Source organism: Citrifermentans bremense (assembly GCF_014218275.1).
In the GTDB taxonomy this organism is placed as follows: domain Bacteria; phylum Desulfobacterota; class Desulfuromonadia; order Geobacterales; family Geobacteraceae; genus Geomonas; species Geomonas pelophila.
Genome location: NZ_AP023213.1, coordinates 3,543,560 through 3,599,879, shown reverse-complemented (window position 1 = coordinate 3,599,879; position 56,320 = coordinate 3,543,560). Strand labels below are relative to the sequence as shown.

General features: G+C 62.0%; 53 protein-coding genes (1 of these 53 only partly in view). 28 read left to right on the top strand and 25 right to left on the bottom strand.

The window, feature by feature from the left end; translation table 11 throughout:
• The first annotated feature begins 82 nt into the window (after positions 1–82).
• The 5 genes from GEOBRER4_RS15815 to GEOBRER4_RS15795 all read left to right on the top strand — a co-directional run bounded on the left by GEOBRER4_RS15815 (position 83) and on the right by GEOBRER4_RS15795 (position 5,453).
• Positions 83–1,486, top strand: coding sequence for a B12-binding domain-containing radical SAM protein (locus tag GEOBRER4_RS15815; protein ID WP_226377811.1), 1,404 nt, complete (start codon positions 83–85; stop codon positions 1,484–1,486).
• A 103-nt stretch (positions 1,487–1,589) separates the two neighbouring features.
• Positions 1,590–2,441 carry a hypothetical protein gene (locus GEOBRER4_RS15810; RefSeq protein ID WP_185243123.1) on the top strand — a complete coding sequence of 284 codons (852 nt, stop codon included), beginning with the start codon at positions 1,590–1,592 and terminating at the stop codon, positions 2,439–2,441.
• 23 nt (positions 2,442–2,464) lie between these two features.
• Complete coding sequence (locus tag GEOBRER4_RS15805; protein WP_185243122.1) at positions 2,465–3,172, top strand: methyltransferase domain-containing protein; 708 nt, start codon at positions 2,465–2,467, stop codon at positions 3,170–3,172.
• Complete coding sequence (locus GEOBRER4_RS15800; protein WP_185243121.1) at positions 3,169–4,386, top strand: U32 family peptidase; 1,218 nt, start codon at positions 3,169–3,171, stop codon at positions 4,384–4,386. Before GEOBRER4_RS15805 ends, GEOBRER4_RS15800 begins: the two co-directional genes overlap by 4 nt.
• 14 nt (positions 4,387–4,400) lie before the next feature.
• Complete coding sequence (locus tag GEOBRER4_RS15795; RefSeq protein ID WP_185243120.1) at positions 4,401–5,453, top strand: type III polyketide synthase; 1,053 nt, start codon at positions 4,401–4,403, stop codon at positions 5,451–5,453.
• A gap of 51 nt (positions 5,454–5,504) precedes the next feature.
• On the opposite strand, the gene GEOBRER4_RS15790 is transcribed toward GEOBRER4_RS15795, so the two are convergent.
• A complete protein-coding gene (locus tag GEOBRER4_RS15790) occupies positions 5,505–6,923 on the bottom strand; it encodes a B12-binding domain-containing radical SAM protein (protein WP_185243119.1) in 1,419 nt (472 codons plus the stop codon).
• Between the two features lie 183 nt (positions 6,924–7,106).
• Between GEOBRER4_RS15790 and GEOBRER4_RS15785 the strand changes: the two genes are divergently transcribed.
• The 4 genes from GEOBRER4_RS15785 (at position 7,107) to GEOBRER4_RS15770 (ending at position 14,248) form a co-directional block, all read left to right on the top strand.
• Positions 7,107–7,262: a hypothetical protein gene (locus tag GEOBRER4_RS15785; RefSeq protein WP_185243118.1), complete on the top strand. Its 156-nt coding sequence runs from the start codon at positions 7,107–7,109 to the stop codon at positions 7,260–7,262.
• Between the two features lie 191 nt (positions 7,263–7,453).
• A complete protein-coding gene (gene ppk1, locus GEOBRER4_RS15780) occupies positions 7,454–9,922 on the top strand; it encodes a polyphosphate kinase 1 (protein ID WP_185243117.1) in 2,469 nt (822 codons plus the stop codon).
• A 144-nt stretch (positions 9,923–10,066) separates the two neighbouring features.
• The gene (locus tag GEOBRER4_RS15775) at positions 10,067–10,327 is read left to right on the top strand and encodes a hypothetical protein (RefSeq protein ID WP_185243116.1); all 261 of its coding nucleotides are present in this window, start codon (positions 10,067–10,069) and stop codon (positions 10,325–10,327) included.
• A 306-nt stretch (positions 10,328–10,633) separates the two neighbouring features.
• On the top strand, positions 10,634–14,248 hold the full coding sequence (locus GEOBRER4_RS15770) for a M6 family metalloprotease domain-containing protein (protein WP_185243115.1): 3,615 nt from the start codon (positions 10,634–10,636) through the stop codon (positions 14,246–14,248).
• A gap of 541 nt (positions 14,249–14,789) precedes the next feature.
• Here the strand turns inward: GEOBRER4_RS15770 and hcp are convergent.
• From hcp to GEOBRER4_RS15755, 3 genes are all read right to left on the bottom strand, one after another.
• Entirely contained in the window at positions 14,790–16,424 is a 1,635-nt protein-coding gene (hcp, locus tag GEOBRER4_RS15765) for a hydroxylamine reductase (RefSeq protein WP_318842561.1), read from the bottom strand.
• A gap of 414 nt (positions 16,425–16,838) precedes the next feature.
• Complete coding sequence (locus GEOBRER4_RS15760; protein WP_085811658.1) at positions 16,839–17,111, bottom strand: hypothetical protein; 273 nt, start codon at positions 17,109–17,111, stop codon at positions 16,839–16,841.
• A gap of 59 nt (positions 17,112–17,170) precedes the next feature.
• A complete protein-coding gene (locus tag GEOBRER4_RS15755; protein WP_185243113.1) occupies positions 17,171–18,403 on the bottom strand; it encodes an MFS transporter in 1,233 nt (410 codons plus the stop codon).
• A gap of 103 nt (positions 18,404–18,506) precedes the next feature.
• Here GEOBRER4_RS15755 and GEOBRER4_RS15750 point away from each other — a divergent pair, with 103 nt between their 5' ends.
• On the top strand, positions 18,507–19,409 hold the full coding sequence (locus GEOBRER4_RS15750) for a LysR family transcriptional regulator (RefSeq protein WP_185243112.1): 903 nt from the start codon (positions 18,507–18,509) through the stop codon (positions 19,407–19,409).
• A gap of 3 nt (positions 19,410–19,412) precedes the next feature.
• On the opposite strand, the gene GEOBRER4_RS15745 is transcribed toward GEOBRER4_RS15750, so the two are convergent.
• From GEOBRER4_RS15745 to GEOBRER4_RS15690, 12 genes are all read right to left on the bottom strand, one after another.
• A complete protein-coding gene (locus tag GEOBRER4_RS15745; RefSeq protein ID WP_185243111.1) occupies positions 19,413–19,982 on the bottom strand; it encodes a CheB methylesterase domain-containing protein in 570 nt (189 codons plus the stop codon).
• Complete coding sequence (locus tag GEOBRER4_RS15740) at positions 19,972–20,367, bottom strand: response regulator (RefSeq protein ID WP_185243110.1); 396 nt, start codon at positions 20,365–20,367, stop codon at positions 19,972–19,974. Before GEOBRER4_RS15740 ends, GEOBRER4_RS15745 begins: the two co-directional genes overlap by 11 nt.
• Complete coding sequence (locus tag GEOBRER4_RS15735; RefSeq protein ID WP_185243109.1) at positions 20,364–22,784, bottom strand: ATP-binding protein; 2,421 nt, start codon at positions 22,782–22,784, stop codon at positions 20,364–20,366. The genes GEOBRER4_RS15740 and GEOBRER4_RS15735 overlap by 4 nt, the downstream gene beginning before the upstream one ends.
• On the bottom strand, positions 22,781–24,553 hold the full coding sequence (locus GEOBRER4_RS15730; protein ID WP_185243108.1) for a cache domain-containing protein: 1,773 nt from the start codon (positions 24,551–24,553) through the stop codon (positions 22,781–22,783). The genes GEOBRER4_RS15735 and GEOBRER4_RS15730 overlap by 4 nt, the downstream gene beginning before the upstream one ends.
• A 63-nt stretch (positions 24,554–24,616) precedes the next feature.
• Positions 24,617–25,708 carry a protein-glutamate methylesterase/protein-glutamine glutaminase gene (locus GEOBRER4_RS15725; protein WP_185243107.1) on the bottom strand — a complete coding sequence of 364 codons (1,092 nt, stop codon included), beginning with the start codon at positions 25,706–25,708 and terminating at the stop codon, positions 24,617–24,619.
• Positions 25,709–26,260 carry a histidine kinase gene (locus tag GEOBRER4_RS15720; protein ID WP_085811667.1) on the bottom strand — a complete coding sequence of 184 codons (552 nt, stop codon included), beginning with the start codon at positions 26,258–26,260 and terminating at the stop codon, positions 25,709–25,711.
• An 11-nt stretch (positions 26,261–26,271) separates the two neighbouring features.
• The gene (locus GEOBRER4_RS15715) at positions 26,272–27,111 is read right to left on the bottom strand and encodes a CheR family methyltransferase (RefSeq protein ID WP_226377810.1); all 840 of its coding nucleotides are present in this window, start codon (positions 27,109–27,111) and stop codon (positions 26,272–26,274) included.
• 32 nt (positions 27,112–27,143) lie between these two features.
• Complete coding sequence (locus GEOBRER4_RS15710; RefSeq protein WP_185243105.1) at positions 27,144–28,889, bottom strand: methyl-accepting chemotaxis protein; 1,746 nt, start codon at positions 28,887–28,889, stop codon at positions 27,144–27,146.
• On the bottom strand, positions 28,886–29,410 hold the full coding sequence (locus tag GEOBRER4_RS15705; protein WP_185243104.1) for a chemotaxis protein CheW: 525 nt from the start codon (positions 29,408–29,410) through the stop codon (positions 28,886–28,888). Before GEOBRER4_RS15705 ends, GEOBRER4_RS15710 begins: the two co-directional genes overlap by 4 nt.
• 21 nt (positions 29,411–29,431) lie before the next feature.
• On the bottom strand, positions 29,432–31,483 hold the full coding sequence (locus tag GEOBRER4_RS15700) for a chemotaxis protein CheA (protein ID WP_185243103.1): 2,052 nt from the start codon (positions 31,481–31,483) through the stop codon (positions 29,432–29,434).
• A gap of 55 nt (positions 31,484–31,538) precedes the next feature.
• Positions 31,539–31,784 (bottom strand): STAS domain-containing protein, encoded by a 246-nt coding sequence (locus GEOBRER4_RS15695; RefSeq protein ID WP_226377809.1) that lies wholly within the window; start codon positions 31,782–31,784, stop codon positions 31,539–31,541.
• 481 nt (positions 31,785–32,265) lie between these two features.
• Positions 32,266–33,036, bottom strand: coding sequence for a dolichyl-phosphate beta-glucosyltransferase (locus tag GEOBRER4_RS15690; RefSeq protein WP_185243101.1), 771 nt, complete (start codon positions 33,034–33,036; stop codon positions 32,266–32,268).
• Here GEOBRER4_RS15690 and GEOBRER4_RS15685 point away from each other — a divergent pair.
• Genes GEOBRER4_RS15685 through GEOBRER4_RS15665 form a run of 5 tightly spaced genes read left to right on the top strand, consistent with a single transcriptional unit; the run spans position 33,017 to position 37,336 of the window.
• Positions 33,017–33,895 (top strand): asparagine synthase-related protein, encoded by an 879-nt coding sequence (locus GEOBRER4_RS15685; RefSeq protein WP_226377808.1) that lies wholly within the window; start codon positions 33,017–33,019, stop codon positions 33,893–33,895. The two genes, GEOBRER4_RS15690 and GEOBRER4_RS15685, sit on opposite strands and share 20 nt — an antisense overlap.
• 14 nt (positions 33,896–33,909) lie before the next feature.
• Complete coding sequence (locus tag GEOBRER4_RS15680; RefSeq protein ID WP_185243100.1) at positions 33,910–35,472, top strand: class I adenylate-forming enzyme family protein; 1,563 nt, start codon at positions 33,910–33,912, stop codon at positions 35,470–35,472.
• A gap of 42 nt (positions 35,473–35,514) precedes the next feature.
• Positions 35,515–36,501: an NAD(+) synthase gene (nadE, locus tag GEOBRER4_RS15675; protein WP_185243099.1), complete on the top strand. Its 987-nt coding sequence runs from the start codon at positions 35,515–35,517 to the stop codon at positions 36,499–36,501.
• A 30-nt stretch (positions 36,502–36,531) separates the two neighbouring features.
• Positions 36,532–36,834 (top strand): acyl carrier protein, encoded by a 303-nt coding sequence (locus GEOBRER4_RS15670; RefSeq protein WP_185243098.1) that lies wholly within the window; start codon positions 36,532–36,534, stop codon positions 36,832–36,834.
• A gap of 13 nt (positions 36,835–36,847) precedes the next feature.
• Positions 36,848–37,336 (top strand): DapH/DapD/GlmU-related protein, encoded by a 489-nt coding sequence (locus GEOBRER4_RS15665; RefSeq protein ID WP_185243097.1) that lies wholly within the window; start codon positions 36,848–36,850, stop codon positions 37,334–37,336.
• Here GEOBRER4_RS15665 and GEOBRER4_RS15660 read toward each other — a convergent pair.
• Genes GEOBRER4_RS15660 through GEOBRER4_RS15650 form a run of 3 tightly spaced genes read right to left on the bottom strand, consistent with a single transcriptional unit; the run spans position 37,333 to position 39,677 of the window.
• Positions 37,333–38,133, bottom strand: a complete 801-nt coding sequence (locus tag GEOBRER4_RS15660) for a multiheme c-type cytochrome (protein WP_185243096.1) — start codon at positions 38,131–38,133, stop codon at positions 37,333–37,335. The two genes, GEOBRER4_RS15665 and GEOBRER4_RS15660, sit on opposite strands and share 4 nt — an antisense overlap.
• Entirely contained in the window at positions 38,130–39,233 is a 1,104-nt protein-coding gene (locus tag GEOBRER4_RS15655) for a cytochrome b (RefSeq protein WP_185243095.1), read from the bottom strand. The genes GEOBRER4_RS15660 and GEOBRER4_RS15655 overlap by 4 nt, the downstream gene beginning before the upstream one ends.
• A gap of 24 nt (positions 39,234–39,257) precedes the next feature.
• Complete coding sequence (locus tag GEOBRER4_RS15650; RefSeq protein WP_185243094.1) at positions 39,258–39,677, bottom strand: QcrA and Rieske domain-containing protein; 420 nt, start codon at positions 39,675–39,677, stop codon at positions 39,258–39,260.
• Positions 39,678–39,978: 301 nt separating this feature from the next.
• Here GEOBRER4_RS15650 and GEOBRER4_RS15645 point away from each other — a divergent pair, with 301 nt between their 5' ends.
• Entirely contained in the window at positions 39,979–40,311 is a 333-nt protein-coding gene (locus GEOBRER4_RS15645; RefSeq protein ID WP_085811752.1) for an arsenosugar biosynthesis-associated peroxidase-like protein, read from the top strand.
• A 10-nt stretch (positions 40,312–40,321) separates the two neighbouring features.
• Complete coding sequence (gene arsS, locus GEOBRER4_RS15640; RefSeq protein WP_185243093.1) at positions 40,322–41,284, top strand: arsenosugar biosynthesis radical SAM (seleno)protein ArsS; 963 nt, start codon at positions 40,322–40,324, stop codon at positions 41,282–41,284.
• A gap of 17 nt (positions 41,285–41,301) precedes the next feature.
• On the opposite strand, the gene GEOBRER4_RS15635 is transcribed toward arsS, so the two are convergent.
• Positions 41,302–41,856, bottom strand: coding sequence for a YXWGXW repeat-containing protein (locus tag GEOBRER4_RS15635; RefSeq protein WP_185243092.1), 555 nt, complete (start codon positions 41,854–41,856; stop codon positions 41,302–41,304).
• Positions 41,857–42,097: 241 nt separating this feature from the next.
• Between GEOBRER4_RS15635 and GEOBRER4_RS15630 the strand changes: the two genes are divergently transcribed.
• From GEOBRER4_RS15630 to GEOBRER4_RS15595, 8 genes are all read left to right on the top strand, one after another.
• Entirely contained in the window at positions 42,098–42,292 is a 195-nt protein-coding gene (locus GEOBRER4_RS15630; protein ID WP_085815064.1) for a ferredoxin, read from the top strand.
• An 11-nt stretch (positions 42,293–42,303) separates the two neighbouring features.
• Positions 42,304–43,392 carry a two-component system sensor histidine kinase NtrB gene (locus GEOBRER4_RS15625; protein ID WP_404813848.1) on the top strand — a complete coding sequence of 363 codons (1,089 nt, stop codon included), beginning with the start codon at positions 42,304–42,306 and terminating at the stop codon, positions 43,390–43,392.
• Positions 43,393–43,596: 204 nt separating this feature from the next.
• Positions 43,597–44,016, top strand: a complete 420-nt coding sequence (locus GEOBRER4_RS15620; protein ID WP_185243091.1) for a heavy-metal-associated domain-containing protein — start codon at positions 43,597–43,599, stop codon at positions 44,014–44,016.
• A gap of 83 nt (positions 44,017–44,099) precedes the next feature.
• Positions 44,100–44,573, top strand: coding sequence for a DUF2318 domain-containing protein (locus tag GEOBRER4_RS15615; protein WP_185243090.1), 474 nt, complete (start codon positions 44,100–44,102; stop codon positions 44,571–44,573).
• A gap of 176 nt (positions 44,574–44,749) precedes the next feature.
• Positions 44,750–45,379, top strand: a complete 630-nt coding sequence (locus tag GEOBRER4_RS15610; protein WP_185243089.1) for a hypothetical protein — start codon at positions 44,750–44,752, stop codon at positions 45,377–45,379.
• A 583-nt stretch (positions 45,380–45,962) separates the two neighbouring features.
• On the top strand, positions 45,963–46,259 hold the full coding sequence (locus GEOBRER4_RS15605) for a hypothetical protein (protein WP_185243088.1): 297 nt from the start codon (positions 45,963–45,965) through the stop codon (positions 46,257–46,259).
• Positions 46,260–46,699: 440 nt separating this feature from the next.
• The gene (locus tag GEOBRER4_RS15600) at positions 46,700–47,674 is read left to right on the top strand and encodes a cytochrome C (RefSeq protein ID WP_185243087.1); all 975 of its coding nucleotides are present in this window, start codon (positions 46,700–46,702) and stop codon (positions 47,672–47,674) included.
• A 150-nt stretch (positions 47,675–47,824) separates the two neighbouring features.
• Entirely contained in the window at positions 47,825–48,787 is a 963-nt protein-coding gene (locus GEOBRER4_RS15595) for a cytochrome C (protein WP_185243086.1), read from the top strand.
• A 96-nt stretch (positions 48,788–48,883) separates the two neighbouring features.
• Here GEOBRER4_RS15595 and GEOBRER4_RS15590 read toward each other — a convergent pair whose 3' ends face one another.
• The 4 genes from GEOBRER4_RS15590 to GEOBRER4_RS15575 all read right to left on the bottom strand — a co-directional run bounded on the left by GEOBRER4_RS15590 (position 48,884) and on the right by GEOBRER4_RS15575 (position 52,008).
• Positions 48,884–49,960, bottom strand: a complete 1,077-nt coding sequence (locus tag GEOBRER4_RS15590; RefSeq protein WP_185243085.1) for a tetratricopeptide repeat protein — start codon at positions 49,958–49,960, stop codon at positions 48,884–48,886.
• Between the two features lie 45 nt (positions 49,961–50,005).
• Positions 50,006–50,767, bottom strand: a complete 762-nt coding sequence (locus GEOBRER4_RS15585) for a cytochrome c3 family protein (RefSeq protein ID WP_185243084.1) — start codon at positions 50,765–50,767, stop codon at positions 50,006–50,008.
• A gap of 378 nt (positions 50,768–51,145) precedes the next feature.
• Complete coding sequence (locus GEOBRER4_RS15580; protein ID WP_185243083.1) at positions 51,146–51,547, bottom strand: hypothetical protein; 402 nt, start codon at positions 51,545–51,547, stop codon at positions 51,146–51,148.
• A gap of 62 nt (positions 51,548–51,609) precedes the next feature.
• Complete coding sequence (locus tag GEOBRER4_RS15575; protein ID WP_185243082.1) at positions 51,610–52,008, bottom strand: hypothetical protein; 399 nt, start codon at positions 52,006–52,008, stop codon at positions 51,610–51,612.
• Positions 52,009–52,216: 208 nt separating this feature from the next.
• Here GEOBRER4_RS15575 and GEOBRER4_RS15570 point away from each other — a divergent pair, with 208 nt between their 5' ends.
• Positions 52,217–52,954 (top strand): glycosyltransferase family 2 protein, encoded by a 738-nt coding sequence (locus GEOBRER4_RS15570; RefSeq protein WP_185243081.1) that lies wholly within the window; start codon positions 52,217–52,219, stop codon positions 52,952–52,954.
• A gap of 70 nt (positions 52,955–53,024) precedes the next feature.
• Here GEOBRER4_RS15570 and GEOBRER4_RS15565 read toward each other — a convergent pair whose 3' ends face one another.
• Positions 53,025–54,803 carry a tetratricopeptide repeat protein gene (locus GEOBRER4_RS15565; protein WP_185243080.1) on the bottom strand — a complete coding sequence of 593 codons (1,779 nt, stop codon included), beginning with the start codon at positions 54,801–54,803 and terminating at the stop codon, positions 53,025–53,027.
• A gap of 213 nt (positions 54,804–55,016) precedes the next feature.
• Between GEOBRER4_RS15565 and GEOBRER4_RS15560 the strand changes: the two genes are divergently transcribed.
• Positions 55,017–55,829, top strand: a complete 813-nt coding sequence (locus GEOBRER4_RS15560) for a tetratricopeptide repeat protein (protein ID WP_185243079.1) — start codon at positions 55,017–55,019, stop codon at positions 55,827–55,829.
• A gap of 107 nt (positions 55,830–55,936) precedes the next feature.
• Positions 55,937–56,320 carry the start of a tetratricopeptide repeat protein gene (locus GEOBRER4_RS15555; protein ID WP_185243078.1) on the top strand. 534 nt of this gene lie beyond the right edge of the window, so only the first 384 of its 918 coding nucleotides appear in the window; its start codon is at positions 55,937–55,939; its stop codon lies beyond the right edge, outside the window.

Here is a 56,320-nt window from a genome sequence, read left to right as displayed (position 1 = left end):
GTACTCCTCGGTTTTTTCGGGATCAACAACTTTGTTAGACCGAAAGCTTCCCGCAATTAATGAGTTACAAAGGGAGATGGACGTGCAACGCGTACTGATGATCAGCACCAATAGCGAAACGGCTCCCCAGCCGGCGGTGCCCCTTGGGGCTGCCTGGGTGGCCGAGGCGATGCGCCTGTCCGGGCTCGAGGTGCAGTTCCTCGACCTATGCTTCAGTAAGAAGCCGCTTGCCGCGGTCGATCGCGTCATCCGCAGCTTCCGCCCCGAAGGTATCGCACTTTCCATCCGCAATCTCGACAATTGCGACTTCCTTGCCCCTAAGTCGTATCTACCGGCGGTCAAGGAACTGGTAGAACTGGTGAGGTGCCTTAGCGACGCGAGGACGCTGGTGGGGGGAGCGGGCGTCAGCTTGATGCCGTTGCAGGTGCTGGAGTACCTGGGACTGGATCATGCCGTGGTGGGTGAGGGGGAACGGGCAGCGCCTGCATTTTTCCGTGCCGCGAGGCTCGCCGATGCCTGCCAGGTGCCAGGGGTGGTATCGAGGCGTGGAGGCATGCCGAAGCCGCCCCACCTCTCAAGCCAGTTCGTGCCGCCGCGAACCCATGGTTGGGTGGACACGCGGCGTTACCTGGGGTTGGAGCCGGTGCTTCCGGTCCAGGGGAAAAGGGGGTGCGCCAACCGCTGCCTGTACTGCACCTATCACAAGGTGGAGGGAGAGGGTTGGCGCATCAGGGAACCCGCCGACGTAGTCGACGAGGTGTTGAGCGCCATGCGGCAGACCGGGGCACGTGAGTTCGAGTTCGTGGACAGCGTCTTCAACGAGCCGCCGGGGTACCTGGAGCTCCTTTTGGAAGAGATCCTCAGGAAGGGGGTGCGGGCCCGCTTCAGCGTCTCCTCGCTCTCGCCCAAGGGGCTCACCGTTGAGCAGGTGAGGCTCATGGAAAGGGCGGGGATGACCTCGCTGGTGATAACCCCGGAAAGCGCTGCCGATGCCACGCTCTCCGCTTTGGGCAAAGGGTTTACCGAGGCTGAGGTGCATCGCGCGGCGGAGCTTCTTTCCGGCTCCAGCATCCGCGCCCTGTGGTGCTTCCTTGTGGGCGGTCCTTCCGAGAGCGAGGAGAGTGTGGCAAAGACGGTCAGCTTCGTGAACCGGCTTCCCAGAAAGGAGAGCGCCTACATCACCACCGGGATCAGGATCTACCCCGGGACCGGCCTGCACCGGCTGGCGCTGGAGGAGGGGGTGGTCGAGGCGGATCAGAGCCTCTTGCACCCTGCCTTCTACTTCACCAGGGAACTGACACTGCAAAAGACCATGGAAATGCTGCAGCGGGGAGTGTCCGATACCTGCCGGTGCATCTTCCCGGCAGAAACAAGGGGGGCAAACCTTTCGATGCTGCGCCGGCTGGGGGTTCTGCTCCGTCTGCCCACCCCTTTCTGGCGCTACGCGGGATACGCCAAAAAGATTTCACCTGGCGGCAGGCGCTAAAGGGCTGCCGCCGAGTCTCCGGCAGAAAAGAAATTGTATGTTAGACTCGTTCAATGTTTGTCCGGGATGCCGGACGACAAGATGACCTCCAGGGGGCCTTTCCTTGCATCGAATCCACCATCGTAACCATGCTGAAGCTGCACTTGAGCCTCCGTCACGACGCAACATCGCCTTTTCTCGCGGCCGGTTTTTGCTGTTCCTGCTGATGATGGTCACGCACCTTATCAAGCCCCTCTCCGCGCAGGGTGCTCCCATACCGGTCCGTTTCGCCGAGGGGATGGTACGCGGCTTCCTGGAGCTGTCGGATGCCGACGGCAAGCGCATAGCCTCCGGGGATTTCCTGCAGGTCCCCCGAGGGGGCGAACTCAAGTGCCGCACTGTGCTCTACTTCAAGGACGGGTCGCTGCACGACGAGTCGGTCGTCTTCACCCAGGAGCGAGACTTCCTCCTGAAGAGCTATCGGCTGATCCAGAAGGGAAAGGCCTTCGAACAGGAGATGGACATCTCCATGGAGCGTTCCGGTGGTGGCAAATACCGGGTCGCCGTCGGGAAACAGGGGCAGGAGAAGGTGCTGGAAGGAAAGCTTGACCTGCCGCCCGACGTCTACAACGGCATGGTGCCGACGGTGCTGAAGAACCTCCCCAAGGGGGCCAGGGAGAAGATCCACCTGGTCGCCTTCACCCCTGCGCCGAGGGTGATCGAGCTCGACATGGTCCCGGACGGGGAGGACCGGCTTTTCATCGGCGACCTGGAGAAGAGCGCCGACCATTACGTTCTCAAGCCTAAGCTCGGCCTGTTGAGGCTCCCCGCGGCGCTTTTGGGACGCACCCCGCCGGACAACCACATCTGGACCATCACCAAGGAGGTCCCGGCTTTCGTCAGATTCGTTGGGCCGTTGGCGTTCGGCGGCCCTGTCTGGCGCATCGAGCTCGCCAGCCCGCGCTGGCCCAAGTAGCAGACCGCACGAGGATCCCGGCTATGTCTTTAACGCCACGAAAACGAACCGGGCTGGAGTTTCTCGATCTCCCTGCCGACGTCTGCAGCACCGATGAACTGGAGGGGACCCTGGCGGACCTGAGGGTGGTGAACCGCTACCTCGGGGACACCAGGGCGCTCTTGAAGCACCTTTCGGCGCAGATAGATGGCAACGAGGCTGTGAGCCTGCTGGATGTCGCCACCGGGTCGGCCGATCTCCCGGTAGCCGTCGCCAAGTGGGGGAGGAAGAGGGGAATCGGGATCTCCATGACCGGGGTGGACATAAACCTCCGCAGCATTGAGATAGCGCGCAAGGTGACTGCCGGGTACCCGGAGATAACGCTCAAGGTGGCCGACGCCCTGGCGCTTCCCTTCCCGGACCGAAGCTTCGATTACGTCGTCTGCAGCAAGACGCTGCACCACATGAAAGACCCGGAGGCGGTCTCCTTGATCCGCGAGATGCTGAGGGTGGCAAGGCGCGGGTTCCTCATCATCGACTTGAGAAGAAGCTGGATAGCCTACGGCTTGATCTATGCCCTGACCCGGATCTTCACCAGGAACCGCATCACCCGCTACGACGGCCCGCTCTCCGTCTTGAAGTCGTTCACCGCGGCGGAGCTATCCGGCCTCGCCTCCCAGGCTGGGGCTACCTCGTTCAGCATCAGGCGGGAGCCGTTCTGGCTGCTGGTCCTTTCGGGGGAAACAGGATGAAATTTTCCGTCGCCACAAACTTCCAGTCCGACCTCATTCCCGCCATCAAGGGGTACCCCGTCGCCGAGCTTTTCGGCAAACTTCCCTCCGACAGCGTCGGGGGCGGCCGCGCCTCGTTCATGCTGGCCCCCCTGGGACAGGAGCAGTTCAGGAGCCACGTAAAGGAGGCGGGGAAGAACGGGATCGGCTTCAACTACCTGATCAACCCCGCCTGCATGGACAACCGTGAGTTCACCCGCCAGGGGCAGGCGGCTCTCGACCAGCTCCTGGATTTCGTGGACGGCTGCGGCGTCACCGCGGTCACCGTATCGCTTCCCTTCCTGCTGCCGATCATCAAGAAAAGGCATCCGCGGCTCAAGGTGCGGGTAGGTGTCTACGCCCGCGTCGACTGCGTCGCCAAGGCCCGTTTCTGGGAAGACCTCGGAGCGGATTGCATCACGCTGGAATCCATCGCCATCAACCGCGACTTCGCCATGCTGCAGGCGATACGGCAGGCGGTGCAGCTGGAGCTGCAGCTCATCGCCAACTCCAACTGCATGATCTTCTGCCCGCTGTCGGGGCAGCACATGGTGAACCTTTCGCACGCCTCGCAAAAGGGGCACGCCAGCCGCGGCTTTATGATCGATTACTGCGCGCTCAGGTGCTCGGCCCAGAAGCTGGCCGACCCCACCCTCTACCTTCGTTCCGAGTTCATCCGGCCGGAGGATCTGGGGAGCTACACCGAGCTTGGCTTCAACTCCTTCAAGATCCTGGAGCGGGGCGCGCCGACGCCGGTGCTCACCGAACGGGTCCGGGCCTACAGCGAAGGGCGGTTTTCCGGGAACCTGCTGGACCTGATCCAGCCCTACGGGTACAAGCGCGAACCGGGGAAGGGGAAGGGGCGGTTGAGCGGCCTGCGCAGGTTCGCCCGGTACTTCCTGCGCCCCGGCGTGATCAATTTCGCCGGACTGGTCCGGCTCAAACGGCTGGCGGAGAAAAGGGGGCTCATCGAAGAACTGGAGGGGACGCCGGTGTACCTGGACAACGCGAAGCTGGACGGGTTCCTGGCAGGTTTCCGGGAGATGGACTGCCGCAAGTCCGACTGCGCGCGCTGCGGCTACTGCGCCTCCTGGACCGAGAAGGCGCTGCGAGTGGACCCCCTCTACCGGGACGAGATGCTGCGGCTGTACCGCGACGCCTTCGATGAGATGTATTCCGGTGAGCTGTGGGACTGATGGGGGGATCTGTCATGAACGGCAATATCTACGTGGGGGGCATTGCAACGGCGGTTCCGCCATTATCGGTGGACCAGCGGGAGGCGGCGGGGCTGATCAAGGCGCATTTTAAGGAGAGCCTGACCGCGCGCGGCCTCGGGCTGATCCGCGCCACCTTCACCCATCCCAGCATCAAGAAGCGGCATTTCGCCGTCGATTCCCCGGAGCAGATCTTCACCGAGACCCCAGACGAGCGGGTAGAGCGCTTCACGGAGCAGGCGGTGCGGCTGGCGGAGCAGGCGGTGCTGCGGGCCCTCGACAAGGTCGGCGTGGGGGTAGGGGAAGTGAGCGGGCTGGTGCTGAACACCTGCACCGGCTACATCTGCCCCGGCCTTTCCAGCTATGTCGCCGAGCGCCTGGGGCTTCGCTGCGACGCGCGGCTTTACGACCTGGTGGGAAGCGGCTGCGGCGGCGCGGTTCCCAACCTGCAGGTGGCCGAATCGATGCTGAAGACGACCGGCGGCATCGTGGTGAGCGTGTCGGTTGAGATCTGCAGCGCCGCGTTCCAGATGGGGAACGACCTGAGCCTGATCCTCTCCAACGCTCTTTTCGGGGACGGCGCCGCGGCAGCCGTGCTCTGGGAGAAGCCGGTGGGGTTCGAGGTGGTCGGCTCCGCGGGGCGCTACGTGCCGGAGCAGCGCGAGGCCATCCGTTTCGTGCACAGGCAGGGGCAGCTCCACAACCAGCTCTCCACAGAGCTCCCGCAGCTGGTGAGAAAGGCTGCGGCTGAGGTGGTCACCGATCTGCTGGGAAGACATTCCCTCGCCATAGGCGACATCGGCGGCTGGGCCCTTCATACCGGCGGCGAAAAGATAGTTAACGCGGTTAGGGACGAGATCGGGATAAACGAATCGCAACTGTGGGCGACCCGGAAGGTGCTGGAAGAGTACGGCAACATGTCATCGCCAACCGTGTGGTTCGTGGTGGATGAACTGCTGCAGAACGGCGTGCGCCCAGGAGAGTGGTGCGTGATGCTCGCCTACGGCGCCGGGCTCTCAGCGCATGCCTACCTGCTCAGGAAGAGGTAGAGGCAGGGGCTAGGGGCTAGGGGCTAGGGGCTGGGGCTGGCAATCAACGTGTCAAAAACGGTGGCGGGAGCGGAACTGGTCGCCGGTGAACCAGCCGCGCACCAGGTCCAGGTTGTTGAGCAGCACCTTCAACGCTCCCTTCTCCCTTTTCCTGACAAAGTAGTTGCCGACGAACATCTGCGGGCTGAAGAATGCCTTCAGGTTCTCCCAGTTCATGATGCGGTTCAACTGCCCGGCGGTGAGGCGCCTGGTCCTCACGTTGCACATGAACCCGGTGTAGCGCTCCAGCCGGTCGGGGTTCGTGACCAGCCCCTGTTCCAGCAATTCCTGCCGGATCCGCGTCCCGGGGTACGGCGTGACACACTGCACGTAGGGTAGATCAACGCGCAATCTCCGCGAGGCGCGGAAGACCTCCCTGATCTCCTCCTTCCCGTCGTCGGGGTTCCCGACGATGAAGCCCCCCATGACGCCAATGCCGTGCTCACGCAGACGGCGCACGGCCTGCTCCGTCTTCTCCCTGATGTCCCCTTTCTGGAAAAATGCGAGCGTCTCCGGCAGAACCGACTCGATCCCTAAAAACACCATGGCAAAGTTTGCCTCCGCCAGCGCCGGTATCAATTCCGGGTCGGCTACGATGCCGGCAACCGAGGTCTGCACCAGGTACTCCATGCTGTTCAGCCCCTCTTCCACGATGGTGCGGGCGAGGCGGGCGAAGCGGAGCGGGTCGAGGGTGATGTTGTCGTCGACGATGAGGACCGTCTGCGTTCCCCGCCGCTTGAGCCCTTCCAGGTCCGCGACCACCCGCTCCAGGCAGTGGCAGCGAAAGCTGGCGCCGTACATGCCGGTTATGGAGCAGAAGGTGCAGGTCATGGTGCAGCCTCGCGAGGTCTCGACACAATCGAGCTTGCGGTCGAAATAGGTGAAGCTGTCCAGCACGCGCGCGTTCCGTGCCGGGAGCGGCATCCGCTGCAGGTCGAGGAGTTCGTTGATCGGGTTGTGTCGGAAAGCCCCGCCATCGGACCAGGAAAGACCCGGGACCGCTGCGAGGCCCAACTTTCCTTCCAGCGCGTCGACCAGCGCCGCGAACGCCTGCTCCCCTTCTCCGCGGATCAGGTAATCGAAAGGGGGGACCGGCGGCCCAGAGGTGAGCTCCCGGTAGGCCAAGGTGGCGTGGTACCCTCCCAGGACCAGCTTCGCGCATGGCACCGTCTCGCGGCAGATCGCCATCACGGTCAAGGCGCTTTGGTACTGGAAACTCATGCTGCTGATGCCGATCACCTGCGGCTGGAACTCCGCGAGGAACGTCTGCAGCCAGGAGCGGATATCCCGGTGCACCAGCACCAGGTCGACTATCTTCACCTCGTGTTCCGGAAGCTGCGCCGCTAGCGAGCATAGCCCCAGGTTCGGGACCTTGATGATGCGGTGGAAGTTGTTTGCCGCGTCGGGCATGGCCAGCAGGAGAACCTTCATGTGCGTCCTTTGGTGAGGAGCCAGATTTTTAAACCTAAGCATTATAGAGGGTTAATTGCGGTTGGCAACGCGGTTCCCTGCCGCAGGATGGCTCCGCGTTGTGCAGGTGTTTGATCTAATGTAAAATTCCCGCCAGAACCAAGCCGTGGAGCGGACGACGCTGCCGCGGCCGGGAGGTGGACCATGGGAGAAAGCGATGTCAAAAAAGAAGAAGCCCCTGTCGTCACGATTGTAGAGCGGCGCAGGCAGAGACAGGTGGAACTGAGCTCCGCGGAAATCGTGAAGATCCTCAGGAAAAGGTCACCCAAAAGAGGCAGTAGGAACCCGGAAGGGGCCTGAAGGAAATCCCGTTGAACAAACAAAAAAGCAGCTACCAAATGGACCCCCGCGCCGCTGTCGAAAGAGCAGATGGTGCGGGGGCTTTGTTTTTGCCGGGGGAGAGCCGCAGCCAAAGAGTCAGTCGCAGAGGTTGTCTTTACTAGATACTATGTAACAATATTGCATTCCTACAACTCCGGAGATCTCAACCAATGGAGAACAAGAGCCTCGCTCCCGATGCTGAGCCTGAACTGGAACTCTTGCAGTTAGCAGAGCAAACTGAAAAGACTCCTGTCAGTACTCTGGAGTTCCCTGTCGTCAACTCCGCCGCCAGTGAGCAGGATGTCCCCACAGAAGCCATAGCCGGCGCCCTCTCTGCTGCATTGGCCCCAACCTCTGCCACAAACACTTCCACCAAAAAGAAAGCTCCCAAGGCGAAGGCGCCTAAATTGGACCCTGCCGGCCCGCGCAGCCGCAAGCCCAAGAATGCCAAGCCCAAGGCTGGAAAGCAGAAACCGGTCAAGGCGAAGGGCGCGGCGAAGGGCGCCGGCTCGGCCAAGCCGGGCGAGCCGGACAGCGGGTTCGACCTGGGCGACAGCCAGTGGTACCTGAACCGCGAGCTGACCTGGCTTGAATTCAACCGGCGCGTGCTGCACGAGGCGACCGACGAGCGGACCCCTCTATTGGAACGGCTGAAGTTCATCGCCATAGTGAGCGGAAATCTAGACGAGTTCTACATGAAGAGGATCGGCGGCCTGAAGCAGCAGATAGGCGCCGGGCTGCACGAGCTCACCCTGGACGGCCGGACCCCTTTGCAGCAGGTGATCGAGTGCCGCAGCATGATCCGCGAGATCGAGGCGCAGAAAAGGGACGCGTTCAAGACGGTGCGGCAGCTCCTGGAGGCGAAAGGGATCGTCATCGAGAGCTACGATACCCTTTCCGCCAAGGAAAAGAAGCAGCTGCGCGAGCACTACTACACCAACATCTATCCGCTTTTGACCCCCCAGTCCATCGACCCGGCGCACCCGTTTCCCTTCATCTCGAACCTCTCGCTCAACCTGCTGGTCACCCTGCGCTACCCCAAGGCGCGCGAGACCTCCCTGGCGCGGGTCAAGGTGCCGGTGGGGCTCGGTACGCCGCGCTTCATCAGGGTGGGGAAGGGGGACCACTTCATCCCGCTCGAACAGGTGATGATGAACAACCTGGACATGCTCTTTCCCGGCATGCTCATCGTCTCCTGCGAGATCTTCCGGGTCACCCGCAACGCCAACACCGAGAAGGACGAGGAAGAGGCGGACGACCTGATGGCGATGATCGAGTCGGAGCTAAAGGAGCGGAAGTTCGCGCCCATAGTGAGGCTTGAGGTAGGCGCCGGGATGGAGCCGCTGCACCGCGGGCGGCTGGCCGCGGAACTCGAGTTAGACGAGGCCAACGACGTCTTCGAGGTGCAGGGGATGCTCGCGCTCAGGGACCTGTTCGAGATCGCGAAGCTCGACTACCCGCGCCTGCACGACCCGCCGCATCATCCCATCGATCACCCGCAGCTTCTCTCCTCGCGCAACATCTTCCACACCATCCGCGATGCGGGGGCGATCCTCTTGCAGCACCCCTACGTCTCCTTCTCCACCTCGGTGGAGAGGTTCCTGCGCGAGGCGGGAACCGACCCCAAGGTGCGCGCCATCAAGATGACCCTGTACCGCACCTCCAGCCAGAGCCGGATCATCGACGCCCTGATCCTCGCGGCCCAAAACGGCAAGCAGGTGGCGGTAGTGGTGGAGCTGAAGGCGCGCTTCGACGAGGCGGCCAACATCCGCTTCGCCGAGCTGATGGAGGAGGCGGGTATCCACGTAACCTACGGCGTCGTGGGGCTGAAGACCCACTGCAAGGTGATCCTCGTGGTGCGCCAGGACTACGAGGGGCTGCGCCGCTACGTCCACGTCGGTACCGGCAACTACCACACCGAGACCGCGCGCATCTACAGCGACATAGGGCTCATCACCTGTGACGAGGTGATCGCCCAGGACGTGACGGAGCTCTTCAACTACTTGACCACCGGATTTTCGGCCAAGCGCAACTACCGCGCCGTCATGCCCGCTCCGAAGCTCCTCAAGAAGGCGCTCCTGGCCCGGATCGAGCGGGAGGTGGCCCTGCACCAGGAAAGTGGCGGCGGGGTGATCCAGTTCAAGATGAACGCGCTGGAGGACGGCGACATCGTCAAGGCCCTCTACCGGGCCTCGATGGCGGGGGTGAGGGTCGATCTCTACGTGCGGGACACCTGCAGGCTGAGACCCGGCATCCCCCGGCTCTCCGATCACATCCGCGTGTTCAGCATCGTCGGGCGCTTCCTGGAACACGCACGTCTCTACTATTTCAGAAACGGCGGCGGCGAGGAGTATTTCATCGCCTCGGCCGACGCCATGAAGAGAAACCTGGAGGCGAGGGTGGAGATCCTCTGCCCGGTCACGGCTCCCGAGCTTACCGCCGAGTTGCGGGCCGTCTTCGACTGCTACGACGCCGACCACCGCTCCGCCTGGGAGATGCAGCCCGACGGCAGTTATGTGCAGAGAAAGCCCGCGGAAGGGGAAAACGGCGAGGGGACGCACCAGATGCTGATAGCGCAGGCACAGAAAAGGCTGAAGGAATCGCTGAAACAGAAGAAAAAGCCTCTGCAGCAGCGCTGACCCCGAAGTCATCAGCCAACGGAGCACACAAAGAGAAGCTGAGAAACTGAAACATCGCACATCTTCTAAACTGCCGATGGGTGACAGCGAAGGCTAAAAGAGCTAGCATGTTGTGGTGCTCAACAAAAACAGGGGGAGACCCAGATGGAACCGAAAGAAACATACGTTTGTGCAGGCGATCACGAGCATCACATCTGCTACCTGCACAGTAAGGGAAAAGTTGAAGAGGTGGAGAAACTGACCGACAACCCGACGGTTACCTGCTCGATCTGCCTGGTGAACGCCAATTCGCCCGACAACGTCTGCTCGCCAGCGACCCTCGGGGGCGGATTCAAATACTCGGACATGAAGTACAGTAAGAAAATCATCTGCGACAGCGTCGGCGGGGAAAAGCCAGAAGAGTAGCTCCGAAGACCTCCCGCCGCTCCAGGAGAAATGCCGCCCCATAAGGCGGCATTTTTTTTGAACAGCTCCTTCCTCTAAAACCCCTTCCCTATTCACGGCTGTACTTTTTTTGAACAGCACATGTTGAATCTGCTTATCATGCCATGGGTGTGCCTTCACCAAAAAGATCAATAATACAAAGCCTTAACCGTTGGTGCTCCCGCAACGTCGTCTTGGTATCCTTTTTGAAGCAGCGGCATCAGCCCGTCTCCTCACCCGCATCCGTGAGTCTACGATCGGCAATGCTGACAAAGAAAGGATATTACTATGCCAAAAAGAATCTTCTTAACCATGCTATTCGTCCTTCTCTCGTTTTCAGCTTCCTTTGCCGGGCCGGCAGCTCCGGACCTGCTCGACATCCAACAGCCGGACGGGGTGAAGTTCAAGGGCAAGATCCATGGCGACGAGTTCCAGAGCTGGGTCGAGGTGGACAGCGGCCATACCGTGGTAAAGGACAAGGCGACCGGGCGCTGGGAATATGCCGAGAAAGAGCCCGACGGCACGCTGAAGGCTTCCGGCGTCAAGGTTGACCCTTCCGGGGCGAACGCCCCTTCTTTCCTGCCCAAAGGGGTCAAGCCGGACCGGGACGTCGTAAGGGAGAAACAGCAGACCGAGCGGCAGATGAAGCAGTTCCAGGACCGCTTCGCCCCTTCTTTTGGCTCCACTCTCGGTGATGGCTCGACGTCGACCGGCGCCACGAGCTACGCGACCTTCGCGGCCGGGGACTGGACTCCTGCGCCGGTTTCCGGAAACCGCCAGCTGTTGATCATCCTGGTCAACTTCGCCAACCGCACCCTCGTCACCACAGCCGACAGCTGGTACCGCACGGTGTTCGACACGACCCCCGGCGTCAAGAGCGTGGCCAACTATTACAAGGAAAACTCGTTCGGCAAACTAAACGTCGTCCCCGCGTTCTCCGGCGGCACTCATCCCGGGGTAGTTAGCGTCACCGTCCCCGACAGCCACCCTAACTGCGGCCAGAACACCACCTACTCGGTCGAAACCACGATCATCAGCCATGCGCTGGCGCAGGCCGCGGCAGCCGTGGACCTGAGCGGGTTCGACACGGTGAACGGCGAGGTTTACCTGGTCTACGCAGGGTACGAGGCGTCGGGGAGCGCCAAGACACCGAGCATCTGGGCGCACGCGTGGGGGGGGAGCGTCAGCGGCGGCGGCCTCACCATCACGAGGTGGGCGTTGAACGGCGAGATGAACAACGTCGACCAGCAGCATCCCATGGGCGTCATCGCCCATGAGCTCGGCCATGCCCTGTGCGGCCTGCCGGACCTCTACGACACCACCTACACCAATGCCGGCCTCGGTTACTTCTCGCTGATGGCGGGTGGGAGCTGGGGGCGGACCCCGACGGAAAACGGCGGTACCACCCCGGTCGCCCTCGACGCCTGGTCCCGCGAGTACCTGGGATGGACCGCGCCCAATACCCCGACTGCCAGCGGCGCGGTTACCCTGTCAGCCGCCCTTGCTTCGGCGAACAACGCGCTTAAACTCATCAACCCGTCGACTACCAGCAACGAGTACTGGCTCGCCGAGAACAGGCACCCCGTTGCCGGCGGCTGGGACGAAGGGATCACCGGCCTCGCTTCGGGGTATGGCGGTGGCCTCCTGGTGACCCACATCGACATCACCGCCGGCACCCAAGGGGCGAACGACATTAACCGCTACGTCTCGGGGCAGCGCCAGGGGGTAGTGCCGGTGCAGGCGAGCACCTCCGTCTGCAACATGCTGGCAAGCGGCTCCGCGAACAGCTGCCGCGGCAACTACCTGACCACCTATTACAGCGGCAACAACACCGACTTCACCTCTGCCACCGCCCCGAGCTCCAAATTTTACAGCGGTGCGGTGAGTAACAGGGGGATCACCTCGGTCTCCGCCAAGGGCGCCACCATGACCGCCAACGTCATGGTCACCCTCACCACGGATACCACGAAGCCGTTGGTAACGACCTTCACGGTCCCTGCAACAGCCGCGGCCCTTACCGTGCCCATCAATTCTTTCGTCGCGAGCGACAACATCGCCGTTGCCGGCTACCTGGTTACCGAGACCAGCACCGCGCCGCTGTCGTCGGCAGCGGGATGGAGCGGCTCGATCCCGACCAGCTACACCTTCACGACCCAGGGTAGCAAGAAGCTCTACGCCTGGGCCAAGGACACGACGGGCAACGTCTCTGTGGCCAAGACAGCCGCGGTCGTGGTCGACCAGACTCCCCCGGTGGTGAGCGCCGTGGCAATTCCGGCCTATTACAACAGCCTCACCGTCCCGGTCACCCTTACCGTCAAGGACAACGTCAAGGTTGCGGGTTACCTGGTGACCACCAGTTCCAGCGCCCCGGCTTCCTCCAGCACCAGCTGGAAAACGACCGCCGCTTCCACCGTGACCTTTAGTGCTGGCGGGGCGAACACCTGCTACGCCTGGGCCAAGGACACGGTCGGCAACGTCTCGCTCTCCAAAAGCGCCACCGTCTTCATCGAAACAGTCGCCCCGACGGTCAGCTCCTTCACCGTCGATCCCCTCATCGCCGGCCTGGTGATCCCGATCCGAGCCCTCAGCGCCAGCGATACGGGCGGCGCCGGGATCGGCGGGTACTTCATCACCGAGACCGCGACCGCCCCGCTGGCCTCGGTAGCAGGTTGGAGCTTGACCCCGCCCGTGAGCTACAAGACCAAGGTCGGCGGCTCCAAGGTGCTCTACGCCTGGGCCAAGGACACGGCGGGTAACGTCTCGCTGGCACGGACCGCGTCGACCGTTGTCGATGCCTCCAAGCCGGTCGTCACCGCATTCACGGTCCCCGCGGCCAGCATCGCGCTCACCATACCGATCAGCGCCTACACCGCCACCGACAACATGACCGTCACCGGCTATCGGGTGACCGAGAGCAGCACGGCGCCGCTTGCTTCCGCGACCGGCTGGAGTGCGACCGCACCGACTAGCTACACCTTCGCGACCACAGGGAGCAAGAAGCTCTACGCCTGGGCCAAGGACACCGCAGGCAACGTGTCTGCGGCGAAGGTGGCTGCCGTAGCGATCGACCAGACGGCCCCGGTGGTAACTGTCGTCAAGATCCCCGCCTTCTACAACAGCCTGACGGTTCCGGTGACGCTCACCGTGACTGACAACGTCAAGGCCGCGGCGTACATGGTCACCACCGGGAGCACCGCTCCGGCCGTGTCCAGCGTTAACTGGAAAACCACAGCGGCAGTGACGGTCACTTTCAGCGCGCCAGGCTCCAACACCTGCTACGCCTGGGCCAAGGACACCGCCGGCAACGTATCGCTAGCCAAGGCCGCGACCGTAGTTATCGAGACCGCGGCGCCGACCGTCGCCACCTTCACCGTCGACTCCCTCATCGCGGGGCTTACCATACCGGTGCGCGCCTTGAGCGGCAGCGACACGGGCGGCTCCGGCGTTGCAGGGTACCGCGTCACCGAAACCGCGACTGCGCCGCTTGCCACCGCCACCGGCTGGAGCGTTACCCCTACGGTCAGTTACAAGACGGCTTCCGGCGGCAACAAGACCCTTTACGCCTGGGTGAAGGATGGAGCCGGCAACGTCTCGCTGGCGCGGACAACATCCACCGTCGTAGACGCCACCAAACCGGTCGTATCCGCATTCACGCTCCCCGCCAGCAATACCGGGCGTACGGTGCCGGTTCTCACCCGAGCCGCGAGCGACAACATGGCCGTCGCAGGGTACCTCCTGACCGAGAGCAGCAAGGCTCCGCTTGCGACCGCCACTGGTTGGAGCGCGACCTTCCCGACCAGCTACACCTTTGCCACCACCGGCAGCAAGAGGCTCTATGCCTGGGTCAAGGATACGGCCGGCAACGTCTCCGCCGCCAAGTACGCAGCGGTCGTCGTCTACTAGGCAGAAGAGCAGCAAACAGAGCAGCAAAAGCAAAGGCGCCCCCGATTTCGGGGGCGCCTTTGCCGCAGAGAACGTCACCGCCATAGGCAGGGGCGTTTTTTTTTGTCCTTTTCCCGGGAGGGCGCTTGGCGCGCAGGCACCGTCCAGCCGGCTATGGCGACTCCTTGCAGCAGCGTGGTCGTCATCGAGCGGTGGCTGGAACCGGCAGTTTCCCGGTCAGGGACCTGCAGGGCCAGGATCGGGCTGCCATAAGTTCTCCGCCTTGCCGGGCTCGCCGCCGTGGCGCTTCGGTCCGCGAGTACACCATCCTGACCGGAGAAAAGGAGGGCTTGCGAACAGCCTTGCGCTGGCTGGTTGAGACAGGATCTGCAGGGTTTGCAGACGCAGACGTGGGGAAAGTTGGTGAGGATGGCACGGGCTTGCAGCAGGAACAGAGCTGCCAAAACAAAAGGCGGCCCCCGAATCAGGGGCCGCCTTCTTTACGTCATTTAAATTTTCCTCTGTGAACGTCTGTGCCCCTCTGTGATGAGGGTTTTGGTTCTTAGCCGAGGATCTGCTTCAGGTCGCCCTCTGCGGTACCGATCGGGCCGATGTTGAAGTTCTCGACCAGGAAGTTGAGAACGTTCGGGGTGATGAAGGCCGGCAGGCTCGGTCCCAGCTTGATGTTCTTCACGCCCAGGTGCAGCAGGGTGAGGAGGATCGCCACCGCCTTCTGCTCGTACCAGGAGAGGATGAAGGAGAGCGGCAGCTCGTTGACGCCGCAGTTGAAGGCGCCGGCGAGGGCCACGGCGATCTGGATCGCGGAGTAGGCGTCGTTGCACTGGCCGATGTCCAGCAGGCGCGGGATGCCGCCGATGTCGCCGAAGTCGAGCTTGTTGAAGCGGTACTTGCCGCAGGCAAGGGTCAGGATCACGCAGTCGTTGGGGACCTGCTCGGCGAACTCGGTGTAGTAGTTACGGCCGCTCTTAGCACCGTCGCAGCCGCCGATGAGGAAGAAGTGACGGATCTGCCCCGCCTTGACCGCGTCGATGACCTTGTCTGCCACGCCGAGGACCGCGTTGTGCCCGAAGCCGGTGAGGATCTCCTTGCCCGGGTTCTCCTCGAAGCCGGGAAGTGCGAGCGCCTTCTCGATCACCGGGGTGAAGTCCATGCCGTTGATGTTCTTGACGTCCGGCCACTGTACCAGGCCCCAGGTGAAGAGGCGGTCCTTGTAGCTTTCGGCCGGGCGCTGGATGCAGTTGGTGTTGAAGATGATGGCGCCGGGGAAGTTGACGAACTCCTTCGCCTGATCCTGCCATGCACCGCCGAAGTTACCCGCCAGGTGAGCGTACTTCTTAAGGCCGGGGTAGCCGTGCGCCGGGAGCATCTCGCCGTGGGTGTAGATGTTGATCCCTTTCCCTTCGGTCTGCTTAAGGAGCTCTTCCAGCATGCGGAGGTCGTGGCCGGAGACGAGGATCGCCTTGCCAGCCTTGGTCCCCAACTGCACCGGGGTCGGAACCGGGTGGCCGAAGCTGTCGGTGTTTGCCTTGTCGAGGAGCTCCATGGTCACCAGGTTGATGCGGCCGCACTCCATGGCGAGCCCGACGAAGTCCATGAGCCCGAGGCTCTTGTCGAGTGTGGCGGCCAGCGCCTTGTGGGTGAAGGCGTAGATCTCGTCGTTTTCGCGGCCGATCACCAGCGCGTGGTGAGCGTAGGCGGCGTAACCTTTCATCCCGTAGGTGATGATTTCCTGGACCGATTTCACGTCCGCATCGATCGCGTCGGATTTGATCCCGTGTGCTGCGCCCAGTGCGACTAGCTCGGCGGTGGTGGTTGCGGTGAAGCCCTTGGCCGCTTCGGGGACCGCGCCGGCGTAGGCGCCGCCGTTGGCCTTTTCGAAGAGGGACTGAGCCTTCTCGCGCAGGGTCGTGCCCTTGCGCACCAGCTTCGCTACCTCTTCGGGGCTGAAGTCGACGTTGGTCACCGTGGTGAAGAGGCCGTCGATCATGAAGTGGTCGATCTCTGCGTCCTTGACCCCTTTAGCGCGGGCCTTGTCAGCCCAGAAGGCGATCCCTTTCATGGTGTAGACCAGCAGGTCCTGGAGCGCCGCGACGTCCGGCTGCTTGCCGCAGACGCCTACCTTCGAGCAACCACCGTTTGCAGCCTGTTCGCACTGAAAGCAGAACATGTTTTCCATCGTTTCCCCCTTTTTCTCATTGTTGTTGGTTGAGGTCGAAATTCCAAATAAGCTTTTGATCAAGTTCTTCATCCGTTCTCCCTGGGCGTATTATCTTCGGCCGTACCCCATGGGGGTAACGGGTGCCGTCGTTTGATGGAGCCACATTAACGGCAAACGTGGAGCGCGGCCTTGACCTAAGTCATAAAAAGAAGATTCTGGCTATCGGGATCTTTTTGGTCTTTTGAGGGGGAGGTGGTAAGGAGGAGAGGGGGGATGGAGGCAAATGGAGGTTTCCCGTGTTTGCCTGGCTGGAGCATGGCAAGGAGGAAGGTTGTGTCTTTCGAGGCCGGGATTTTTGCTCCCTCCCCCAGCGGGGGAGGGTAGGGGAGGATGGAAGCTGGAAGTGATGGTGCTTGGGCAGCGGGGGATGCTTCAGTGGACGATGCTTCCCACCATCGCGTGGTAGATGTCGGGGCGTACGATGAACTGCAGGCTCGAAGAGGTGGCGGTGCCGACCGATATTGCCTGTTCGCCGCCGATGGAGTTGTTGAGGTTGTAGATGGGGCGCAGGTTGAAACCCAGGCGCCCCAGGTCCGCTTCGAATACCGGCCCGTATTTGACGGCCAGCTCGGAGAGCCGGTCCCAGGTGCCCAGCATTTCAAGGGGTATGGCTACCCCGTTTGCTACACGTATTAAGTCCGCCATGGCTTGCTCCTTGTCGCTGATAGGGGACATATCGGCGCCAAGGTCCGGAACTTGAGAGCTCAGCTGCGCAGCGCGTCCAGGCTTGCCACGGCGTTCTTGGCGTTGCAGCTTCCTTCCGCGCAGAGCGTGAGCGCCTTCAAAAGGAAGAGCCCCAGGCAGAGAAGCCCCATGATCAACAGCACCACTCCCCCCCAGCCGTAGCGCGCCCAGAAGAGCCCGCCGACGGTGCCGGAGACGCTCGACCCCAAGTAGTAGAAGAAGAGGTAGAGAGAGGCGGCCTGCGCGCGGGCGCTTTTGGCCCTGCTCCCGACCCATGCCGAGGCGATGGTGTGGGCGCCGAAGAAGCCGCAGGTGAAAACGCCGATTCCCGCGACGATGGTGGGGACGTCCCCGGCAAGCGTGATCAGCGCACCGGCAACCATGGTGGCGATGGTGAGAAAGAGCATACGGCTTCTGCCGAAGCGCTCCACCTGCCCCCCGACCATGGACGAGCTGAAGGAGCCAAGCATGTAGACCAGGAAGACCAGGCTCACCAGCGACGGGCTCAGGTAATACGGGGAGCCCAGAAGCCTGAAGGTGATGTAGTTGTAGAGGGTGACGAAGCTCCCCATGATCAGAAAAGAGATGCCGTAGAGGCAGAGAAGCCCCGGGTCCTGCAACTGCTTGAAGAGCGAGGTGAAGAAGTAGCGGGCCGCGAAGGGCCTTTGCTTGAAGTTCTCGGAAGGGGGAAGCGACCTGGCGAAGTACAGGCTGAGCAGTAAGCAGGCGACACCGATCACCGCGAGCGCGGAGCGCCAGGAGACGAACTCGGTCATGGTGGCGGTGAAGATCCTCCCGGTCATGCCGCCGATGGCGTTGCCGCTTATGTAGAGGCCGATGGCCGAGGTAAGGGAAGCCGGGGCTATCTCCTCACTCAGGTAGGCCATCGCCACGGCGGGGAGCCCCGCCAGCACCATCCCCTGGACCAGCCGCACCGCGACCAGTTCGGGAAGCGTTGAGGTGCGCGAGGTGACGAAGGCCAGGATGGAAGTTGCGACCAGCGAGGCCACCATCACCTTCTTGCGCCCCATCGTTTCCGAGATGGTTCCGGCGAAGAGCATGGCGATGGCTAGAGCGCAGGTGGTTATCGAGAGCGGCAGGCTCCCCCAGGCGGCGGCGACCCCGAATTCCCTGGAGAATTCCGGCAAAAGGGGCTGCACGTCGTAGAGCGTGATGAAGGTGACGAAGCCGGCGATGAAGAAGGCGAGGTTGATCTGCCGGTATCTCTTGGTGCCGCTTTTTATCGATCCCATGGTTGCTGTACCTCTCTCATTGGAACGACTATATCGGTTGCTTCACAATAAGAAAAATATATAATATTTATCGTTTTGATAACCAAGGCTTATGGAGGTCGTGGTGGACGTCAGGCAATTGAGGTACTTCGTCGAGGTGGCCAGGGTGAAGAACTTCACCAAGGCGGCGGAGGCGCTGCACATAGCGCAGCCTGCCGTCAGCATGGCGGTGAAGAGGCTGGAACAGGAGCTGGAACTGGCGCTTTTCAACCGTAAGGACAAGAAGGTCTCGCTCACCGCGGAGGGGGAGATCTTCCTGCCACACGCCAGGCGCATCCTGGAAGACCTGAGGGCGGCCGAGCTGGAGATGGCGGAGCTTAAAGGGCTCAGCAAGGGTGAGGTGAGGATCGGCATCCCCCCGATGATCAGCGCCTATTTTTTCCCCGACATCATCCGGGACTTCAAGATCAGCTACCCGCAGCTGCGCCTCTCGGTACTGGGGGAGGGGGCCTGGCGCATCCAGAAGATGATCGGGCAGGGGGAGCTGGACATGGGGGTGGTGGCGGGGGGGAACTTCCCGGAAACGCTGGAGGTGCGCCGGTTCCTGCGGGAGGAGATCGTGATCTGCGTGCCGCCCGGTCACCCTTTCGCCGGGCGCCGTTCGGTGACCCTCGCCGAGTTCATCCGCGAGCCGCTGGTCTTCTACAAGGAGGGGTATTACATCAGGGAGTTCTTCCTGGAGGTGCTGAAGGGAGCCGGCAGCGCCCCCAACATCGTCTTCGAGACCAACCTCTTCTCGCTGGTGAAGTCGCTGGTGCGAAACGGCACCGGTATTTCGATCTTTCTGAGGATGGTTGTCGCGGCCGATACGGACCTGGTCGCAGTTCCCTTCGATCCCCCGCTGCACCTGGACCTCTTGATCGCCTGGAAGAAGGATACCTATCTCTCCCTGGCCAACCGTGCCTTCGTCGATTTTCTGCTGCAGCACGCGGCGGAGGAGTGGCGCAGCCAGGCGGAGCAAAAGTGAGGGCTAAAGCGGGTCCAGGATCTCCCTGAGCTTGGCGGCGATCTTATTAGGGGGGAGCACGAAGTCCACCGCGCCGGTCTCCGCGGCCGCCTTGGGCATGCCGTAGATGGTGGAGGATTGCTGGTCCTGCGCCATGGTGATCCCCCCGATCTCTTTGATGTGCCTGATCCCCGCGGCGCCGTCCCTTCCCATCCCGGTCAGGATGATTCCCACGAGCTTCCCCTTCAGCTGCCGGGTGAGCGACAGCATGGCGACATCGGCGGCCGGCTGGACGTAGTTTATGCGCGGTCCCTCGCAGAGCACGACCCGCTGGTTGCCGTCGAGCCTCAGGTGGAACCCGCCAGGGGCGAGGTAGACCCTGCCGCTTTGGAGGAACTCCTGGTCCTCGGCCAGGGCCACCGGCATGGAGGCGACGGCGTCGAGCCCCTGGGCTATCCGGTAGTCCATCTGCGGGGTGATGTGGAGCACCACGATGAAGGCGGCATCGAGCGCCGGCAGCTCCCGGAACAGGGCCTTGAGGGTCATGGGCCCCCCCGTGGAAACTCCGATGACCACGAGGTTTCTAGCGCTCATAATCCACCGGGGTGTTCAAAAGGGTCAGATAGTACTCCAGGGATTCGAGCAGTTGGTCCGGGCCGAAGGGCTTGGTCATGTAGTCCGACACGTATTCCTGCAGGCCGTCCATCTTGGAGTCCGGCTCCCCCATCCCGGTGAGCATCACGATGATGTTCCCGTCGTAAAGCCCACGGGCCACCATCTCCCTGATGGTGTCCCAGCCGTCCATGCCGGGCATCATGATGTCCATGAGGATGATCCCCTTGAACCCATCCTCCAGGTGCTTCAGGCATTCCTGCCCGCTGGCCGCAGTGGCCAGGTCGAGCTGCGCCGAACTGCATATTATCTCGACCGACGCCCTTACGTATTCGTTGTCGTCCACTATCATGATCCGATTGTTCATAAGCACCTTCCTTTATGCTGTGGCGGAGTTATCCGCCTGTCTTTGCCTCGCGGGGAGCTTTTTCCTATCAGCCTTGCCATCGCCTGGTGGTCCAGCGGCGCCTGCGCCGCCAAAAGGAGATCCGAGCCGAGCATCTCCCCGATCCTCGCCATGAACTGCTCCATGGTGAAGGGCTTGGCCAGGAAGATGGCGTCCTGCCGCTGGCTCTCGTTTAGCGGCAGCAGCCCGGCGCTGTAGCCGGAGATGTACAGTACAGGGAGCCCCGGGTAAGTTTCAAGCAGTTTCTCGTAGAGCTCGGGCCCGGTCATCTCCGGCATGACCACGTCGGTCGCCAGAAGGTCGACCCGCCGCTCTTCCCCGGCAAGCTCCAGGGCGCGCGACGGTGTCTCGGCCGCCAGCACCGCGTAGCCGAAGGAGGTGAGCAGTTCCTCGGCCACCTCGCGGATCATGGCGTTGTCCTCGACCAAAAGGATGGTCTTTCCCTTGCCGGCTGTGGGGGGGATGGCAATGCGCGGGGGAGGGACCATGATAGGGTCGACGCTGCTGGAACTCGCCGGGAGGTAGATGCTGAACCTGGTACCCTCTCCGGGGCGGCTCTTCACGTCGATGCAGCCTTCGTGGCGCTTGACGATGCCGTACACGGTGGCAAGCCCAAGCCCGGTGCCGCGGCCGGTCTCCTTGGTGGTGAAGAAAGGCTCGTACATGTGCTTGAGCGTCTCCTCCGCCATGCCGCAGCCGTCGTCCGAGAAGGCGAGCAGTATGTAGTGCCCGGGCTGGGCCACCGGGTGCTGCCGGTGGAATTCCTCGTCCAGGATCAGATGGCCGGTCTCGATGCAGATCGAGCCGGTCCCCTCGATGGCGTCCTGGGCGTTCAAGAGCAGGTTCAAAAGGACCTGCTCCAGCTGTCCCCGGTCCGCCTGCACCTTGGCGGCCCCCGGGGAGAGCCTCAGGTCGATGCAGACGTTGTCCCGGGCCGTGGCGCACAGGATGTCCCGGAAGGAGACGATCACCTCGTTCAGGTCCAAATGCTCGACGTGGAGCGCCTGCTTGCGCCCGAAGGAGAGGAGCTTCTGGGTAAGGTCGCTCGCCTTTTGCGCCGCCTGGCTCATGGCGTCCACCATGCGCGCCTGGGGACTCCCCGCGTCGCAGTGCTGCAGCAGCATGTCCGCGTAGACGATGATCGGCGTCAGCAGGTTGTTGAAGTCGTGCGCCACCCCCGCCGCCAGCTGCCCTACGGCCTCGATCTTCTGGCTGTGACGCAACTGCTCCTCCAGCACCCGCCGGCCGTCGTCGGCACGCACCCGCCCGATGGCGATCCCGGCCAGGTGCGCCGCCGCCTCCATGAGCCGGAGGTCGTCGCTGCCGGGGGTGCGGGGCTCGCGGTGGTAGACGGCCAGGGTCCCCAAGAGGATCCCGTTGGAGGCGAAGACCGGCTCGGACCAGCAGGCGGCCAGCCCGGCGTCCCGTGCGGGCTGGAACCCGTTCCAGTAAGGGTGCGTGGCGAGGTCCTCCACTACCACCCGTTGCCTCAGGAAAGCGGCGGTCCCGCAGGACCCCTTTCCTTTGCCGATCCTGAGACCGCAGACGGCCTGGTTGTAGGCCTCGGGGAGCGAGGGGGCGGCGCCGTGGCGCAGCCTGGTCCCGGATTCGTCCACCAGGAGCACCGAGCATAGGGACCCCGGTATTTCCTGCTCCACGTACCCCACCACGCACCCCAAAAGCACCTCGAGGGAGGCGTCGGTCGCTATCCGCTCCAGTGCCTTCAGGCGGTTGCGCTCCCTTTGCTCGTTGCGCCTTCTTTCGGTGATGTCCCGGGCGATGGCGAGGACCTGGGTGCGCCCCTCTCTTTCCAGCAGGCGGGAGTGGACCTCGACCGGGACGGCCGCCCCCGTCCTGGTGAGGTAGACGCTTTCGAAGGTCGCCTCTTCCGACTCCCTCAACCTGGCCACGATCTCCTCGAACCGGCAGGCGCATTCCGGCGGCTCGATCTCCTGCAGCCGCATCGAGGCAAGCTCGTCGCAGGCGTACCCCGTCAGCCGGCAGAGCGCCTGGTTGAAATGGAGCAGCCGCCCCTCCTCGTCAACCTGCAGGATGCTGTCGTTGGCCGCGTCGATCTGGGCCGCCTTTATCGCCAGTTCCGTCTTCTGCCCCTCCACCATGAGCTGCACCTGCTTCAACCTGTCCAGGTGCCGGAACAAAAGGGTCGTGAGGGTAACGATCAAAAGGCAGAGCACCAGCGTCAAAAGCGAATGCTGCAGCGAGACGCCGATCAGCAGATCCTTGCCGGTGCCGCCGCTGGCCGCGGCTGACATCTTCGGGGCGACGCCGAGGCCGGAGACGCACAAAACGGCGACGACGATGATGCCGACCGTGATGCCGATGCGAGCCTTGAGCTGGTCGATGGAAAGGCGGCTCATACTTGGGAACTCCCTGGTTGCTCGGGTTTCGCCTCTTCCGGCGCAGCGCCGGTGGCGTTCAGCGTGAAGAAGATGGTGGTGCCGAGCCCCTTCCCGGGGCTCTCGGCCCAGATCCGCCCGTCGTGGTTGGCGATGATCCGCTTGCAGATGGCAAGGCCCAGCCCCTGTGTGTTGACGTCGTGGCGGGCGACATCTGCCTTGAAGAACTCGTTGAATACCAGTGCCAGGTGCTGCTGGTCCAGCCCCTCGCCGTCGTCCTGGACCCAGACCTGCACCATCCCCTCCCTAAGGGCGGCTCCTAGCTTGATCTCCCCGTTCGTGGAGGCGTAGCGCGCGGCGTTTCCGAGCAGGTTTTTGAACAGCAGCGTGAGCTGCTCCGCGCTCCCAAGCACGCAGAGGTCGGCAGGGATCTCGTTGTTACAGGCGACGCCGCGCTGCATCAGGGAGTCCGCCACCTCCCCGAGCGCGTACTCCGCCGTGGCGGCGAGCCTCACCGGGATGAGCTGTGGGTGCCCGGACGAGATCCTGACCAGGTCCAGTGATTTTTCCGCCAACCCCTTGATCTGGTTCGCGCACTGCTGGCAGATCTCCAGCATCCTCTGCAGCCCCGGGTCGTCCACCTGCTTCTTGATCATGGGGAGCAGTGCGAACAGGGGGGTGAGCGGGGTGTTCAGGTCGTGGTTCAGCTGGATCATCAGCGACTCGACCATACGGGACTGGTGCATCTGCGCCGCGAGTCTACTGTTCTCCATTTCCGCCTCCTTGCGTTCGGTGATGTCCAGGATCACTCCGACCAGCCCGCCCGGCATCCCCTTTTCATCCCGGAAAGACGCCTTGTGGAAGAGGACGTCGCGCAGGGTGCCGTCGGCGTACCTGACCTGCGACTCGTAGATCTGCGTGCCCGAGCTCTCCATGATGGCCTGGTCCATTTTCTGGTACTGCTCCGCGAGCTCCCCGGGCCAAAGGTCGAAGACGCTCTTCCCCAGGAGTTCCTCGCGCGGGGCACCGACGTAATCCTGGAAGGCCTTGTTGCAGAGGTTGTAGCGTCCCTGGGCGTCCTTGGAGAAGATCGGGCTGGGGATGGTGTCCAAGAGCAGCTGCTGGAAGGCCAACTGCTGCTGCAACGCATTCTCGCTCCGCTTGCGGACCTGGACCAAAAGCACGGCCAGAAGGACGAAGAACATGCCCAGCATGACGCTGATGGCCCGGATCTTCAGGTTGATCCGGTCGTAGCTCGCCAGGTACTCGCTCTGCTTCACCCCGACGAAAAGGGCGCCGATGATCTTGCCGTGCATGTCCCTTATCGGGTCGTACGCAGTGAAATAGGGGGTGCCGAGGATGTCGGCCTCGCCGCGGTAGCGGGTCCCCTCACGGAAGATGGCCTGGTAGGCGGGGCCGATCATACGGGTCCCTATGGCGCGCGTGCCGTCGGATCGCATGATGTTTGTGGCGACCCGGACGTTCCCCATGAAAATGGTGGCCCTGCTCCCGGTTATAGCGAAGATGCGGTCCGGGATCTCGTTGTCGCCGTTCAGGACGTAATAGTCCCCCACGTAGAGCTTGCCGTCTTCGATGCGGAAGTTCCTGCCGCGGCGCGCCATCTGCTCCCACATGGCGGACATGCTGCTCTCCTGCTGCCGGGTGGCCTGGCGCACGGCCTCTTCCCTGATCTGCCCGAGCATGAGGTGGCTTGCCGCCATCATCACCAGCGCGATGCTCACCGCACTGAAAAGGACGACAACGGAAATTTTGCTTGCCGGTAATCTCACATGTTCCCTCTGCCCAACCGGGCTTCACTTCCGATGCCGCCTCATGCTGCGGGTCATTTGCTGCTACACCCTGAAACTTCTCCTGCCGTGCGAGGCGAGCCAGCCGAGCAGGCGCCCCGCGATGTCGCCAAGCGGCACCACCTCGTCGACGCCGCCGCGGGCTATCGCCTCCCTGGGCATGCCGAACACGACGCAGCTCTCCTCGTCCTGGGCGATGGTCCTCGCCCCCGCCGCGTGCATCTCCAGCATACCGGCGGCGCCGTCGTCTCCCATGCCGGTCATGATGATGCCGAGGCTGTTGGCGGCGGCGCAGTTGGCCGCGGAGCGGAATAAGACGTCCACCGAGGGGCGGTGCCGGGATACCGGGGGGCCGTCCCCGAGCGCCACGGTGTAGTTCGCGCCACTTCTGGCCAGCATCAGGTGACGGTTGCCGGGCGCTATGTAGGCGTGGCCCGGCAGCACCCGCTCCCCGTGCTCCGCCTCCTTGACCGCCAGCTGGCAGAGGCCGTTCAGGCGCGCTGCGAAGGTCCTGGTGAAGGTCTCCGGCATGTGCTGGGTGACCAGTATCCCCGGGCAGTCGGGGGGGAGCGCCGCGAGGAAGGTTTTCAGCGCCTCGGTCCCGCCGGTGGAGGCCCCGACCGCGATCACCTTCTCCGTGGAGGAGAAGTGGTCCCGGCGGCTGGGGAGGACCGCATCAGCCGAGAGCTTCTCCTGTACCGGGGAGAGCTGCGCTTGCCTGGCCACCTTGTTCCTGCGCCCGGAGAGGTAGGCGCAGCGGATCTTTTCGGTGAGATCCCCCGCGTACTCCATGATGCCGCTGCGGATGTCGATCTTCGGCTTGGTCACGAAATCGAAAGCTCCCATCTCCAGCGCCTTCAGCGTCACAGCCGAGCTCTTCTCGGTGAGAGAGGAGACCATCACCACCGGCATGGGGCGCAGACGCATCAGCTTCTCCAGGAAGGCGAGCCCGTCCATCTTGGGCATCTCCACGTCCAGGGTGAGCACGTCAGGGTTCAGCTCCTTGATCCGCTGCCTGGCCGCCAGCGGGTCGGGCGCCGTGCCCACCACCTGCAGGTCGGGCTGGGCGTCGATGATCTCGGTGAGCAGCGAGCGTATCAGGGCGGAATCGTCTACTATGAGAACCTTTATTGCCATCTATCCTCTTGCGGCGGGAAGGTCCCGCATCCTTTTCACCCACGCCTTCCCGGTCCGGGGGAAGAAGACCAGCTTGCGCGGGCAGCACTCCCCCAGGTCAGACGCGACCACCGGGATACCCTCCTGCCTCAGGTACTCCAGCGCGAAGGAGGCGTTGCTCGCGCCGATGTCGGTCGCCATCGCCATCACCCGCCCGGCCCCGAACACCTTCGCCGCGAGGCGCGACCGGTGCGTCCCCAGCTGCTCCAGCTGCTGCAAGAGGAGCCTCATGGCGCAGCTTCCGTAGCGGGCGCAGCAGTTGCTGCTGCATGCGCGGGAGCAGGGGGCGGCGCTTCTTCCCTGCAAAAGCTCCGGGAGCATGAAGTGGTTCATCCCTCCCACCCCGCGCTCGACGTCGTAGAGGCAGACCGAGACGCAGGAGCCGAGCACGGTGGTTATGGCGACGGAGTCGGCCGTGGCGAAGCACTCGCCGGCGACGATCTTTACGGCGACCGTGCCGAATTCCGGTTCGAAATAACTGCTCCTGCCGGTGTGCCGCTCAGCTGCCAGCATCGCTTCTCCCTTCATCCCCTAAGCGCGTAAGCCGTGGTGCCGCAGAGCCTGAACAGCTCCTGGGTGTGATGGAAACTTTCCGAGTGCCCGACGAAGAGCAGCCCGTCGGGGTTCAGCACCCGCGCGATCTTGTTGAGGATCGCGTGCTGGGTCTCCCTGTCGAAGTAGATCATGACGTTGCGGCAGAAGACGAAGTCGAACTTTCCGTACACTGGCCACTTATCGTCCAGAAGGTTCAATCGCTTAAAGAAAACCGCCTGCCGCAGCTCGTCCTTCACGCGGGCGAACCCGTCGTTTTTTCCCTCCCCCCTGAGGAAGAAGCGCTTGCGCAGGTGCAGCGGCACCTTGGCAAGCTGGTCCATGGGGTAGACCCCCTGCCTCGCCTTGGAAAGAACCGCGGTGTCGATGTCGGTCGCGAGGATCTCGAGCCCCGACGGGTCGTCGAGCGTTTCCAGCGCCGTCATGGCGATAGAGTACGGTTCCTCGCCGCTGGAGGAGGCGCAGCTCCAGATGGAGACTGGGCGGCCGCGGCGCTTTTGCAGGCGCTCCGCCAGCATCCGGAAGTGGTGCGGCTCCCGGAAGAACGAGGTCATGTTGGTGGTGAGGGCGTTGATGAACGCCTCCGACTCCTCCTCGTCCCCCATCTCCACCAACCTCAGGTACTGCGCGAAGGAATCGAGCCCGCGCACGCGCAGCCTGCGCGCCAGGCGGCTGTAGACCATGTCGAACTTCCCCGGCGCCAGCGAGATCCCGGCCATGCGGTAGATGAGCCCGCGCACGCGGGCGAAGTCGTCGCCGGTAAGCTCGTAGTGGAACGCGTCCGGGAGGGAGGCGAACCCCCCTCCCGACAAGCGCCGCTCCACGCTATGTTCACGCTGCGGTCTCAGAATTCCTTCCAGTCATCGTCGAGCTCGGCCGCTTCTGCCGCTGCCGCAGCCGCCTTGACCGGACGCTGTTCCCTCGGCTTCACCCCCGCCGCGGTGAGCGCCCTTCCTTTTTTCTCGGGGGCCTTCTGCCTTTGCGCGGAGCCCTGAGCGGACTTTCGCTCCGCGGGAGCCTGTGCTTTAGGCGAGCTTTCCAGGGTGAAGCGGGCCACCACCTGCACCAGCTGCTGGGCCTGCTCTTCAAGCGATTCCGCCGCGGCCGCGGCCTCCTCCACCAGGGCCGCGTTCTGCTGGGTCACGTCGTCCATCTGGGTGATCGCCGTGTTCACCTGCTCGATGCCGCTTGACTGCTCCAGTGACGCCGCCGAGATCTCCGCCATGATGTCGGTCACCCTCTTGATGCTGGTGACGATGTCCTGGGTGGTGCGCCCGGCTTCCTCGACCAGGCGGCTGCCGTCCTCAACCTTGCCGACCGAGTCCTCGATCAGGGCCTTGATCTCCTTGGCCGCCGCGGCGCTTCTCTGCGCGAGACTCCTCACCTCTGCCGCGACCACGGCGAAGCCTCTCCCCTGTTCGCCTGCGCGCGCCGCCTCGACCGCGGCGTTCAAAGCGAGGATGTTGGTCTGGAAGGCGATGCCATCGATGACCCCGATGATGTCGGAGATCTTCTTGGAGCTGTCGGTGATCGACTCCATGGTGGTCACCACGCGGTTGATCACCTCGCCCCCCTTGACCGCCACGCCGCTGGCGTTGATGGCGAGTTGGTTCGCGGCCTGGGCGTTGTCGGCGTTCTGCTTCACCGTGGAGGTGAGCTCCTCCATGCTGGAGGCGGTCTCCTCCAGGGCGCTTGCCTGCTCCTCGGTCCGCTGCGAGAGGTCGGCGTTTCCTGCCGCTATCTCCTCGGTCGCCGTGGCGATCGATTCGGCGCCGTTTCTCACCTCCCCGACGATCCGGGCGAGCCCCTCGTTCATCTCTGAGAGCGAGGTCAAAAGCTCCCCGGTCTCATCCTTGCTCTTGACCTCGATGTGGGCGGTGAGATCCCCCGAGGCGATCCGCTTGGAAGCGGCGATGGCCAGGTCCAGCGCCTCCTTGATCTTCCTCGCCACGAACCAGGCGAAGGCGAAGATCAAAACGGAGAGCCCGAAGGTCGCGCCGATGATCTGCCACTTCATCTTGTTCATCTCGGCGGTGACGTTGTCGACGTAGATGCCGCTTCCCACGATCCAGCCCCACTCCTTCATCAGCATCACGTAGGAGATCTTCGGGACCGGGACCGTGGAGCCCGGCTTGGCCCACATGTAGTCCACCACCCCTTCGCCCTTCTCCTTGCAGACGTTGACGAACTCGACGTAGAGCTTCTTGCCGTTGGGGTCCTTGTTGTCGTACTGGGTCTTGCCGATCATCTCCGGCCTGATGGGGTGCATCAGCACCTTGGTGTCGAGGTCGTTGACCCAGAAGTACTCGTTCCCCTGGTAGCGCATCTCGCCGATCTGCTTCAGAGCGTCGGCCTGGGCCTGCTCCAGGGTCTTCGCCCCCGCCTTGTAGGCGTTGTAGTTGTTGGTCAGGACGTCGTAGGCCACGTCCACTACTGCCTTGGTTGCGTCGATTTTCTCCGCCATCAGCTTGTTCTGCACGAAGGGGAGCACGTAGAACATCACCCCCAGCACCATCATCACGATGGTCGCCACGGAGATGCTGAGGATCTTGGTCAATATTTTCCAGTCTTTGAATGCCGTTGTCTTCATATGTTCACCACCTCTTTTTGAGTGTTTTCCGCGCTTTGTTCCACGATCTGCAGCTCCTCGCTGCCGATCAGCTTCTCGATGTCCACCAGGATCAGCATCTCGTCGTTCAATGTCCCAAGCCCCGTGATGTAGCGGGTGTCGAGGGCGGCGCCGAGTTCCGGCGGCGGCTTGATGCTTTGCGCCGGGAGCGCCACCACGTCGGAGACGCCGTCCACCACGATCCCCACCACCTTGCCCAGCACGTTGATGATGATCACCACGGTGAACTCGTGGTAGGTGGCCTCTCCCACGTTGAACTTGATGCGCAGGTCCACGATCGGCACGATCACCCCGCGCAGGTTGATCACCCCCTTGATGAAGGAAGGGGTGTTGGCGATCCGGGTGACGCAGTCGTACCCCCTGATCTCCTGGACCTTCAGGATGTCGATCCCGTAGCTCTCGCTTCCCAGGGTGAAGGTGAGGTACTCCGACGACCCCTCCAACCGTGTCTCCTGCTCGACGCTGCCGTGAGCTGTCTGCATGTTTTTCCTGCCTCCTTTCTCCTAGGACTTCTTGTGCATCTGGAACAATTCGGTCAGGTCCAGGATCAGCGCCACGCGCCCGTCCCCTAAGATGGTCGCCCCCGCGCTCCCCTCGACCCGCCTGAAATTGGTTTCTATGCTCTTCACCACCACCTGCTGCTCGTCCAGAAGCCGGTCCACGAGGATTGCTCCCCGCTCTCCGTCCCCTTCGACCAGCACCAGTATTCCGCGCTCGGGCTCCTGCACCTCCGGTTCCAGGTTGAACAGCCGGTGCAGCCTGATGATGGGGAGGTATTCGCCCCGCACCTGGACCACCTGCCTGCCGTTCACCGTTTTTAACTGGTCGGGCTTTGGCTGCAGCGATTCAATCACCACGTTGATGGGGATGATGAATTTCTCCCCCCCCACCGCGACGGTGAGCCCTTCCAGTATGGCGAGGGTGAGCGGGAGGCTTATGGTGAAGCGCGCCCCCGCCCCGGCCTCGGAGGCGATCTGGACCCGCCCCCCGATCGACTGCACGTTCTTCAGCACCACGTCCATCCCGACGCCGCGCCCGGAAAGGTCGGTCACTTCCTCGGCGGTGGAGAAGCCCGGGGCGAAGATGAGCTGCCACACCTCGTCGTCGTGCATGGAGTCGGAGCAGGGGATCCCCCGTTCCTGCGCCTTGGCGAGGATGCGGCCGCGGTTCAGCCCCGCGCCGTCGTCGATCACGTCGACGACGATCCTTCCACCCACCTGAGAGGCTCTAAGCTGCAGGGTCCCGGTCGGCTCCTTTCCGGCGGCAAGGCGCGCTTGCGGCGTCTCCAGGCCGTGGTCCAGCGCGTTTCTCACCAGGTGGGTGAGCGGGTCGGCGATCTTCTCGATCAGCCCCCGGTCCAGCTCGGTCCCCTCGCCGGTGGTCTTGAACTCGACCTGCTTGCCGAGTTTCGCGGCCAGTTCGCGCACCAGCCGGGGGAAGCGGCTGAAGACCACGCTGATGGGGACGAGCCGTATCGACATCACGCTCCCCTGCAGGTCGCGGGTGTTCCGCTCCAGTTGCGCCAGCCCCCTCTGCAGCGCCTGGTGCAGCATCGGGTCGAGCCCGACCGCTATCTGCGCCAGCATGGCCTGCGTGATCAGGAGCTCCCCCACCTGGTTGATCAGCTGGTCAACCTTCCCCACGTTCACCCGGATCGAGGACTCGGTTTCGGTTCCGCGCCGTCCGAAGGCGCCGGGGGCCATCTCGTTGCTGTCGTAGGCTCGCCTGCCCGGGGGGGCGGGGGCGACGGTCCCGGGAGCGTCCTCCTTTGCGTCCTCCCCGCGCCGCTCCTGCCAGGGGAGCTCCTCGATCTGCAGTTGCTCCTCCTCGGCGACGAACATGAAGGCCTCGACGAGCTTCTCTCTCCCCGCCTGCGAAACGAGGGTGAACTCCCAGTGCGTGACGCAGCGCATCGGGTCGAGATCTTCCAGCTCCGGTGTCTCGGCCAAGAAGGCGCGGCAGTGGAATTCGCCAGCCAGGGCGAGTTCAGAGAGCTCGGAGACGATGCTCTCCATGCGGATGCCGCGGTGGAAGATCTCCGGGTCCGGGGAAAAGGTGAGCCGGTAGCGGACGGGGAGGGGGGAAGCATCCTGCGCCCGCGCCGTTTCCGTCGGGGCTTGGCGGACGTCGCCGCCTTTCGATGCCGGCGCCGCCAGTTGCTGCAGCTTGGCCCGCACCTGGTCGATCGCCTCCTGGGATACCGGCTTTCCTTCCCGGTGCCCGGCAAGCTGCATCGATATGACGTCGCCGGCTTCCAGGAACAGGTCGATCATCTCCGGCCGGAAGGGGATCTCGTGGTTTCTCAAGAGGTCGAGCAGCGACTCCATGACGTGGGTCACCACGGTCATGTCCTCGAAGCCGAAGATCCCGGCCCCCCCCTTGATGGAGTGGGCGGCGCGGAAGATGGCGTTCAACTGCTCGTGGTCGGGCTCGCGGTCCCCCAAAGCGATGAGGATCTGCTCCATCTCGGCCAGGTTCTCGGCGCATTCCTCGAAGAAGACCTGGTTGAAGCGTTTGAGATCGATACTGTCGTTTCCACCTGTTGGAGTGGTCATGCTGGATTCCTTGCCTGCTTCGTCGTCTAAACCGGGAGTCCCCGAGGTTCGTTGGTTAAAGGGAGGGCAAAACAGAGAACGTTTCTGAAAAGCCAAGAAGGGATATTTCGGCTGCGACTTCCGGTCCCAGACAGACGGCGGGCATGATGCCGTGCCGCCTGAGATGCTCCAGGAACAGGGCCAGCAGCTGGCAGCCGCAGGCGTCGATGTGGTCCACCTGGCGGAGGTCCAGTTCGACGGTTTCAAATTTCTGCTCGACAAGCTCGTTCAGCCGGCAAACGAGCGCCTGGTGGAGCGCCAAGGCCTCCTCCCGGGAACAGGCCCCCTTGAACGTGACATGACTGTCATTAACAAATACTATTTCGCTCGATTCCATTGATCTCCACTGGACTTACGAACACATGATTATTGTTGCCGTTTTGTATTCCATATATACAACCGTTGTTTTATATTTTCTTCTTCGGCAAGCGAGGCGAGAACTTTAATGGGTTTTCGTTTTCTCCTATCCGTTGTGCAACGGTCGACGGGGCGCCCTGGACAGCAGTCTCAGGGTCGATAAATCCGTGGAAAACATATGGGAATGGGGGGGCTGAAGGGGGGCGAAGCGCGCTCAACCCGCGCGCGAACGGGAGAAGACAGTGGGGGTGCCTGGGGGACCGCTGGGACGAAACACGAAGGACACGGGAGGTGGGGATGCGCAGGAGAAGGCGGTGGGACTGCCTGGGGGAAGGAGGGGCGGCGCCGGGCAAAACCCCGGCGCCGGTTACCTGCGTGGCGGCCGGTCAGGGGGTGAGCGAACCGGAACGAAGCTTTTCCAGCGGAATCAATCCGTCCTGTTGCCGGCCGACGCTGAGCCGGATCTTGACCAGGTCGCCCAGCATCTGCAGCGAGTCCAGCGCGGGGTTCACTTTCGAGGCGGCGCAGTTTTTCCACTGGATCGGGACCTCGGCGACGCTGTAGCCGTGGCGCCTGGCCAGGGCCAGGATCTCCACGTCGTAGGCGAAGCGGTCGATGCGCGCCTGTCCGAAGAGCTTGCGTGCGACCTCCCCATGGAAGAGCTTGAAACCGCACTGGGTGTCGCTGAATTCGTCAGTGACGAGGAGTCGGACCGCCTTGTTGAAAAGCCGTCCCATGCCGCGGCGCCAGGGGGGCTGGGCCTGCACCACCTCGCTTTGCGGCAGGGCGCGGGAGCCGATGGCGATCTGGTGGCTGCGCGCGGCGAGGAGCTTTTTCAGGGTCTCCAGTTCCTCGATCGGGGTGGAAAGGTCTGCGTCGCTCACCAGCACCAGCTTCCCCCGGGACGCCTGCACCCCCTGCCTGAGGGCGTATCCCTTGCCGCGGTTTTTGGGGTAACTGATCAGTCTGAGCCCCGGCATCCGCTGGGCCATCTCCCGCACCAGCGAAGCGGTGGCGTCGGTGCTGCCGTCGTCGACCACCACCACCTCCGCCTCATGTTGCTTCTCGGCGAGGTAGGCCTGGATCTTTCCAAGCGATGCCGGCAGTCTCTGTTCTTCGTTGTAGGCGGCGATGACAATGCTCGTTTCCGGAAGCATGGCAACCTCCTTCAAGGAGGCGAAGATCCGCGACTACTGGGGGAGATGTCCGGACTCCGCGCGGCGTCCGCTGCTTCTGGAGCGGCTTTATCCCTACATCTTCAAAAACCCGGGCCGCGGCCGCAGCTTCCTGCAGGGCTTCTTCGCTGTATCCCGGGAGCAGATGCAGGAGCCCTTTTTCTCCCATGCGGTCCGCTGGCACGCCGGAGAGCGCAACCTCGGTTTCCTGGCGCCGGAGTGCCTGGCCCTCCTGTCGCAATACCGGCCGCTGGAGGAACTCGCCCGGTGGCTCCCGGAGAGTTTCCTGCGCCGGGACCTCTTGTCCCGGGCCCAGGTGCTGGAGATGGAGATCTTCCTCTCCAATTTCCTGCTCTCCTCGCAGGGGGACCGGGTAGCCATGGCCCACTCCGTCGAGATGCGTCACCCATTTCTGGATTACCGGGTGGTCGATTTCGCCTTCCGCCTTCCGGCCAAATGGAAGGTGCGGGGGCTCAATGAGAAGTTCCTTTTGAGGCACGCCTTCCGGGGGATGCTGCCGGAGGCGATCGCCAGAAGGGGGAAGCACCCCTACCGGGCTCCGATCAGCGAACTGTTCCGGGGGGGCGCGCCCCCCGATTACGTGGACGAGTCGCTTTCGGAGCGAAGCCTCAAGGAAAACGGTTATTTCAACGTCGACAAGATCCGCCGCCTCTATGCCAAGGTCAAGGGGGCTCCCCCCGGTACCGTCGGCGAGTTCGAGAACATGGCGCTCATCGGCGCACTCTCAACGCAGATACTGCACCGGCAGTTCATCGCCGGTGCATCGTTGCGGCGCAGTCCGGTTGTGGAGCCGGACCTGGTGCGGTACGGACGCATCTGAAAAAGGAGTCAGGTATGGAGCCTGCGGTACACAACCTATTGGAAAACAGCGCGAGGATCCGTCCGGACAAGGTGGCCCTGGTGCAGGGCGATCTGCGCGTCACCTACCGCCAGGTAAACAGCCGCGCCAACCGGGTTGCCGGTTGGCTCATCGACGAGGGTGTCCTTGCCGGCGAGCGGGTAGTCATGCTGCTTAGAAACGGCATCGAGTACCTGGCGAGCTACTACGGCATCCTCAAGGCGGGGGCGGTCGCGGTCCCTTTGAACTGCGAGCTGCGCCCGGAGGGGCTCGGCGAACTCCTGGCTGAACTGCACCCCGCAGCCGTGATCTGCGGCAGCGAAGGGGAGCAGCTTCTGCATAGCATCGACAGCGACACCTTCGGGGCCCGGCTCCTGCTGATCAAGGACCCGAGCCGCTCCTTTTCACACCGGAGCGCCAGGGTCTTTGCCTGGGACGAGGTCGTGCACGACGCCGAGCTTGCCGACCACGGCCTGGCCACCAACGCCCCCACCCTCGCCAGCATCGTCTACACCTCCGGGTCTACCGGCACCCCAAAGGGGGTGATGCTCTCCCACCGCAATATCGTCAGCAACACCTGCTCCATCATCCAGTACCTCGGCTTGAACGAGAACGACGTCCAGATGGTGGTGCTCCCCTTTTTCTACGTGATGGGTAAATCCCTTCTGAACACGCACGTGGCGGTAGGGGGGACCGTGGTCGTCAACAACGAATTTGCCTACAGTGCGCCGGTGATACGGCAGATGGCGCGGGAGGGGGTGACCGGGTTTTCAGGGGTCCCCTCGACCTACGCCTATCTGCTGCATCGGTCGCCGCTGGCGGCTTTCCGGGACAAGCTCCCTGCACTGCGCTACTGCACCCAGGCCGGAGGGCACATGGCGCGTGAGATCAAGCAGAGGCTCCTGGAGACCCTCCCGCCGCACACAAGGCTCTACATCATGTACGGAGCCACCGAGGCCGCGGCCCGGCTCACTTATGTGGAGCCGGAACTGCTGGTGGAGAAGATCGATTCCATCGGCAGGGCCATACCGGGAGTGACCGTCCGGGTTCTTGACGAAAGAGGGGAGGACGTAGCCGAGGGTGAGGTCGGCGAACTGGTGGCCTCGGGACCTAACATCATGCTGGGGTACTGGAACGACCCCACGGCCACCGAGAAGGTCCTCGACGGCAACGGCTACCACACCGGCGACATGGGGTACCGCGACGCGGACGGCTACCTCTACGTCACCGGCAGGAAGGACCATCTGCTCAAGGTGGGAGGGCACCGCCTGGACCCCCAGGAGATCGAGGACGCGCTGATGGCGACCGGCGAACTCCTGGAGGTGGCGGTGCTGGGCGTGGATGATCACCTTTTGGGGAAAAGGCTGGTGGCGGTCGCGGTGCCGCTCCAGGAGAACCCAAGCGACAAACTGCTCCTCTCCCGCTGTCTGGCGAGGCTCCCCAGGCACAAGATCCCCTCCGAGGTCAGGTTCGTCGCCGCTTTGCCCAAATACCCCAGCGGCAAGATAGACCGCACAGCCTGCCTGGAGGCTCCACCCCTGGACGTCCCGAAGCTTTAGGGATGCTGGGGAGACTGAGAAAAAGGTGAAAAGGGTGACCATATGAACCGTGGCAAATTTTCCAAAGAAGTGCTCCTCTTGGACCCGGAACGGGAAGTGGAGCGGATCTGCGCCAGGGTGAGAGAGCTGATGCTGACCCAGGTGAAACGGCGCGGCTTGGTGGTGGCGCTATCCGGGGGGATCGACAGCAGCGTCACCGCGGCCCTCGCGGTGAGGGCCATCGGCAAGGAGCGGGTGGTGGGCCTGGAGATGCCCGAACGGTTCTCGTCCGAAGAGAGCCAGAGGCTAAGCGGCAAGCTCGCCTCCTCTCTCGGGATCGAGACGGTGCTCGAGGAGATCTCGGCAGCCCTGGAAGCGGTGGGGTGCTACCGCAAGTACGACGAGGCGGTCCGGATGGTGCTCCCGGACTACGGGGAGGGGTGGAAGTCGAAGATCGTGATCACCAACAACATGGAGCATCCCGGCTTCACCTCCTTTTATCTCGTGGCCCAGGACCGGGGCGAGGCGGTGACCCGCGTCCGCCTCCCCTTCAAGCCGTACCTGCAGATCGTCGCCGCCACCAACTTCAAGCAGCGCATCCGCAAGATGCTGGAGTACTACCACGCGGACCGGCTCAACTTCGCCGTGGCCGGCACCCCGAACCGCCTGGAGTACGACCAGGGCTTTTTCGTGAAGCTTGGGGACGGCGCCGCCGACATCAAGCCGATCGCGCACCTGTACAAGTCGCAGGTGTACCAGTTGGCCGAGTACCTAGGGGTGCCCGAGGAGATCCGGCGCAGAGAGCCGACCACGGACACCTACTCGCTGGCGCAGGGGCAGGACGAGTTCTACTTCTCGCTTCCCTACCAGGAGATGGATCTCTGCCTTTTCGCCAAGAACCACGGGGTGGCGCCAGAAAGCGTGGCGGAAGTCCTGGGGCTTTCTCCGGACCAGATCCGGCTGGTATTCCAGGACATCGAGGTGAAAAGAAGCAGCACCCGATACCTGCACCTGCCTCCCCTGCTGGTGGAGGCGGTCAACTGGCAGTGAAGCAGCAGATCGCAACCAAAGGAGACGCATATGAGCCTGCTAGAAGAGATCAGAAGCTTCATCGTGGACAATTTCCTCTTCGGGGACGCCGGAAACCTTAACAACGACAGCTCCTTCATCAAGGAAGGGATTGTGGACTCCACCGGGATACTGCAACTGGTCGAGTTCATCCAGGAACAGTACCGGGTGGTTGTGGAGGACGAGGATCTTATCCCGGAGAACCTTGATTCGGTCAACAAGGTTGCGGTCTTCGTGGAAAGCAAGATGAAGATGGCGGCTTTGGTGGAAGACGAGATCGAGGTGGCGGTAGGCGGCGCCGACGGCGCGGCTTGAGCGGGAGCGGATCATGTTAGGGAAAGTGCTGCAAAGGATGCTGGGCAAGCTCGCCATGGTGGTCCCCGGAGGGTTCTCACTGAGGCCCTGGCTGCACAGGATGCGCGGCGTCCGGATCGGGAAGAACGTCTGGATCAGCCAGCTGGTCTACATCGACGAGATACACCCCGAGCAGATCAGCATCGGGGACAACGTAACCATCGGCCTCAGGTGCACCATCTTCGCCCATTTCTACCTGGGGGACCGGCCGCTGGACACCGGGAAGGGGAGGGTGGTGATCGAAAAGGACGCCTTCATCGGCCCCAACTGCACCATCCTCAACGGCGTCACCATAGGAGCGGGATCGGTTGTCGTGGCGGGGAGCGTGGTGACGAAGTCGGTCCCTCCGGGGGTCCTCTTCGGCCACACCCCCGCTTCCCCGCTGGCGCGCATCACGCACCCCCTGACCAGCGACGGCCAAGTCGACTACGACCGCTTCGTCTTCGGCCTGAAAAAGCTCTAGTCCCGGAAGGTTTTTCTTAAAAGGTAGGCGAAAAGCGCCAGTGCCAGCAGGAGCGCCACCGCGATCCCCCCCACAACCCTCCTTCTACCCTGTTCGTCGTCAATGAGCTGCAGTTCCCCGTCCAGCTTGGACAGCTCCGCGTTGATCCTCCCCGATTCCGACTTGACCAGCGCCGTGTTCACCTCGTGGAAGAGCGAGTGGAAGCTGTTGCGGACCGAGAAGAGTTCCTTGCCGAGCCTCTCGGTGTCCACCCCGATGGACTGGTACCGGCTAAGCCTCCCCTCGATCCCCTGGATGTGCGCCTCGGTCTGCTGCATGGCGTCCCTGATGATCCTTGCCCTCTCGAAGCTGTGGCAGCGGCTGCAGCTCTTTTCGTTGATCAGGGCAAGCGAAGCCTTTAGCACCTCGTGGTTTCCATGGCAGGTGACGCAGGTAGGGCCACCATTGCCCAGAGCCCTGCCATGCGCGCTGGAGAGGTAGTCCTTAAGCACCCCGGGATGGCAGCGGCCGCAAAAGGCGGGGATGGCGGTCTCCTTTGGCGCCCCGAGGAACCCCTTGGCGGGGGTCATTGCCGTGGGGGCGTCGGTTGGGTCGCCGCCGTGGCAGCTGTTGCAGGAAATGCCGTTTTGGGCATGCACGCTCTTTTTCCAGAGGTTCACCGGCGCGCCCAGCCGGTCCGGTAGGGAGCCGTGGCACTGCAGGCAGACGCTCTCAGGCGGCGCCTCAGCGCTCCAGGCGGAAAAGGCGAGAAGGAGCAGGGGGATCAGGATGAACAGGGTTTTTCGGGTCCGGGTCATGAGAAGTGCCCCCATACGGTAAGAGCGATCCAGAGCAGGATCCCGCCTACTACTAGCGTCAGGAAAAGCGGGCGCTTCAGCGGGTGCCGCTCCGGCGAGCGGTCGGCGAAGGGGAGTAGGGCCAGGAAGGTCATGGCCGCCCCCTGCACGGTGAGCCCCAGAAGCTCGTTCGGGAATATCTTCAGGGTCTGGTAGTTGGCCAGGAAGTACCATTCGGGCTTTATGTGCGCAGGCGTCTTGAACGGGTCCGCCGGGACGAAGGCGTCAGGCGTGAACGGCATCGAGGGCCAGAAGAAGACCACCCCGAGGAAGATGGCGAGGTAGATGCAGATCGAGGTGGTGTCCTCCAGCATGTAGTTCGGGAAGAAGGGGATGCCACCCGGGTGGCTCTGGTAGCGGTAGCGCTCGGGCTGGAACGGCGTCGCGGTGTCGCTTCTGCCAAAGGGGGGGGGCGAGACGCCGGTCCGCTTCAAGAGGAAGATGTGCACCACGATAACCATCGCGATCACCAGCGGCAGGAAGGCCACGTGCAGCGCGAAGAAGCGCCCGAGCGTCGCCGGGCCGACTAGCTTGCCGCCGCGCAGGAATTCCACCATCCACGGGCCCGCCACAGGGAGCGCGCTCACCGAGTTGGTGGCGACGGTGGTGGCCCAGAAGGAGAGCTGGCTCCAGGGGGCGAGGTAGCCGGTCAGCGAGATCCCCTGCACTAAAGAGAAGAGCAGGAAGCCGCTGAGCCAGTTCATCTCTCGCGGGCTTTTGTAGCTTCCCATCACCAGGGTGGAGAGCATGTGCAGGATCAGCGCGGCGATCATGGTGTTCGACCCCACCGCGTGGCAGAGCCGGATCAGCCAGCCGAAGGGGACCTCGTTCATGATGAAGTTGACGCTCTTGAAGGCCTTCTCCGCGTCCGGGACGTAGTAGACCAGAAGCAGCATTCCGGTAACCACCTGGATGGCGAAGGCGACCAAGAGGACGCTGCCCAGGGAATACCAGGCGTTTATGTTGCGGGGGAGCAGGTAGCCGGTGAGCTCCTTATCCGCGATTTCGCCGATGCCGACCCGCAGGTCGACCCAACGGTACAGACGTTTTAGCAAGGACATTGCGCCTCCATGTACGGCAAAGGACTAACCTATGGTGATGTTCCCGCCGGTGACCGTCACCGGGATCCTCGCCAGCGGCTTGGGAGGGGGGCCGGCCAGCACGGTGCCGTCTATGGCGAACTGGCCGCCGTGGCAGGGACAGAGAAAATGCTGCTGCTCCTTCACCCACTGCACGATGCAGCCGAGGTGGGTGCAGACCGCGGAAAGGGCGACCATCTCCCCACCCTTGGTCTTGATCAGGACCGCGGAAGAGCCGCCGTACTCGAAGAACTTCGCCTCCCCTTCATGGAGGTCGGCGGCCGAGATCACCAGCTTCTGCAGCCCCGTCGCCCCGGACCTGGGAGCCAGATAACGAAAGACCGGGTAGCCCGCGGCAACTGCTGCAGCGGCCGCTGTCCCGGCCAGACACACCCCTAAAAACTTCCTCCTGCCCTCACTATCCATGCACCCTCCCGCGGTTGCCCTTTTCTGGTTCGGCTCAAGTATAATGACTGCCCCTGCCATTTCAAGTGCCACAGGCTCATGAAAATGGCCTTTGTCGCCGCCTCACCTTCGCACCGGATCCTTGAATTCGCCCCAGGCGCAGGGAAGGGGCTCGCTGAAGAGCTCACAATCTAATGAACAGACGCGGCGCTCACCCGAGGGATTGTGCTTTACCGGTAGCCGGAACTTGGGTATCATTTCGCGGCCTGCCCCCGGGAGTTTCCGGAGCCGGCGCAAGCGACGCGAAATAAAAGGAGAGAGCATGGAAACCTACTACGACCCCAAGGACCTCGGGAGCTTCGCCGAGGTGGCAAAGGACGCGCCTGAGCTTGCCGGGAAGTTCTTTGCCTACTACAACGAGGTCTTCGCCGAAGGGGAGCTGACCGAGCGGGAGAAGGCGCTCATCGCCCTTGCCGTAGCCCACACCGTCCAGTGTCCCTACTGCATAGACGCCTACACCCGGGCCTGCCTGGAGAAGGGATCACACCTGGGCGAGATGACCGAGGCAGTCCACGTGGCGACCGCCATCCGCGGTGGAGCCTCCCTGGTGCATGCGGTGCAGATGCGCAAGATCGCCGAGAAGCTCTCGCTGTAAGGGGATGGGGATGCCGATGGCTGCAAACGGACAAATGGGAGGAAGAGCGTTTCACGAGGCGCTGGAAAGGCACGGCCTGCAACTGACCCGGGAGGAGACCCGGGTGCTTCAGGTGAACGTCGGGCTTGCCTGCGGGCTTAGCTGCCGCCACTGCCACCTGGAGGCGGGGCCGCAGCGGGACGAGGTGATGGACCTTGAGACCATGGAGGCGGTGATCGACTGCGCCCGCCGCTTTAGGTTCGAGAGCATCGATCTTACCGGGGGCGCCCCCGAGCTGGTCCCGGACCTGGAGCGGTTGGTGCGCGCGCTCGCCCCTCTCACCGGCAGGCTCATGGTGCGCACCAACCTCGTGGCGCTCGATGGCGCAAGGGGCGCGGCTCTTTGCGAGCTCTACCGGGAGCTGGGGGTGGCCCTGGTGGCTTCCCTGCCGGCAACCAACGCCTCCCAGACCGAGGCCCAGCGCGGGGAGGGGGTCTGGGGGCGGAGCATCGAGGTACTGAAGAAGCTGAACGCGCTGGGGTACGGGATGCCGGAGAGCCCGCTCAGGCTCGACCTGGTCTCCAACCCGTCAGGGGCCTTTCTCCCCCCACCGCAGCAGCAGGCCGAGCAGAAGTTCAGAAGCGATCTCTTCCGCAGGCACGGCATCAGCTTCCACTCCCTTTACACCTTCGCCAACGTGCCGCTGGGGCGTTTCCGGAGTTTCCTGGAGCGCTCCGGCAACCTCGATGCGTACCTCGCCAAGCTCTCCGACGGCTTCAACCCCTGCAGCGTCCCCGGGCTCATGTGCCGCTACCAGCTCTCCGTCGACTGGCGCGGCAGGCTCTACGACTGCGACTTCCACCTGGCGCAGGGGGTCTGGCACGGTGGGGGGGAGACCCACATCTCGGCGCTTGCCGAGCTCCCCCCGCCCGGGACAGCGATCCCCACCGCAGACCATTGTTTCGCCTGCACGGTAGGCGCCGGCTTCACCTGAGGCGGGAGCATCGTGGCCTAGTTAGGCCGCTTATCCTGCGGGGGCTCCTTGGGGAGTCGCGTCGGCTTTCTGGCCGGCCGGAACCGCTGACCCCGGTACTTCTCCCGCTCTTCCCAGTAGCGCCGGTACTCCTGGTTCCTGAGCTCCCTCATCGTCGCCAGGTCGTATTTCAGCAGCTGCGGGGGAACCTTCCCCTTGCGCACCGCGCCCCAGGGGCCGTCGTAGGAGCTGGAGCGGTACCAGCTCCCCTCACGCCAGAGGTAGTACCCCTGGGGGAGGTAGAAAAGGTCCTCCGGCACCCCCACCGCGACCCCGACCCCGAGCCGCGCCGGAAACAGGAATTCCGGGGGAGGCTTCACCGCGGGCTTCACCGGCTGTGCAGGTTTTACCCCCTGTGGCTGACTGCGGCCGTTTTGCTGCGGCTGCGGCTGGCGCGGCTCGGTGTAGCGCCGGTGGTACTCCTCGTACATCTGGTAGGGGTAATAGGTGTAGAAGGACCCCCGCGCCGGGCCGCTGCTGGAGAGAAACAGCAAGGCGCAAAGGATCGCCGTCGTGCATCCGTGTCTGTTCATAGGCACCCCCGCTGGCATGAAGCCTCCCCGAAAATGAGCCCTGCAGCTTGCAGTCTCAGGCTTTTGCTGCATCCGCGGCCCTTTTGGGTTTGATTGGAAAATACTAATTGATTCTCTTGGGGCGGGGGGAAAAGTCAAGCCGATTTTTCATTGGGAAGATCGCCGGCTTCTGAGGTATAGTGTCTTCCGCCGGCGTTCAGGCGGAAGATCCAGCAGTAACGGGGAGTTGAAGGAGGACAAGGTGGCCGGTAAACCATGGGTGGACAAGGATCAGTGCATAAGCTGCGGTATCTGCATCGGCAACCTGCCGCAGGTATTCCGCTTCGACTCGCACGGCAAGTCGGAGTGCTACGACCCTGAAGGGGCGGACCCGGAGACCATCCAGGCGCAGGCGGTGGACCTTTGCCCGGTCTCCTGCATCGTGTGGGTGGAATGACCGGGAGCGCCGTGAAGAAGACCGGCCTCGCCAAGGGGATGGCGCTTTTGGCCTGCGTCATAGGCATCAGCCTCCTGCATTACCTCACGCCGCTGCGGCTTGCCATGCTGCACGACATCTTCCAGCGCCTCTACTACATACCCATCATCCTCGCCGCCTACTGGTTCGGCTTTCGCGGCGGCATCGGCTGCGCCCTCCTGGTCACCTTCTGTTACGCCCCCCATATCCTCTTCCAGTGGGGGGGGCATATCGCCATGGAGATGGAGAAGTATCTCGAGGTGATCCTCTACAACGTGGTCGGGGGGATCACCGGGATGCTGTCGCAGCAGGAGCGGACCCGCAGGGAACAGCTGGAGGAGACGGCCAAGGGGCTGGAGGATTCCTACCGGCAGCTGAGGAGCCAGTCCGAGCTCATCATCAGGATCGAGGAGCAGTTGCGCCGGGCGGAGCGCCTCTCCGCTCTGGGCGAGCTTTCCGCCATCCTTGCCCACGAGATACGGAACCCTCTCGCCTCGATCCGCGGCACCGCCGAGATCCTGATGGGGGACGGGGCGGCCGCCAACCGCGACGAGTTCCTGGAAATACTGGTGAAGGAATCCGACCGCCTGAACCGCGTGGTGGAGGATTTCCTGCGCATGGCGCGCCCCGAGCCGGCGGTGAAGAAAGAGTGCGACATAAACTACGAGCTTGCCAACATCGTGATGCTCCTCTCCGCCCAGGCTCAAGGCGAGGAGGTGGAGCTCGACTTCGCCCCCGGGGAGATCCCGGCGGTCACGGCCGACCCCGAAAAACTGCGCCAGGCCTTCATGAACATCATCCTTAACGGCATCCAGGCCTCGGCGCCGGGGGGGAGGGTCCAGGTGACGACCAGCTTCGACAGCCAAAGCCGCAGCATCGAGATCCGCTTCTGCGACAACGGTCCCGGGATCGCTGCCGAGGCGATCGGAAAGATCTTCGAGCCCTTCTTCACCACCAAGGGGAGCGGCACCGGTCTCGGTCTCTCCATCACCAGGAAGATCCTTGAGGGGCACGGCGGGACGCTGGAGGTGGAGAGCGCGCCGGGGGAGGGGGCCTGCTTCAGGGTCCGGCTACCGGCTTAGGGGTAGTGGGTATTGTGGAAAATCCTACGACGCTTGCGGGATATTCTACAGGGTCCCACCGGCCGCTGTCGGCGCTCGGGACGGCGCCGCCAATGATCTCCAGTAGTTGCAGCCGGCATCAACGGTGGCACGCTACTTGTACCTGCATTGCCCGTTCACTGTGGCAGGCGCCTTTTCCGGCGCCTTGGCGAATGGAGCAAGCGCATGAAAAACATAAGGTTCAAAATCGTCAACTCTTGCCTGGTTGTCGCCGTGGTGGTCATCCTCGTCGTCGCGGCCTTCCACGTGCGGGTCGGAGCGACGGCCGACCAGGTGGTGGTACTGCGCACCTCCGGGATGACCTGCAGCAGTTGTGTCGGCAAGATAACCAAGGCGTTGCAATCCGAGCGCGGAGTGGCCGCCACCGAGGTCGATCTGGCGGGGGGGGTGGTCATTGCCGGGTACGATTCCAAGCAGGTGGCGCCTGAGCGGCTGGCAAAAACCGTTGCCGCCACCGGGTTCAACTCCGAGGTGGCACAGGTGCTTACGCCCCAACAGTTCAAGTCACTTGCTGGACGGGAGCTCGGCGCCCAGTCCGCCCCTGGGGGGTGCTGCGGCCCGCGCGGTTGCAACAGCCGCCAATAAGAGCCGGAATGAAGTCTAGATCAACCTCTGCTGCAAGTTTCAGCACGAATGCCCCGGCAGACCCGGGTGAAAAGGAGCAACTAATGGTTTGTCACTGCAGAAAAGGCCTGAAGTACCTCTTGCTGGTGTCCCTGTCGCTCGTCGTCGCGGCGACCGTCGCCTTCGCCTTCACCATCCCCGGGATGGGGAAGTACGACAAGGTGAAGCCGGTAAACGGCAGCGTCGTCATCCCCGTCTCCAAGGTAAGCGACGGCAAGGCCCACTACTACAAATTCACAGACGGCGGGAAGGAGATCAACTTCTTCTTGGTCAAGGGCAGCGACGGGGTGCTGCACACAGCCTTCGACGCCTGCGACGTCTGCTTCCGGGAAAAGAAAGGGTACGAGCAGCAGGGAGACAAGATGGTCTGCAAGAACTGCGGCATGAAGTTCGCTACGGCCCGCATCGGAGCTGCCAGCAGCGGCGGCTGCAACCCCTCGCATCTCCCGGCGAAAATCGACGCGGCGAACGTCAGCATCACCGTTACCGACCTTAAGGCCGGCGCCCGCTTCTTCTAAACTTTGGGTGTCCCCTCCCTCCGCCGCACCACGGTCCGCGGGGGGGGGGAACCCTCCCCCAGCCCCTGCCGGTTCCCCACCCCTGATGCCGCTTTCCCCCGCTTCGAGGCATTTCTTGACACCCGTCCGCCCCCCGGTGTATTAAACATAGTCGAGACAGCACCAGGGGAGAATAGATGACCAAGGACAAAGACGAGCGCAAGAGGAGTCACCTCAAGCTCGTGGTAAATAACCCGGAGATCCGGAGCGCCCGGCCCGCGGCAGCCGAGCAGGAGTTCGTGCCGCTGGAGGAGCTGATCGCCAACCGCGACCTGTTCCGGCCGGCATTCTACCGCGGCATGGGAAGGCTGCAGACCAAGGGCTACCAGACCCTGGAGCGCTTCCTGGCCGGCAGGGGTGCGCCTTATGGGATCGATCCCATTCACGGCAAGGTGCTGGTGCTTCCCGCCGGCAGCGTTTCCCCCGAATCTCTTGAGTTCGGTTCGCCGCAGGACGAGGTGCTGCTCAGCATCTCCGAGGATGCCGGCGGCACCGGTCTTTGCTTCTCGCTCGAGATGATCCTCCCCTATTTCAGCGAGGACGACGCGGTCATGGAGGAGGCGCTTTTGTTCGCGCCGGTCCTGCAGTACGGCGCGCTCTTCCTCGAGGAAAACCCGCACGACGGCATGCTCGACCTGATCTACCGGCTGGCCGTCCCGCTGTTCCCCCCCCTTCTTACCACGCGCCTGGCCGAGAGGATGTTCTCCATCTTCTCGTTCGAACTCAAGGAAACGTTCCTGGCGCTCTCCGACTACCCCGAGGGGTAGGGCACAGCGCTCCTTCCCTCGCCCGTTCATTCACCCCCCCCGCCATGTTTCCGCCAGAGGGGTGAGGGGATATGTAATATTCTAATATTGAAATGTTCTCTGGATGGTGCTATTTACCTCTCATCCCATTTTCGTTTCAAAGGTAGCAACAAGATTAGCAACGCGCTGACCCGCTTCTCCTCCAGCGGCAGAATCAACCAATGTCACAAAATCCACCTTTAGCCGGCATTCTGGGACGCTGGGACTCCGGGACTCCGGGACTTGGAGTACCTTTACCTTGCATGGATGTTCTCCATCTTCTCACCTCTAACCTAAGTACACCTTCCTCGCCCTTTCCGCCGGTGATTTCTCTTCTGCTGTTCTAGTTCTGCGCAACACTCCTGTTCGAATTTTTTTTCAGTTAAACCGGTGCATTCCGTTGTTTGTTCGTCCAAGTGTTCAATCGTTGATGTACTGCCGCTCCCGCGGCTTCGCACGTCAATGGCGGTAAATCAACCGGTTATGTTGAGGCCCGTGTTGGCATGCCCGTTGCTGAACTCCAGAGCATGCAACAGCGAAGTGAAATTCGAGTTGGGGGATAACAATGAAAGGACTGTGCAGGCTCTTCCTGGCGATGTTTCTTTTATCAATTTCTGGTCAACCGGTTCTGGCTGATTTCGATTCTGCCTTGAACGCCTTTCGTCAGCAGCGCTATGTCGAGGCGGCCACAGAATTCAAAAAGTGCGATAGCGCGAAAGCCAACTTTTACCTCAGTCTTATGTACGGAATGGGGTGGGGGGTAGTGCGAAATAAAAAAGAGTCTGTGGGCTTTTTACGCCGGGCTAAAAAATTGGAACTGTTGGAGACGCAACAGTTTGCATTAGTTGCGAGCGAGAAGTGAAAGGAAGAGCGTTCTAAGTTTATAGGTCTCTATATGCGGCTCACCGGCCGAGGGGCGGTCAGAGCACCTGACGCCCCTTTCATTTATCCCAACTCAACTTGTGCCCCCGCCCGCATCTGGACTTCAACGTCCTCTCTAAGCGACCTTCCTTTTAACACATCTCAGTTAACAGGACGGTTTTAAGACTCTGCCGTTAGTTCGTCGGCACTGATCTTCCTGTTAATGTCTCAAATTTAATTTATAAAATTCCAAATGTTTTTTGACACGTTAGCGTGGCTATGGTATAGCCTGTGATTAGTTTCACTTAGGCTGCATGCATCAACGTTTCATCAGTTGATGTCGTAGCTTTATTAGTGGAACTCCTGTTTGAACGGCGTGACAGCGTGAAACTGTTGGCTCATAAATGAACAATTGTCGTTGATATGCAAGGGAGGGGCATCATGTCCGTCAGGCATTTTCACTTGGGGCTTGTTTTTGCTAATTTTGCTTTGCCTGTGCTACTGGTCGCCGGATGCAACCAGGATACTTCATCGTCTGCCGGACCGGCTGACGGTCAATCTGCAACCACATTGGGCAAAGTGACCACCAGGGTGGCCACAAGCGCCGAAGTAAGCACCCTTCCCGCCCGCGGGAAACAGAAGCTTTCCGCTCCTCCCGCCGTAGCTGTTTTCGGGATGATCTACATCGATGCCAACACAGGCAAGGAATACATCTTTGATGGCAATTCCTGGGTTCCACACGACAATACCGTGGATAGTTTTTATGCAGCGCGTAAGGCGGAAAGCGCTGCAAAGACTGGTACGAAAACGGCGGCATCCATGGTCCAGTCGGACGTTTACCTCGATGGAGACCCCGCCTGCACCCCTTCCGGCGCCCACGGAGGTCCCGGCTCAACTCCTGCCGGACATTACGCCTATCAGTGCGCCGTATGCCACAAGGTTGGCGGTCGTGTTTCCTTTTTAAAAAGCGGTCCGGCATATGCGTCTGGGCTCGCGGCTCCAACCTACAACACTACCACTCAGACCTGCTCCAATGTGGCGTGTCACGTCGTGAGCGGCTCGTACAGTTACTACGTCTACGATTGGGGCCTCGACACCACGGTCCTGACAACGCTTACCTATGGCAGCTCGACCCCCCGCCCGACGGCGTCGTGGTTCTCCACCGGGGCTGCCGGATGCACCGCCTGCCACGACGATCCGCCCCGCAACGGTTCCACCGGAAGCAACGTCTGGCATAGCGGTAACCATGGCGGCCAGGGGCCAACCGGTGAGCGCAACCAATGCCAGTTCTGCCACCCAGATGCTTCCAGCCCCGGGAACGGCATCGGTGATACCATCACCAATAAGACTTTGCATGCAAACGGGACGGCGAATGTGTCAGCAGTATTCACCTCTGCCTGCTACGGCTGCCATTGAGATTACTTTGAATCCCAACGACAGGTGAGCTTGGAATTCATCGCGGACATCTGCCGTGGATCTGTAGTAGGACCTGCTTGGAGTGCAATGAGGGTCGATCCCTCGACGTGGCAGCCGTATCCTGCGGAACTCTCTGCAAAAGGAGGACTCATGTCTGGGAGATATGTAAACCTAAAGAGCCTCGATTTCACCCGGTATTTTTTTGCTTTGGTGCTGTTACTGGTGTCCGGCTGCGGCGACGTCTCCACTGTCACCCAAGGCGCGTCAGAAACCGGCGCATCCGAAAGTAAACAGACGATATCTGCTGCCTCCGCCGCGGATGTCAGCAAACTTCCGGTACAAGCGCGGCAGAGGCTTTCTGCCCCCCCCCCGGTTGCTGTGTTCGGCATGACCTATTTCGATACCACGATCGGAAAGGAGTTCATCTACGACGGCAAGATGTGGGTGCCGCATGACAGCACCGTCGAAAGCTATTACGTGAAGAAAGGCACTACCCTTTCTAAGACTGCTGCCCTGATGACGCAGGATGAAGTCTGCGTGGACGGGGATCCTTCATGTACCCCGACCGGCGCCCACGGCGCGCCAGGCATGGCGGTCGCTGGTCATTACACATTTGACTGCTCTGTGTGCCACAAGGTCGGCGGCCGACTTGTCTTCGATAAAAATGGGCCTGCCTATGCGGCGGGCAAGCCTGCTCCAACTTTTGACGCCAGCGCCAAGACCTGCCTCAACGTGGCGTGCCACAACATATCGGGTACCTTCAGCTACTACACCTATGACTGGGGTATGGATGCTGTGGTCCTCTGCACCTTGACTTACGGCGGCGGGGTGCCACGAGCCACGCCCTCATGGTACTCGACCGGTCCCGCCGGTTGCGCCGCCTGCCACGACGACCCTCCTCGTAATGGCTCCAATGGGAGCAACGTCTGGCACAGCGGCAAGCATGCCAACCAAGGGCCAACAGGAGAGGCTAACCAGTGCCAGTTCTGCCATCCTGACGCGTCCAGTCCGGGCAACGGTATCGGCGACACCATCACCGACCCCAGCCTCCATGCGAACGGCTCGGTCCAGGTGCAGGCAACCTTCAAATCGTGGTGCTTCGGCTGCCATTAGGGTGCCTAGCCAAATCCTTAGCTGAACAACAAGGGGCAGCCTTTTCCCGGCTGCCCCTTGTTTACTTCTCACTCGTTTTTTAAACCGCTGGGGGGACTAGCGCGACTCGCGGGGAAGGATCCCCGCAACCTGCTCCATGTCCCTTCTAAGTCTTTGTGCGGCGTAAAACTCCCTACGCGTCATTTCCCTTACCACAGCTTCCCTCACTTCGGCAGCCTTTTCCACGCCTTGTCGGGCCGCGAAATCCAGCCACACCCAGGCCTGCACCATGTCGCGGGAGTGCCCCTGAGTGTTGTACCAAAGGCCTATACGGAACTGGGACTCCGCATGGCCGTGCATGGCAGCGACGAGGTACCATTTCGTCGCTTCGGCTCCGGTGTTGAACTTCGCGGCATGTCGCTCATATAGTTGGGCGAGATCGTAAGCCGCTGCAATGTTACCGCAGGCCGCCGCGATGCGCAGCCATACGGCGGTATCTGACGGGTGGCAAGCGTTCCCGGGGCCTTTGTCGCAGTGCAGCGCCACCTGGTAGGCCGCCTCGGCAGGGGGCAAGGCGGCAAGAGCGTGCCACTTCGTTGCTTGTCCGGAGTCCGGAGGGCCATTTCCGGCGAGGTAGATCTGGGCAATTCCTTCTTGCGCACCAATGTGCCATTTCTCTGCCGCGAGCCGGTACCATTTCAGTGCCTCGGCGATGTTGCGTGGTGCGCCGCATCCTTCACGATACATGTTTCCCAGGAAGTACTGTGATTGGGGATCGCCTCGATCGGCCGCCTCCTTGAACCAAGCCGCCGCCTGTGCGTAATCGCTTTTGCCGCCCAGACCGGATGCGTACATGACCCCCAGGTTGTATGCAGCCTCAAGCTGCGATTGCCGTGCCGAAATGGAGAAGCAGTTGAACGCTTCGGCAACGTTACGCTCTATGTTGTGGCCAGTGGCGTAGTCGACACCGGTGTTGTTGGTGACGGCGGCGTTTCCGTCCCCTGCCAGTTCTGAAAAGAAACGGTCGTTCTGGGGGGCGCCGGCCGGATGGGCTGCGTCGACTATTTTTGATTTGCGCAGATCTGCCGCCCCCATCCCCTGCAGGGATAAACAGGCCTTGTCCTGTGCGGCGGCGCCTACTGCCGACAGGGTCGTCAGGATGATAAGGGCTGGAGCTGCGTTGCGGTATTTCAAGGCTATCTCCAATTACAAGGCCGTCGGTCGAGTCACGCCGACAGCTTACATGTCATGACATCTGACGCAGTTTTCCCTGATGGTGAATGCCGTGTAGTCGTCGTGACATGCGCCGCATGACTTCCCGCTTTCCATCTCATTCATGCTCACCCTCGGAGTGGTGTAATCGAGAGGGAAAATCTTTGGATGGCAATCGGTACAGCGGTAGAGCGCGGTGTGAAAGCCATGGCTGAAGGTCACGGGGCCTGCGTTTACAACCTTCATAAGCAGGTTTCCCGCCAAGTGACACCGGGAGCAATCCCTGAGGGCGAAGGCCTTTTGGCCGCGGTGGCACGCACCGCATGACTTTCCCTTTTCCATCTCGGCCATTGTGGCATGGGGATTTCTCCCCGGGAAAAAGAGTTTGTTGTGGCATGCGTCGCACGGGAACTTGTCGGTGTGCGGCTTATGGAGGAAGTTGACGTTACCTACGTAGGGCACGGCGAAGGTTATGGTCCTGATAGCGTGACACCGCCCGCAGGCTGAGAGAGGAAAGGCGATCCGGCCATGGCAGGCGCCACAGGATTTTCCCTTCTCCATCTGCGCCATGGTGACTGGTTTCTTGCTCTTGGTCTTGTAGATCTTCTCGTGGCAGGTCGGACAGTTATCCGCGATCTTGGGGCTGCTGGTGTGAATGCCGTGGCTGAAGACGACTTCGCCGCCGTAGCGCGGCTTGAACACGATATCGAACACATCGGAGGCTTGCACCGCAGTCCAGAGCATTACCGCCGCAGCAATAACCAGCATTGAGATCCGCATAAAAGACATAACAGGGTTCCTGATAGCATGCCGCACGGCGAAAAGAATGGGTTCAATCTATAACCAACGAAACTTTCTTTGTCAAGAACATCGTTAGCTTTGTCCTATGGTTAGCCCATCCCCAACCCCCCGGGCCTGCCGTCTTCGCGTGCAAACTCGCAGCCGCCTATCCTTGATATCCGGCACGGCCTATCCGGGCCGCTTGAGATCGCACTGGGTAGAAAAACCAGGGAAGCCTATCGTTTTGCGTCCTGACCATACATTACTTGACGGAAAGCCATCCGAAATCGAGCGTGGAGTTGATACGAAGTTTACTTTTGCTAATCGCTCTTGCGACATGAAAAAGCCCCCTGCAGGGCAGGGGGCTCGGGGTAGCGGTGAGGGGTGTTACTTGATGGTGGCGTTTTCGATGATGACGGGATAGAAGTACCCGCTGCCGAAGTCCTTGTCCTTCGCCACGGTACCGGTGACGGTGACGGTCTTACCCGTCGACGGCGCGTCCTGCGTCGTGGTCACGGTCAGATCGTTGTCCTTGGCGGCTGCGCTGCCGCTGCCGTCTTGCAGGTGAATCCAGGTTTTGCCCATGATGCCGGCGGAGATCTTGACGATCTTCCCTTTAACGGTGACGGACTGCTTGTTCAACTGCGCCTTGTTCTTGAATACATCACTGACGCGATATACCTTGCCTGCGGCCGCTTTCTCGTTTGCTGCGCCTTTGTCGGCGCATAAGCCGACGGCTGGGAGTGAAATGGCAAGTACCACAACAAAAATTTTCACGTAAGCATTCATGCATATCTCCTTCTGCTATGTTTGATTGCCCAAAAACCGGTCGGGTTCTAGGGGGGTATAGGTTAGTCGCAGATCATCAGCTCTTTCTCGCAGTTGTTGATGCAGACGATGTTGCCGTCGTTGTCCGTGTAGCAGTGCTTTTGGATCAGGCCGCATTTCTTGTTACAGAAAACCACCGTGGGGGCGGCCGGTGCGCCTTCCTTTCCCGGCTCGGCAGCGAGCGTCATCGCCGCCTCGGAGGCACTCTTCTTCTTGTAACTGTTCACAGTTTCCTTCGCGATGATCTCCCCTTTGTCGTTGACGATGTATTTCTTGTCGGAGCTGAGTTTGGCGCCTCCCCCCTGAAGCATGTCTACGATGGGCGGAATCTCTTTGTGGGGCTCCGCCGCCAAGGCGGTCACCGGGCCCAGCAGGAAGCAGGTGATGAGAAAGAAGATCACGTTTTGCGTCAAAGTGGTCATCGCAAACCCCTCGGTGGCATAAGGATAAAGTGTGGAGGTACTATAGCCTTGGCGCGCTGCTATTTCAACGATATTGTGGAGCCCCGGCGCAACCCGGAGCGGGGAAGGGGGCATGTTGATGTTTTTGCTATGCATTCAACGACTGTTCTTGCTATCATCGGTCGCAGTTTGCTTATGGCTGGTATACCAATGTTGACGAGGACTTGATATGTTAAATGGAAAAAAAATTGTCGTTGTGATGCCGGCGTACAACGCCGAAAAAACCCTCGAGATGACCTACAACGAGATCCCCTTCGAGATCGTGGACGAAGTGGTGCTCGTAGATGATGCAAGCCGCGACCGGACCTCGGACATAGCGAGACGGCTTGGTATCCACACTATCGTTCATGCCGACAACAAGGGGTACGGGGGAAACCAGAAGAGCTGTTACCAGGCGGCCCTCGGACTCGGTGCCGACATCGTCATAATGGTCCATCCCGATTACCAGTACACCCCAAAACTCATTCCCGCCATGGCCTCACTCATAGCCTATGACGAGTTCGACGCGGTTCTTGCTTCCCGCATCCTGGGGATCGGAGCGCTGAAGGGGGGCATGCCGCTGTACAAGTACGTCGCCAACCGTTTTCTCACCCTCTTTGAAAACCTGATGCTGGGGCACAAGCTCTCCGAGTACCACACCGGCTATCGTGCCTTCTCAAAAGACATCCTCGAGCAATTGCCGCTTGATGAAAACTCCGACGACTTCGTTTTCGACAACCAGATGCTGGCACAGATCATCTGGTACGGCTACCGTATCGGTGAACTGACCTGTCCCACCAAGTATTTCGAGGATGCATCGTCAATCAATTTCCGACGCAGCGTGACTTACGGCTTCGGGGTCCTGAAGACGTCGCTCCAATTTAGGCTGCAGAAACTTGGGCTCGTGAAGAGCGGGATTTTTCCGTAACGCGGACTGAAAGGAGAACGATGCGCAGCCGGCCGCTGAATGGGGTATCTCCCAGGCGGCCGTGCCCGCTTCACCTCGTCGCCCGGTTCATGCTGCTCTCCAGGTTCCTCCTGGCATGGACGTTTGCCGGATTGAGGCGCAGGGCCTCCTGGAACTCCTTGATTGCGGCGTCGCTTTGTCCGGCTTTGTTGTAGACGATGCCCAGGTTGTTGTGGAGCTCGTCGTAATCCGGGATCAGTTTGAGGCATGACTGGTACTGCTCAAGCGCCTCCCGGTACCTTCCCCGCCCAAGGTAGGCGTTGCCAAGGTTGTAGCGCGCCATCGCATCGTTGGGTTCTAGCTGCAGGGTGCGCTCGTACTCCAGGATGGCGGCATCGAGATTCCCCTGTTGCCGGTAGACGATGCCCAGGTTATTGTGCAGTTCGAAGTCATCGGGTTTGATGGCGATCGCCTTCTGCAGTTCCTGTCTTGCTTCCTCCAGCCGTCCAGCATTTCCGTAATAGAGCGCCAGGTTTTGATGGGGCCTGAGCTTCGCCGGGCTCTTTTTCACCGCGTCCAGCCACAATGAAATTTCTGTTTGCCACACGCTGTTGCGCAGGATGGTCAGCGTACCGAGCATCGCGATGACGACAAGTGCAGCCGCGAACCGGGCCCTTCTTCCCACCGACAGGCGCAGGCATATCCGATCGGCGAGCCAACACAGCACGATGATGACCCCAAGGGAGGGGAGGTAAAGCCGGTACTCCGCGGACAACTCTCCGAGCGGGATGATGCTTGACTCGACCGATAAGGTGATGAAAAACCAGAGGATGCCGAACGGAACCACCCTCGCTGCGGCGTCCCCGGCTCGCAGGGAACGGATGTACCCGACGGCAGCCCAGCCGAACAGGCATAGCAGCAGCAGAAGCGGTAGGAGGACGGCTGGAGCGAAAGGGTTGTGCTGAACCGCGAAATCGTGGTCGACGTTCTGCCCCACAGGGAAGAGCAGCAAGCGCAGGTAGCCTGCCACCACGTTGAACTGGGTCAGCAGGTAGTCGAGCCTTCCGATGCCGGACGAGTCCGCGGCGGTTAGGGTGCGCATGGTGCCGCCGAGGGCGGTGAGTTGCCCCTTCTGGAGGAAGATAAGACCGGGGATGATCGGAACGGCAAGCGCAAGCGGCCAAACCTTGCGCAGGTGATCGCGACAGGTGCCGGGGAAGAAGGAGAACTCGTAAAGCGCGATTACGAAGGGGAGGGTGAAGGTGAATTCTTTGGTCAGCATCCCCAGCGAGGCGGAGACGACGGAAAGGGCGAGATAAAACAGTCCGGAGCGCCCGTGGGCCTTGCGAAAGCCGAGGTAGGAGGTCAGGGCGAGCAGTGAGAAGAATGAGGCCAGGAGGACGAAGCGCGAGGTGACGTAGGTGACTGCGTGGGTCTGGATCGGATGGCAGAGAAACAGCAGTGCTCCGATCAGCGGCAGGGGGCTTATCCCCTCGGACTTTTCTTCGTGCTCGTCCTTGCCCCTGATCCCGAACAGGTGCCCCAGCACCAGGTAAACGAGCCATGCGTTCACGATATGCAGCGCAAGGTTGACGATATGGTAGCCGGCGACCTGCAGTCCGTGCATATGATAGTTGACTGCCAGCGAAAGGTAACCCAAGATGCGGGTCATGAATGCGACCCGCAGGGCAGGCGGGATGGCCGTCGGTGAGAGCTCTGCTCCTCCGGTGACGGCGCCCGGTGAAATGAAGGCGTTGAAATCCCTGATGGCGGGGTTGTTAACGATGTAGGCGTCATCGTCGAACTGGAACGGAACGGAGAAGGTGTTGCCGTAGGCCGCGAGGCCCGCGAGGGCCAAAATCAGAAACACCAGGAGGTGCTTTTGGGTAGGGCGTGTGTACGTCATGCTGATAGGTACCTTTGTCGTTAGGAAGTGGTTGTTAGCTGAGGCGAAATCAGTCAAGGGCGGACAGGGCGCCCAATGTATCATATAAAGTTTGAATTGTAAAAGTTCCGCTTATGGCGTAAGCTTTGGCGCCTGAACCCTGCGGGGAAGCGTCGGTAAATAAAACGGGAGCTGGCTATGAAAAGACGATTACCCGCAATCCTCATCGCATTCTTGGTTTGCTGGAGCGGCTCGTGCTACGCGGATTTTAAGGAGGCCGAGAGGGCATTCGACAAGGGTGATTATTCTTCCGCTTTAGCCTTATACCGGGCTGATGAGACACCAGAATCATTTAACCAACTCGGCGTGCTTTACTACAATGGCCTAGGCGTCGGAAGGAACGTGAGTGAGGCGCTGCATTGGTTTCGCCGGGCGGCGGATATGGGGAGTGCGGAAGCGCAGGTCAACCTCGGCCAACTGTACGAAACCGGCGATGGCGTCACCAGGGACGTTGCGGAGGCTATGAAGTGGTACGGCAAAGCTGCCGCTGGCGGGGATCCCGGCGCCCAGCACGATTTTGACCGCCTGCGCGCGGAGAGTGAGCCGAGAAGGATCCGCTGGTACCGCAAGGACGCCCAACTCGGTCATGTCATGGCCCAGTATAACCTTGCCGACGCCTACTATTATGGTGAAGAAGTGCCTCGGGACAGGCGCGAGGCGGCGAAGTGGTACCTGAAGGCTGCGGAACAGGGGAACGCTCCGGCGCAGTATATGATGGGGCTCATGCTGCTGCAACGAGACGGCGTGCAAAACGCTCCGGCTGAAGGAGTCGCATGGCTGCGAAAGGCCGCTTCCTCCGGTCATCGGGAAGCCCAGTACCAGATGGGCCGATGCTTGCTGCAGGGTATTGGAGGGCGACGCGACAGGGAGGAGGCCATCCTGTGGCTGCGGAAAGCCGCGGCACAGGGAGAGCCGACAGCGGCGGCTGAATTGAAAGAGGTGGGAAAATGAGAAGTGGAGGAGCCGGGTGGAGCCATGTTCTGCCTTTGTGGTTCCTCTTTTTATTCACGTCCCCGCTTTACGGGGTGTCGCCGGCGGCGGCCGACTTTGGAGCCGGCGTGGCGGCGTACGACAGTGGGGACTTCGAAGCTGCGCGGCGTGAGTTCGCCGCGGACGACAGCCCCGAGGCTTCCTTCTACCTCGGCCGTATCTTCGATCTGGGGCAGGGGGCACCACGGGACCCGGACCTGGCGGCTCGCTATTACGGCATCGCCAGGGGCGGTGGCTTTACCGGTTCCGGGAGCCAAGGGGTGAGGTTCAGGTGGTACCTCTCCGCCGCCGAGCGGGGTGACGCCTCGAGCCAAGCCCGGGTTGGCGAAATGTACCTTGAGGGAGATGGAGTCAAAAAGGACGCGCAACAGGCGGAACAGTGGCTGCTAAAGGCTGCAAAGAACGATTATGCCCCAGCCCAGTGCAGTCTGTACGAGTTTTACTCCAACGGG

Coding starts and splice junctions, on each gene's coding strand:
- GEOBRER4_RS15805 (WP_185243122.1), top strand. CDS start 2,465: ATGTCTTTAACGCCACGAAAACGAACCGGGCTGGAGTTTCTCGATCTC.
- GEOBRER4_RS15800 (WP_185243121.1), top strand. CDS start 3,169: ATGAAATTTTCCGTCGCCACAAACTTCCAGTCCGACCTCATTCCCGCC.
- GEOBRER4_RS15795 (WP_185243120.1), top strand. CDS start 4,401: ATGAACGGCAATATCTACGTGGGGGGCATTGCAACGGCGGTTCCGCCA.
- GEOBRER4_RS15790 (WP_185243119.1), bottom strand. CDS start 6,923: ATGAAGGTTCTCCTGCTGGCCATGCCCGACGCGGCAAACAACTTCCAC.
- GEOBRER4_RS15785 (WP_185243118.1), top strand. CDS start 7,107: ATGGGAGAAAGCGATGTCAAAAAAGAAGAAGCCCCTGTCGTCACGATT.
- ppk1 (WP_185243117.1), top strand. CDS start 7,454: ATGGAGAACAAGAGCCTCGCTCCCGATGCTGAGCCTGAACTGGAACTC.
- GEOBRER4_RS15775 (WP_185243116.1), top strand. CDS start 10,067: ATGGAACCGAAAGAAACATACGTTTGTGCAGGCGATCACGAGCATCAC.
- GEOBRER4_RS15770 (WP_185243115.1), top strand. CDS start 10,634: ATGCCAAAAAGAATCTTCTTAACCATGCTATTCGTCCTTCTCTCGTTT.
- hcp (WP_318842561.1), bottom strand. CDS start 16,424: ATGGAAAACATGTTCTGCTTTCAGTGCGAACAGGCTGCAAACGGTGGT.
- GEOBRER4_RS15760 (WP_085811658.1), bottom strand. CDS start 17,111: ATGGCGGACTTAATACGTGTAGCAAACGGGGTAGCCATACCCCTTGAA.
- GEOBRER4_RS15755 (WP_185243113.1), bottom strand. CDS start 18,403: ATGGGATCGATAAAAAGCGGCACCAAGAGATACCGGCAGATCAACCTC.
- GEOBRER4_RS15745 (WP_185243111.1), bottom strand. CDS start 19,982: ATGAGCGCTAGAAACCTCGTGGTCATCGGAGTTTCCACGGGGGGGCCC.
- GEOBRER4_RS15740 (WP_185243110.1), bottom strand. CDS start 20,367: ATGAACAATCGGATCATGATAGTGGACGACAACGAATACGTAAGGGCG.
- GEOBRER4_RS15735 (WP_185243109.1), bottom strand. CDS start 22,784: ATGAGCCGCCTTTCCATCGACCAGCTCAAGGCTCGCATCGGCATCACG.
- GEOBRER4_RS15725 (WP_185243107.1), bottom strand. CDS start 25,708: ATGGCAATAAAGGTTCTCATAGTAGACGATTCCGCCCTGATACGCTCG.
- GEOBRER4_RS15720 (WP_085811667.1), bottom strand. CDS start 26,260: ATGCTGGCAGCTGAGCGGCACACCGGCAGGAGCAGTTATTTCGAACCG.
- GEOBRER4_RS15710 (WP_185243105.1), bottom strand. CDS start 28,889: ATGAAGACAACGGCATTCAAAGACTGGAAAATATTGACCAAGATCCTC.
- GEOBRER4_RS15705 (WP_185243104.1), bottom strand. CDS start 29,410: ATGCAGACAGCTCACGGCAGCGTCGAGCAGGAGACACGGTTGGAGGGG.
- GEOBRER4_RS15700 (WP_185243103.1), bottom strand. CDS start 31,483: ATGACCACTCCAACAGGTGGAAACGACAGTATCGATCTCAAACGCTTC.
- GEOBRER4_RS15685 (WP_226377808.1), top strand. CDS start 33,017: ATGCTCGTTTCCGGAAGCATGGCAACCTCCTTCAAGGAGGCGAAGATC.
- GEOBRER4_RS15690 (WP_185243101.1), bottom strand. CDS start 33,036: ATGCTTCCGGAAACGAGCATTGTCATCGCCGCCTACAACGAAGAACAG.
- GEOBRER4_RS15680 (WP_185243100.1), top strand. CDS start 33,910: ATGGAGCCTGCGGTACACAACCTATTGGAAAACAGCGCGAGGATCCGT.
- nadE (WP_185243099.1), top strand. CDS start 35,515: ATGAACCGTGGCAAATTTTCCAAAGAAGTGCTCCTCTTGGACCCGGAA.
- GEOBRER4_RS15670 (WP_185243098.1), top strand. CDS start 36,532: ATGAGCCTGCTAGAAGAGATCAGAAGCTTCATCGTGGACAATTTCCTC.
- GEOBRER4_RS15665 (WP_185243097.1), top strand. CDS start 36,848: ATGTTAGGGAAAGTGCTGCAAAGGATGCTGGGCAAGCTCGCCATGGTG.
- GEOBRER4_RS15660 (WP_185243096.1), bottom strand. CDS start 38,133: ATGACCCGGACCCGAAAAACCCTGTTCATCCTGATCCCCCTGCTCCTT.
- GEOBRER4_RS15655 (WP_185243095.1), bottom strand. CDS start 39,233: ATGTCCTTGCTAAAACGTCTGTACCGTTGGGTCGACCTGCGGGTCGGC.
- GEOBRER4_RS15650 (WP_185243094.1), bottom strand. CDS start 39,677: ATGGATAGTGAGGGCAGGAGGAAGTTTTTAGGGGTGTGTCTGGCCGGG.
- GEOBRER4_RS15645 (WP_085811752.1), top strand. CDS start 39,979: ATGGAAACCTACTACGACCCCAAGGACCTCGGGAGCTTCGCCGAGGTG.
- arsS (WP_185243093.1), top strand. CDS start 40,322: ATGCCGATGGCTGCAAACGGACAAATGGGAGGAAGAGCGTTTCACGAG.
- GEOBRER4_RS15635 (WP_185243092.1), bottom strand. CDS start 41,856: ATGAACAGACACGGATGCACGACGGCGATCCTTTGCGCCTTGCTGTTT.
- GEOBRER4_RS15620 (WP_185243091.1), top strand. CDS start 43,597: ATGAAAAACATAAGGTTCAAAATCGTCAACTCTTGCCTGGTTGTCGCC.
- GEOBRER4_RS15615 (WP_185243090.1), top strand. CDS start 44,100: ATGGTTTGTCACTGCAGAAAAGGCCTGAAGTACCTCTTGCTGGTGTCC.
- GEOBRER4_RS15610 (WP_185243089.1), top strand. CDS start 44,750: ATGACCAAGGACAAAGACGAGCGCAAGAGGAGTCACCTCAAGCTCGTG.
- GEOBRER4_RS15605 (WP_185243088.1), top strand. CDS start 45,963: ATGAAAGGACTGTGCAGGCTCTTCCTGGCGATGTTTCTTTTATCAATT.
- GEOBRER4_RS15600 (WP_185243087.1), top strand. CDS start 46,700: ATGTCCGTCAGGCATTTTCACTTGGGGCTTGTTTTTGCTAATTTTGCT.
- GEOBRER4_RS15595 (WP_185243086.1), top strand. CDS start 47,825: ATGTCTGGGAGATATGTAAACCTAAAGAGCCTCGATTTCACCCGGTAT.
- GEOBRER4_RS15585 (WP_185243084.1), bottom strand. CDS start 50,767: ATGTCTTTTATGCGGATCTCAATGCTGGTTATTGCTGCGGCGGTAATG.
- GEOBRER4_RS15580 (WP_185243083.1), bottom strand. CDS start 51,547: ATGAATGCTTACGTGAAAATTTTTGTTGTGGTACTTGCCATTTCACTC.
- GEOBRER4_RS15575 (WP_185243082.1), bottom strand. CDS start 52,008: ATGACCACTTTGACGCAAAACGTGATCTTCTTTCTCATCACCTGCTTC.
- GEOBRER4_RS15570 (WP_185243081.1), top strand. CDS start 52,217: ATGTTAAATGGAAAAAAAATTGTCGTTGTGATGCCGGCGTACAACGCC.
- GEOBRER4_RS15560 (WP_185243079.1), top strand. CDS start 55,017: ATGAAAAGACGATTACCCGCAATCCTCATCGCATTCTTGGTTTGCTGG.